Genomic DNA, 57671 nt, shown 5'->3' on the forward strand with positions numbered 1-57671 from the left:
CAATGACAAATATTTCAAAAGCCACTCCTTTCAGCCTGGTGCTGACGGACCCTGGATCAAACGGATGGTCGATGAACTGGGGACCCGCCATCATTATGTGCAATTCGACACGGATGAGCTGGTGGAGGCGCTGGACAATGCGCTGTTCTCACGCGATTTGCCAGGCATGACGGATGTCGATTCATCGCTGTATTTGTTCTGCCGAGAAATCAAAAAAGGCGCCACGGTGGCGATTTCCGGTGAAGCGGCTGACGAAATATTCGGCGGATATCCCTGGTTTCATCGCGAAGAAATGCTGTCCTCGGGAACTTTCCCGTGGGCCGTTGCTCCCAAGATGCGGGCCGGTCTGCTCTCACCCGAGATCCGGGAATGGATTCGTCCGCTCGAATATTTGGGTGACCGATACAGCGACGCGGTAGCGGAGACGCCAAGGCTTGAGGGCGAAACCGGTAAGCAGGCGCAGATGCGGGTGATGTCCTACCTCAACATAACCCGGTTTATGCCGACTCTGTTGGACCGTAAGGACCGGATGAGCATGGGTGTCGGTCTTGAAGTACGCGTTCCTTATTGCGACCATCGGCTTGTTCAATACGTGTGGAATATTCCCTGGGAAATTAAAACCGCTGGCGGCCGGGAAAAAGGAATTCTGCGCAAGGCACTTGAAGGAGTTTTGCCAGACGATGTGCTATACCGCAAAAAAAGCCCTTATCCCAAGACGCATAATCCCGGCTATCTGAATGCCGTTCGGCAGCAGGCGCTCAGCATTCTTGACGATCCTTCTTCTCCTATTCTGCCTTTGATCGATTCCGCCAAAATTCGCGAAATTGCAGCATCACCGGAGTCCTCCAGCAACCTGCCCTGGTTCGGGCAGCTAATGTCCGGCCCGCAGCTATTCGCTTATCTGTCCCAGGTCAATCTCTGGCTACGCACCTATAATATTGCCATTGAGTAACATGCGATTAGCCGCCATCTAAACAGTAGAGGCGCACTAAACACCCGAGTCACAACGGATCAGCCCGCAGGCAGCTATCTATTCTCATAGCGGTCTGCGGGCTTTATGTTCTTTATAAAGCGTGATATTGCCGTATTCCTGCGCAATGTCTTCCTCCATTATAGGGATAGATCGCTCTATTATGAAGGAGTTGGTAATCATGAATTCCCGGCCTCTCCTCCAGCCAAAGGCGGAGCAATAACAAACTAATGCTGTTTCTGTCCGTCGCCTTTGGCTTTACCTGGATTTGCTGGCTCCCGCTGCTTGCGAACAGGCAACTCGCGGCGAATCTCCCCGTCCTGCCCGGACAATTCTATCTCGGTTCCTTCGGACCGCTTGTTGGCGCCGCAGTCGTAGAGCTTTCGCCTGGCGGCAAAGGATTCTCCGCATGGATGAAGACGCTGTTTTCATTTTCATTCCCGCGAAGGTGGCTGCTGATTTCATCCGGCCTTCCGCTCGCTTACGGGTGTATTGCCATCCTGGCTCATCGCCTCGTTACCGGCAGTTTTCCGGATATGCACAGGTTTGGACTTACCTCCGACCCTCCCGCCGGTTTCAACATTTGGGAAACCTCGCTTGTCTGGATGCTAACCTTTGGCATCGGAGAGGAAAGCGGCTGGCGCGGCTTTCTTCTGCCTGAACTGTACCGCAGCCGTTCTTTATTCGCTTCGGCCCTGATCGTGGCGGCCATCTGGATGTTATGGCATCTACCGGCATTCTGGTTTAACGATAATTATCTCGGCATGGGGTTTGGTGTCATTGGCTGGGGAATCAGCCTGGCTTACGGCTCTGTCGTACTCGCCTGGATCTGCGCGGAAAGTCGGTGGAGCATCATCCCGGTCATAATCTGGCATGTTATTTTTGATACCCTTACAGCCAGTGATCAGGCAAGGCAAGTCATGGCGATGGCATGCAGCATGCTGGTCATTCTTCACGGTATTGTTCTGATGAGAAAGCTGGGCCGACGCAGCGCCCATCCATGAACAGAATTATCCTCCTAACAAACAAAGGATGCCTTCGGCCGCTGCGGAAAGTGGCTGTGAGGCATCCTTTTCATCGAATCAATTTGGACAGGCCGAAAGCGGCCTTCTAGAAATTGAAATTGTCCGGGTCCGGACCATAGCGATGATTCTTGTTCAGCCCTTCGATGGCCAGAACATCTTCATCGCTGAGCGTAAAGTCAAAAATGCCGGCATTCTCCCGGATACGATCGGCATGAACCGACTTCGGAATCGTAATGACACCTTGTTGGATATCCCAGCGGAGAACGATCTGGGCAGGCGTTTTTCCGTATTTTTGCGCGAGGTCCTGCAGCAGCGGAATGTCTAGATTACCCTGCAGCAGCGGGCTCCAGGCTTCGAGTTGAATATTCTGCTCGCGGCAGTACTTCAGCAGTTCGCGCTGAGTCAGCAGCGGATGGAATTCCACCTGGTTCACCACAGGCACGACACCGGTGTCGTCTATGATGCTGCTCAGATGATGAATCTGAAAATTGCTGACGCCGATCGATTTGACATAGCCCTCTTTTTGCAAATGAATGAGCGCTTTCCATGTCTCGCGGAACTTATCCTTAACCGGCCAGTGGATCAGATACAAGTCGATAACATCCAGGCCGAGTTTCTTGCGACTCGACTCGCAGGCCTTCAAGGTCTGCTCATAGCCTTGTTCACTATTGAATACTTTGGTGGTAATAAACAGTTCCTCACGCGGCAATCCGGATTCCCGAATGGCTTGACCAACGCCTTCTTCATTCTTATAAGCCGAGGCGGTATCAATACTACGGTAACCGAGTTCGATCGCAGATTTGACCGCATGGATTACTTCATCGCCATCCTTGGTCTGCCATACTCCAAGTCCCAGCCACGGCATCGTTACGCCGTCACTTAAAGTAGGTCCGCTGGTAAAAGGTCCTTTCAACTGACTCATCGCTACTCCCTCCAGATTCAATTATGGATTGGATGCTAAAACTACTTAACCGACTATGCTGCTCTTCTAAGTATGATTTCCAAAATTAAGTATAACAGATTCACTCCCGGCAATACAAAATACAGCTAACCGCAATTTATGCGAACATCAAAAATCAAGCGCTTTCAACGAATTGAAAAAACGGAGCCTTCGCTCCGTTATTACAGCAAATGTTTCGCCGGCTCGGCTGTTTCCAGCCGAATCCGCCGCTACCCCTCCGACTTGTCGATCAGCCGGAAATCATCATAGTGAAAGCCCGGGGCTACGACACAGGATACGAGCACCGGCTCATCGCCAAGCGGTCTCGCGGCCTGCCATGCACCGGCGGGTACGAGCGCCTGTGGCTGCTGGCCCGCGGCGATATCAAGGCCCAATACGATTTCCTGCACATCACCGGGACGTTCTCCGTTTCCTCCAAGGCTTAACACAAGGGGGCTGCCGGCATGCCAGAGCCAATGCTCATCCGACAGGACGGTATGCCACTCGGAAATCTCGCCCGGATGCAGCAGAAAATAAATCGTTGATGCCGCAGGACGGGGACCGGAGTAGTCTTCGCCCAGGAGTTCCCGGGGAATTTGAACGGATGATTTCCAGATTTCCTTAAACCAGCCGCCCTCGACATGATGCTCAAGGCCGAGCAGTTCAACAAAAGGCGAAAGTTCTTTTTGTGCCACGATCTTCTCTCCTTACGATATGTTCCCGCTGGTTCCGCTCTCCCGGAATCCCGAAGTATAGAATGGGACCACAAAGAGGGACACAGCACGGATCGGATGTTGGTGCCCGTGTCCCCTACTTTAGCCGAAAACGGCGTAATTGTAAAATAAAATTCCGCAGTTTATTTGTCTTTACCAGCCTTGAATACGTCGGCCATTGCTCCCAAGCTTCCGAGCGTTCTGACGACGTCAGTCGGCAGGAATACCTTGTTTGCCGGTCCTTTGGAGATCTCTCCCAAAGCTTCGAACGACTGATACGCAAGGACCTGCTCATCCAGCCCCGCGCTTTTGAGGAGCTCAATCCGCTGCTTCTCCGCCTCCGCTACCGACTGAATCGCCTTGGCCTGGCCGAGCGCCTCCAACTCCTGCGCTTGACGCAGACCTTCCGCCTGATGAATCCTTGCTTCCCTGTCTCCCTCCGCTTTCAGGATTTTACTCTGCTTATCGCCCTCCGCGCGCAAAATCATATCCTGTCTGGCGGCTTCCGCCTCCAGCACAATCGCCCGCTTATTCCGCTCCGCCTTCATCTGCTTATCCATCGCTTCCTGAATGTCCACCGGCGGCTTGATATCGATCACTTCGACCCGCTCAATCCGCACGCCCCATTTCTCCGTCGCTTCATCGAGAGCGAGGCGGATTTCGGTCGAGATTTTCTCCCGGCCAGACAGTGTCTCATCTAGCTCCAGCTTGCCGATAATCTGCCGCATCGTGGCTGTGCTGATGTTCCGCACCCCATATACATAATCGGAAATGCCATAGGTTGCTTCTTCCGGGCCCACCACCTGATAGAAAATAATTGTATCGATCTGCACCTGTACATTATCCTTCGTGATCACCGTCTGCGGAGGCACATTGGTCTGCTGAATCCGCAGATCATGATAGGTCCGTACGTGGTCGATAATCGGAATTAGAATATTGAGACCCGGCGTCAACAGCCGGTGAAATTTACCGAGCCGTTCGACGATGCCTACCCGCTGCTGCGGAACGATTTTAACCGTAAGTGCGATAAATGCGATCACCACAACCAAGATAACTCCAATAACCGCCAATTCCATTCTCTTATCCCTCCCAGCGTTCTACTTCAATGATGGCGTTTCCTCTGCTGATGACTCTAACCTTCTCATCCACATTCAATGGCTGCACCGATGCGGCACTCCATATATCGCCTCCGACTTTGACCTGCCCGTATCTGCCCGGCTCAATCGACTGGACGACAATTCCCTCCCTGCCGACAATATCGGTGCCGATGTCCTTGAAGCCCTGCGAAGCGCGGAACCTTGACACCAACGGTTTCGAGAATAGGGTCAACCCGAGCGCAACCAAAGAACCGGTTAGGACTTGAACCAGTACCGCGTCCGGTGCGGCAAGCGATACTAGACCTGCGGCAACAGCGCCAATGCACAACCACAGCAGATAAAAAGTGAGCGTCAGCATTTCGGCGACCAGCAATATGCCGGCGGCGATAAACCAGATGATCCAGACCATCAAACGTCACCTTCTTTTTCGCTTTATACTAACAATAACGAAAAGAATTCTTCTGCGTTGCATCTTTTTACATAGCTATTAACAACCGCTATATCCATTGTATTTCTACCGGGGTTGCGTTATGATGACAGCCTGATTCTTCATCATTTAATCGGCTTGACCGATATGCTGATAGATTAATCGTGATAAAAAATAACCCCAGACCTGAATGGATTGACTCATGTCCATTCAGATCTGGGGCCATAATTAAGATTTATTTCCCGGTACGGCTGTCTCCCTGCGCGGCCAATTTCTCCGTCAGGAGCCGCAGCGCCACTCCTCTATGACTGATCGACTGCTTCTGTTCCAGCGTAAGCTCGGCCATCGTCTTCTCAAATTGCGGAAGATAGAACAAAGGGTCGTAACCGAAGCCTCCACCGCCCGCAGGTTCGGAGGTAATCCAGCCTTCCACTGCGCCTTCGGCTGTAACCTCCGCAGCCGTGGACGGGTCGTACAGCGACAGCGCACAGACGAACCTTGCCGTGCTGAGGAGCGGTTGTCCTGTATCCTCGCCCTGCTTTAATCTCTCCAGTTCGCTGAGCAGCTTCAGATTGTTGTCCTCATCGGGTGCGCCTTCGCCCGCATAACGGGCGGAATAAACGCCGGGACGGCCACCAAGCGCATCCACGCAGAGCCCTGAATCGTCGGCAAGTACAGGCAGCCCAAGCGCTTCAGCGATCTGCTTCGATTTTTTCAGCGCATTCTCCGCAAAGGTTGTTCCATCCTCCACCACGTCCGGCAGCTCCGGATAATCGAACATGCTCTTTACCATCAAGCCAAGCGGCGCAAAAGCATGCTGAAATTCGCGAACCTTGCCGGCATTTTTGGTTGCGACAATAAGAATACCGATTCTTGAGCTCATACTATACCTTTTGACTGGTCTGGCCGGATGGAATTTTGAGCGCGATCGGTCCAAGGGCTTCTTTTTGGGCGGCAATCAGTTCAAGAATCCCTTGTTCGGCCAGACTCAGCAGATCATCCAGTTCTTTTCGCGAGAAGGGCCGCTCTTCCCCGGTTCCCTGCAGTTCAACGAATTCGCCGCCTCCGGTCATCACCACGTTCATGTCAACATTGGCTTTGGAATCCTCATCATAATTCAGATCCAGCAGCGGGCGGTCGCCCACTATACCTACGCTGATGGCCGCCAGATAATCGGTGATAGGGAACACGGTGAGACGGTGCTGTGTTACTATTTTGTTAATAGCAAACGCCAGGGCGATAAAAGAACCCGTAATTGACGCGGTTCTCGTACCGCCGTCCGCTTGAATAACATCGCAATCCAGGGTAATATTCCGCTCCCCGAGTGCCTGCAAATTGACTACGGAACGAAGCGCCCGGCCAATGAGCCTTTGAATTTCCATCGTTCGTCCAGTCAGCTTTCCTCGTGCAGCCTCACGCTGGTTGCGCGATTGCGTCGCGCGCGGCAGCATGGAATACTCCGCCGTCACCCAGCCTTTCCCCTGTCCTTTTAGAAACGGAGGGACTTTCTCCTCAACGGTGGCTGTACAAATGACCTTGGTGTCCCCCATTTCAATGAGTACAGAGCCTTCAGCATATTTATTGATTTGGGTCGTAATCTTCAGCGGCCGTAGCCCATCGTCGTTTCGCCCATTTGATCTCATTTTGTCTGCCTCCTACATTTGTATAGCGTGAGCTTCGTTTAAGCATCCTTTATTCTACCAAAGAGCAGGCGCAAAAGCATCTTTTTCGGCCTGGCGGCTAGGCAGCGTCCATTCGGGATCGGGGCTCCTCTTCGTAAGCAGTGTTCGGGGAGCATAGGCTCCTCAGAAAAATATTAAGCATTAGTTAAGTTAGCCCTTAGAGCGGGAGTTCATTCACATATTGCGGCGCTGATACAGGCTTGCCGTAATCGACATTGTCGGTTCCGGTAACCGTCTGCTTGCCGTTCATCCGGACTTGGACCATGGCATCGTCCGAGTTCTGGGCAATCGTGAGTACTACGGACTCCAGCAGTTCGGCGGGAACCTGACTGCCGTCATCGAACATATCATCGTTCAGAGATACGGTGACTACTCCGTTCTGTCCTTTCTCGACGGAATCCAGCGACGTCTCTGGAGTCATTACCGTTTCCAGCCCATTCTCGGAATCGGGTCCCTCAATCAACGCGTTCATCGCTGCTTTCAGCGGGTCCTGTCCCGGCGTTACGTAACGGGTTACCGGAACATAATACTGAACACCGCCCGGCGAAGCTGCCGAGAAATAAACGGTAATCGCGCTGAAATTCATCGATACCGGACCTTGCGATGGCAGGTTGATTCCTATGCTGCGGGTCAGCGGACGGTCGAGAGGGGTTCCTTTAAGCGGCATTTCACTCAGCTTCTTGCCATCGACCCATAGCTGTACTCCCGTAATACCCTCCTGACCGGTCAGAGTCCAGGTAACGGCCTCCAGCAGTTTCCGTTCGTCAGCCGGAGCATAAGTGCCGAATTTGCCGCCAAACTCAGCGACGGCCAAATTATGGTCGACCGTTACATTTTTAACTTCTGTGCCCTGCGGTAGGACGCCATGGAAACCGTCCGGCAAATCAGCGGCATAGGCTCCACCGTCAACAAGCGCTTCAAGTGACTGCTTCAACGCCCCATCTTTGCCCGATGCGGGAAGAGTGAGTGCTACGGGAGCAAGCAGACCGTTATCATTCTGTAAAAAAACGGTCGTGCGGGCGGCAGTCGAATCGTTTTCGCCTTTAGGCGCTGAATTCCCGCTTCCGGCTGCGGCGTTATTTGCCGCGGCGCCTGAAGCGGCAGCACCCCCGCCTGAGCCGCTGCTGCTAACTCCATTGTCCGCGCCATCCTCCGCTACAGGTGCGAATACCCCGGTATCCAGCGTATTCCCGCTCGTCTGCAGCATTTGCTCCTCCACATCACTAGGCGGCGGGTCAATGGCAGCCGATTGGTCCGAGCCGAACAAGCCGCAGCCGGACAGCGCCAGTGGAATTGCCAGCAGGCAGGCTGCCGAAGCCAAGGCAAGTTTTTGCTTATTTTTCATTTGGATTTGCCCCTTTCAAGGTTATCGATACGGTTTGTACTGCTATGTATACGAGCCCCCGGTCCAAAAAATAACAACGGCTTATCCTAAAATAGCGAGTGCCTGCTTGGGCACTGCAACTTCCGGTCCTCTCTCAGCTAAGCTGGCGAATTCCGTATAAGTCCCCTTTTCTGGACAAATACTTCCTGTGAACGTACAATTTGACTACGGCGCAGCATGGGAGTCCATGCCAGCCGGTCATAGATCCGACCAACTACATTTTTTAGCGGGGTGACTGAACATGGCCGATGTAAAAATCCCTTACAGTCTGAACAGCAAAGCCGTCGCACAGGCAACGAGGGCCTGGCTTCACACACGCGGAGTAAAGATTGAAGAGATTGCGGAACTTGTCCTACTGCTTCAGCAGAAATATTACCCTTCCTTAACCAAGGAGGAATGCATTCACAATATTGAGAGGGTACTCAGCAAGCGGGAAATACAGAATGCCGTACTAACCGGTATCCAGCTCGATCTGCTGGCGGAAGAAGGCAAGCTGATGTCTCCGCTTCAGGAAATGATTGAAAATGACGAAAGTCTTTACGGGGTTGATGAGATATTGGCCTTTTCCATTGTCAATGTATATGGCAGTATCGGATTTACCAATTACGGCTATATCGACAAGCTGAAGCCTCCGGGGGTTCTGGAAAGGCTGAACGACAAAAGCGACGGGAAAGTGCACACCTTCCTGGATGACATCGTTGGGGCCATTGCTGCCGCGGCCAGCAGCCGGATTGCCCACCGCAAGCAGGCCGAGCGAGAGAAAGAATTGGGTCTTCCTCATGAGCCGGAGGATAGCGAGGAGACGTCCAATAACTTGGACGCGGGGAAAATGCAGCGGAATAACGAAGCTTAAATCACATCTCACAGATAGCGCCTAGCTTTCTTATTATGGTAGTTGCTGCTAAATCCGGAAGCTGGGTTCCGGAATTTTACGTTCTGATATTTTAAACAAAACAGCCGGCGGAAGAAAGATTCCGCTGGCTGTTTTGCAAGGGAACAGCTATGCTTTTATTGAATAAAAGAGGATCTAACCCGCTCTCCTCCAGCCCTATCTGCTCCGCTCCTATATCCAGTTTCTGTTCATCTAAGAGCGAGTCCCTACGAAAATCATGCGCGGCGAAGTCTCCGCCTCATATTTCTCCTCATCGTAGCTGCCGTGAACCGCTTCGATTGAGAGACCGGCATCCGCGATTAGATCGCGGAATTTCTCCAGCGAATACAGCTTCACACGCTCATGGTACTGCCGCGGCGTTCCATCGAATTTGGACGTCAAAATGATATCTTTCTTTACATAACCGTCCTCAATCCTTCGCTTCTCGTCAATCAGATTGTCTCCGTCTTCCCGGGTGGAATGCGGCACCAAATGGGTCATCACATAGGAAGGATTCAGGAAATCGATGATGAACTTTCCTCCCGGCCTAAGCATCCGCCGAATCTCTCGCAGCACTTTTAGATGTTCCTCGTCCTCCTCAAAATATCCAAAGGAAGTGAACAGGTTGACTACTGCGTCAAATCCGCCCTCAAGCGGCAATTCCCGCATGTCGGCCCGTACCCACGCTACCCGCTCCGCGCCTTCCTGAGCGCGTGCCTCGCGCAGCAGCGCTTCCGACAGGTCGACTCCGGTGACCTCATAACCCGCTTCCGCGAGCGCCAGTGAATGCCGTCCCATGCCGCAGCAAAGGTCCAGCACTTTGGCTTTCGATGGCAGGCTAAGCCAGCCGATCATCCGCTCGACCTCCCGCCGGGCCCCTCCGAAATCCCGATGCCTATATACAATCAGATAGTCCTCCCCAAAGCTTTTCTCATACCATTCGCTCATGTCCCGTCTCCTCCCACAGGTCCGTTTTCATTAATCCAGTCTATGTATCTACAAATGTACCGTTTATTTTACCCCCTTTTACCGGTAAACTCAAAGCTGCAAGTCACTCGCGCTCCATGAAACATAGTATAACCTGTCCTTCATTCCACACCCGGTCGCGCGGCAAACTACTGCTTTTCGTATACAAAAGGGACCGATTCGCAAGGAAATGCTTATCCCGTGAATCAGTCCCTTATTTCTAGAAAGATTATTTTATCCATTGTTGATTCAGCCCTGCCTTTGTAGAAGCAGATTATCAGCCTTCACCGTCTTCTCACACCGCATTCTGCGCCTGCTGTTGTTCTTCCAGCAGCCATTCCACCAGCAGGGCTTCAGGCACATTGCCTTTGCTGGTTTCAGCATATTCCCGGACACGCATCAGCAGCCTGGCCGCCGTATCGGGGTCGACTTCCAGCCCCCGCTTGCCAAGAACATGAGCGACACCGCCCGTTCCGGAGTGCTTGCCGAGCACGAAACTATGCTCTCTGCCAACCTCAGCCGGGTTAAAGGTCTGATAGGTCTCCCTATCCTTCACCAGTCCGTCAACATGAATACCCGATTCATGTGTGAACGCCATCTTTCCTACAATCGGCTTGGAATCTCCGACACTGCGGCCGGAAGCCGCGATCACCATATCGGCAATGAGCTTGAGCAACTCGGCCCGGATGTTACTATGGCCGCCGTATAAATAACGCCAGGCCAGCGCAACTTCCTCCAGCGCCGCATTGCCTGTTCGCTCACCGATTCCCGCGACGGTCGTGCTCGCCCATGTCGCTCCGGCGGCGATGCCGCTCAGCGTATTCGCGACAGCCAATCCGAAATCGTTATGGCAGTGCACCTCCAGCTCCACATCAGACGGCACAGCTCCAAGCAGCGTACTTATCCGCCCAGCCATCTGACCGGGATGATGCGCGGAAACCGTATCCGCATAACGGAACCAGCGTATACCGCCTTCCTTATACAATGAATTGACCAATTCCACCAAAAAGCTCATGTCCGCACGAGACGAATCTTCCATACCGACCGATACGGCCATACCCAGCCCACGCGCATATTCCACCGCACGAAGCAGCTTGGCTAATCCTTCGGCAGGCGAAAGCCCGAGCTTACCCCGAAGCTGAACTTCGGAGGCGGGAATTGAAATATGACACCAATTTACTCCCGTCGCCAAAGCCTTGTCGATATCGCTTTTGAGTGCTCGGTTCCAAGTCATTAGCTTCATGGGAAGACCGAGAGCGGCAATCGCCGCAATGTCCTCTTGTTCCCGAATCCCCATAGCCGGAATACCGATCTCCGCTTGTTCTACACCGCACTCCGACAGCAATCTTGCGATTTCCAGCTTTTCCGCCCTCGTGAATGATACTCCAGCCGCTTGTTCGCCATCCCTTAGCGTCGTGTCACATAGCTTGAGACTTTTCACGGTTTACCTCCTTCTCCGCAGCAAGCGCAATTCGGATTACGGGCAAGTCGGACACTGTAGGTGCTAAAGTCAAGTGAGTTAAAGCGATACATAATGCCGGTATAGGCCGGCCCTACCCTTGTAATCCATTTTACGGCTTCCAGCGCAGCCAGGCAACCTGCAATACCAGAAGTTGCGCCCAAGACTGGAAATCCAAAAGGTTCCCATTGAGGCTGGTTGTCGGGATATAGGCATTCCAGACAAGGCGTCTCTCCTGGAACCATTGTTGTCAAAGATATTTCAAAGCCGTACATCGCCGATTCCACCATCGGCTTGCCGGCTTCTACGCAGAGCTTATTCAATACGTACCGCTCTGGGAAATCATAACGGGCGTCGATGACGATATCGGCGCTCTCAACCCAAGGCTTTGCCTTGTCATACTCAATCTTGGAATTGTAACCCTCGATTTCCATCTCGGGATTAAGCCGCCGCAAATGCTCTACGGCTGTGCTCATCCGTTCCATTCCCAAGTGCTCGCTATCCATTAGAATCTGGCGGTTCAGGTCCGGCAAGAGAATTTTCCCTTCATGCGCGAGAATCAACTTGCCGACTCCTGCAGCCGCCAAATAAATCGCTGCTGTACCACCCAGGCCGCCGATACCGGCGATCATTACCGTCGCTTCTTTCAGCGCTTTCTGTCCGTTCTCTCCCAGCAGCTTCAACTGCCGTGCATACCGCTCCTGTTCCAGCAAACCGATCGACCCTTGCTCCATCGCATTCTACCTCCGTTATCGCTCATGATTTAATAGTTTCATAATAGTTTAGGATCGGAGGTGTTTCTTGACAATGAAGTTTATCCCTCCAGACTGAGCAGTCCGTGCACAGCAGTCTGTTCTTTGTACTTATCTAAGAAGGCAAGGCCTTCATCCAAGCAAGCAACTGCATAGGCAACGGTCTTCTCCAGAGAAGTAAACGGAAATGGAAAGCCTGCGCGGAGGCTCTTCATCACAAGAATAATGCGGCCGCTGTAGATCAGTCCACGTCCGAACCCTTCCACATTAATTTCCGCAGAGCTTTGAATCATTAAGCCGCTCTTCTCCTCCATCACACCGGCGATGGCCTGAAACAATACCGGCACCTGGCCGCGGACTTCATCGGACGCCGTGCAGTTGATGTCCGATTTAGCCTTATCCTCGGCTGAAGCCAGGAACAGCTTCGCAATCTTTTCCTCGGGAGTCAGTGTACCATAACGGCCAAAATAATCGCTCGCGCTAAGCAGATCATTTAAGCGGCGGACAATACGCTCCGCCTTTTCAGGATCGGGCGCCGGTTTGGAACGGCGCTTCGGCCGCACTTGAGCTGTGTCCGCCGGCTGTTCGTTCGCAGATGCAGCTTCATTAGCCATTTGATCCATTGACCCCAGCTCCTTCCTCTTCCTCCGCACGCAGCACCTTGGCCAGCCACATCGGCGGTTTACCTTGCAGCATCTCCTCAAGACGTTTAACCTGTTCATCAATCGGACTTCCGAACGGTACTTTTACCGGCATGATTTTGCGGCGGGTCACCTTCGCAGCCGCAGATGCTCCAATCTGCATGAGAAAGATCAATGTGCAGTCTTCGATAGCCTCAATCCGGCCATCGATCTTGCCCAATTCGTCCTGAGCTGCGATGTCAGGTATTCTGCGCAGCTCCAGAAGCTCGCTTTTACCCTTCGTTATATTATAAATGGCAAACATCGTACATTGCCCAAAATGGGCATTTACACGAACTCCGTCATCTGTGGCGAACGCTACTTTCACGATGCTCCGCCTCCCTTCTCATTAATAGATTGCCTGCTTTATTGGTCCACTCCATCGCGCCGCGATAGCCGACGGAAACATTCATATACGATCCAAGTTCGTTCCATATCGGGAAGCCGGCAGCCAGGAAAGCCGCTCCAATACGCTCCGCCCCTGCTATTCCGTGCGAACTTCCAATCCATAAATCGGCTCCGCTTCCGAGGACCTCGGCGTCGTCCAAGTCGCCGACCCATACATCGCGCTCCATTTCGGCCACCGCCGGCGTTTCATACGAGGTAATCAGCGCCTTTTGCTCAACCCCCAGCTCATCCAGCCATTCCGAGACAGAGCGCAGATGATCCGGTTCAAGCGCAGCCACAGCGGAAACGCCGGCAAACTGAAAGTGCGCATCAAGCATACAGTCAAGCAGATTTTCACGCTGCCAGCAGTACCGGATGGGAACCGGAACACCGCTGATTTGATGCAGGAAATTCAGCAGTTCGTCGGAAGCCTTGAGCCCCATCGTTCCTTGAAATACCTTGTATGGCGTACCGAGAGCGTTATGCAGTCTTCTGGCCGGACGTTCCATACTCGCGCCGAAGGCGATCGTAAGCCCCGACTGCAGGCTTTGCAGCATCGAATCCAGTGGGACCCCGCCTCTGGTCAGCGGCGAGAATCCGGTCAGAAGATGTCCCGACAAAGAAGTTGATATATCAGGAAGCGCGATGACCTCAAAGCCAAAGGAGGACACGATTTCCTTGAGTTCCATTACATCCCCGGGTGTAAGATAAGATCCCGGCAGCAGCGTAATCTGACGGGAATTCACGTTCCGCTGTCCCCGGAGCCCCGCCTGCTGAATCAGTTCATCAACCATAGCTTCAACAGTTACACTGAATCCGGATTCGAGCGATCCGCGAAAGTCAGGCAGCGTCACAGAGAAGGCAAGCCCGCCGCGCATATTACGCTCTCTCTTGTACGACTTCAGCATACTCTGGTAATCCACCCCTGCAACATCGCTCAGCTCAGTCCCGATAATCCCGATAATGTCAGGACGATGCTTGGACAGCACTGCGTTCAGGGCTTCTTCCAAATTGCGGTTGGCGTCGAAAATAACGTCCATTTCCTGCAGCGCTGAAGTCTGTACGGCAATCGGTTCACGAAAATGCCGAGTCAGAAGGGCCTTGGGAAAGGCGGAGCAGCCCTGCGAGCCATGGACAACCGGCATGGCCCGATAGCAGCCCTGCATCGCCAGTATACCGCCGAGAGATTGCCCGATTTTAAGCGGATTAACCGATACCGGTTTGCTTCTTTTCTTAACGGTCATAGCTGTCCTCCTTGTCCCACGGAGCTGGCGAGGAGGCGAGCTTCCAAATCGGATTAGCGATGGAATCCACCAATTCCTTGGCCAGCCGCAGCAGACCTTCGTAACCGGCATAGGCCTTATGACGTTCCTGGTTGATGTCCACAAACGGGATTTGCTCTTTCATTGCAACATACATATTCCGTCCGCCGGCAATCATTATATCGGCTTTGCGCTCTCTTACCGTCTTAATAATACGGCTCGCTCCGCCTTCCGGAATATACTCTGTATCATCGCTAACTCTGTCGGCAATCCGCTGTACATCCTCATCCGAGCTTTTGTTCGTTCCGACGCCAACAACCTGGATGCCCAGTTCCTTCAGCGCCGAAATAACCGACCAGCTTTTCACTCCGCCCGTGTAGAGAACAGCTTTCTTTCCTTTAAGTATTTTACGGTATGGCCGCAGGTCATGAGACAACCGATTCTCTTCACGCTCTGTCAACCGGTCGACCCTGCGCTCCATCTCCCTGTCGTTCAGCAGATACGCCATTTGACGCAAAGAGTAGGTGGTCTCTTTTGCACCATAGAACGAACCTTCAAAATAAGGAATGCCATATTTGGATTCCATTTGCTTCGCCAGTCCCAGCAGTGCGCGGCTGCATACTACCATATTGGCTTTCGCACGGTGGGCCCAAGTAATTTCCTTATATCTGGCATCGCCCGTTATGCGGGATAAGAGCGTTATTCCCGCCTGGTTCATCAGTTTCTCAATGTCCCACATCTCGCCGGCGATGTTGTACTCGCCAATCAGGTTTACGCCCATAGAAGCCTCTAGTTCCGGTTCACCCGTACCAATAACATATTGGAGCAAAGCATCGCCTGCGAGCCGGTTGCCGAGATTCTTGCTGCCGACAAAGCCAGGGCTGTTTACAGGAACTACCGGGATTCCGAGACGGTCGGAAGCCTCTTTACAGACAGCATCCATATCTTCGCCGATCAGCGCTGTAACACATGTCGCATATACAAAGATAGCCGGAGGCGCAAAACGCCCGGCAATATAGTCAATGCTGTCTTTCAGCTTTTTTTCTCCGCCAAAAATAATGTCATTATTGCTCAAATCCGTCGCAAAGCCGTATTGGGAGAGGGAGGGGCCACTCGAAAGGCTTCCCCGGCTTTCCCAACTGTTGCCGGCGCAAGCAACCGGTCCATGCACGAGATGCGCAGCATCCATGATCGGGAGCAATGTAATTTGCGCTCCGTCGAATGAGCAACCTCCGGCTGCCTCACCCGGTTTTGGCCGTGGACAAGGCTTTGACTTAGGGGCAAGGCTCCCGCAGGCCTGATCGTCTATCTCTTCTTTTCGAATAGGCTCCATTGGATCATCATCTCCTTCGCTAAGACTCAGTGCTCTAAATCTTACTACCCACCAGGCTAAACAACTAAAATGAATGCGGAATAAATAGAACAGAAACGTTTGGACCCCAATCCGTATACATTTCACCGCTATTCCAAATCTGTGATGATACAAATTATAACATATTCTCTCTGAAAATAGGCCGAGGGAGCAGATTTATCCAAGATAAATCTGCTCCCCTTTTTACCTATTGATTAGCGAACCAAATCGCCGAAACCGGACTCGTTGTTGTCCAACTGATCGAGGACAATATTGACAATCAAGGTCAGCAGATTCAATGCTCCTTGGTAGCCGATAATCGGATTGCGATGCATATGATGACGGTCAAAGATCGGGAAGCCTACGCGGACCAGCGGTACTCCTGCATCCTTGGCAGCAAATTTAACGTGTGAGCTGCCGATAGCCAGATCAACCGGATCGTTAAGCAGCAGCGAACGCAGGTGCCACAGGTCTTTGCCTACATAAACAGTTGCTTCGGAACCATAAGGGCTGGTTGCCAGCAGCGCTTCAACTTCTTCTTTCCACTTCTTGCCATCGAATTCCACATCACCGTTCGAGCACAGAATGTGTACCGGCTCCATGCCGACTTCGAGACAAAATCCGATGAGGCCAAGCAGCAGGTCAGGATCGCCAGCAAGGGCAACGCGTTTGCCATGCAGATAAGGATGGCTGTCTGCGTAAGCGTCAACTACGCGTCCGCGTTCTTCCTTCAGCGATGCCGGAACCGGAAGACCTGTCAGTTCGCTGATAGCTTCAAGCAGCTTATCTGTCGCTTTTACGCCGAGCGGAGTCGACAGAGCGGAAACCTGCTGCTTCCAAGTGCCTTTGATATATTCTTGAGTTTTCTTAAGCGTGTATTTTTGCAGTACGAGCGAGCCCAGTGCGTTAGCCGCTTTTGGAACATCGGCAAGCTTCGTTCCGCCATAGTAGTATTCATATTCTCCGTTAGCCGGGGAATCATAGTTACCGCTGTGATCGCCGAGGATCGTGTACTTCGTATCAAAAGCGTTCAGGATTTTGCGAATTTCCGCAAAGTTGCCTGTGTAAGGCTCGAATCCAAGCAGCACGTTCAGCTTCTCGCCTTCTTCGCCGGCACCCGGAGCGGCGGTTTGGCCGGAACGGTCGAACAGTTGGCTCAGAATGCTCTTGATCATGGAATCATACCCAGTGATATGCGAACCGATGAAGCTTGGCGTATTTGCAAAGGTTACAGGGAAATCTTCGGCGATTGCGCCTTTTTGACGGGCATTGCCGATAAAGGCCGACAGGTCATCACCGATAACTTCCGCCATACAAGTGGTACATACGGCTACCATCTCCGGTTTGTACAGAGCAACTGCATTTTCAAGACCGTCGATCATGTTGCTCATGCCGCCGAATACGGCTGCATCCTCAGTCATCGATGAAGAAACGGCTGGCGTAGGTTCCTTGAAGTGACGGCTCAGATGGCTGCGGAAGTAAGAGTTACAGCCTTGCGATCCGTGTACGAACGGCAGCGTTTTTTCGAATCCGAGTGCTGCCATAACCGATCCAAGCGGCTGGCAAGCTTTGTGAGGATTGATAACAACCGCTTTACGTTCGAAGTTCTTTTCCATGTACTCTGCGGATTGGGAGTAAGCGAGCGCTTCTGCTTTTTCCTGATCACTGCAAGGCGCTTCAAATTGTTTCTTGTTCTCACGTTGTTGTACATAGCGTTCTTCCGTAAACAAGGTGTTATAGTCCGGAATATTCATTCTTTCCTTGCTCATACGCTCGCCCCCTCTGGCTGTACTTTTTCTTTCTTATCAATCAAACTCCATACCGGGTTGTTCACGGTCATATCCATGTCTTTGGCAAAAATCTTGAAGCCGTCGAAGCCATGGTACGGACCGCTGTAATCCCAGGAGTGCATTTGACGGAACGGAATACCCATTTTGTGGTATACGTATTTTTCCTTAACACCCGATCCCATAAGGTCGATGTTCAATTTTTGAGCGAGTTCTTCCAGTTCGTATGCTGTCGGATCGTCCATGATAATCGATCCTTCCTTCATATCAGGGAAGGTTTTTTCATAGTCGTCTTTATGAGCAAACTCGTAGCCAGTAGCAACGATTTCCATGCCAAGATCTTCGTATGCGCCAATCGTATGACGGGAACGCAGGCCGCCGATCAGGAGCATAACCTTTTTGCCTTCCAAACGCGGTCTGTATTTGCCGATGATGGCATCCATTTGCGGCTTGTATTTGGCGATAACCTTCTCGCAGTTTTCTTGGATCGTTGCGTCGAACTTGGCAGCAATCGCGCGCAGGCTCTCGTAAGTTTTGGTCGGTCCGAAGAAGTTGTACTCCATCCACGGAATACCGTAAGCTTTCTCCATATGTTCAACCATGTAGTTCATGGAACGGTGGCAGTGAATCAGGTTCATCTTCGCTTTGTGGGCGATTTCCAGCTCGTTCAGAGTACCGTCGCCAGACCATTGAGCGATTACGCGCAGACCCATTTCTTCCAGCAGGATACGGGAAGCCCATGCGTCGCCGCCGATGTTATAGTCACCGATGATGTTTACATCGTAAGGACCAGTTTCGGCAAGATCCGCTTTACCCATTACAAAGTCGCGGATGGCATCGTTCGCGATATGGTGACCAAGCGACTGGCTGACGCCGCGGAAACCTTCGCAACGGACAGGAACGACTGGCATTTCTAGTTCTTTAGCCATTTTTTTGGATACTGCTTCAATATCATCGCCGATCAGACCAATCGGACATTCGGATTGAACAGAGATTCCTTTAGCCAGCGGGAACATTTCCTTGATCTCGCGGCAGATGATTTCCAACTTCTTGTCACCGCCAAAGACGATGTCCGTCTCTTGGAAATCACTTGTGATTTGCATAGCTGTGAAGTTATCGATACCAAGCGTACCGTTCGCATAGTTGCGGCGAGTACCCCAGCTGTATTGTCCGCAGCCAACCGGGCCGTGAGAAATGTGTACCATATCCTTGATCGGTCCCCATACCACGCCTTTGGAACCGGCGTAGGAGCAACCGCGCGGTGTCATTACGCCCGGACGGGATTTAATGTTCGATTTCAGGGAGCAACTGCAGGATTGTTTAGTTTCCTCAGTGTTAATCTGAAAATGTTTCTTACGGTCTTTTTTTGCTTTATCGGGATAGGCTTCCAGTATATCCTCAACTAACTTTTTGTTCGCCTCAATATCCAGTCCCATTCGTTGAACCTCCTTTTCAAATGTGCAGGATAGTACCTCCTGCGGGGCATACTTCGTTTAATTCCATCCGGTGAATGACCGTCTCTCCACTCCATTCACCGGACAACTTCTATTGTTACGCGAAGTCTGTTCGCTTTTTTTTATTAGTGACCAGCAGCTTCCAGCTTCTTGAGAGCTGTTTCTTCGTCTTCCACCACACCGAAATCGATCAGCAGTTGTTCCAGTTCGTCCATTTCGATCGGAGTCGGGATGTTCAGCATTTCGTTGTGCAGGATTTTGTCAGCCAGTTGCTTGTATTCGTTGGCTTGGTTGTGCTCAGGGTTGTACTGAGTAACCGTCATTCTTCTCAGCTCGGCATGTTGTACGACGTTGTCGCGAGGTACGAAGTGGATCATTTGCGTGTTCAGACGACGCGCAAGTTCCATGATCAGTTCATCTTCACGGTCGGTGTTACGGGAGTTACAGATCAGGCCGCCCAAGCGAACGCTGCCGCTTTGCGCATATTTCAGAATACCGCGTGCGATGTTGTTGGCTGCGTACATTGCCATCATTTCACCGGAACAGACGATGTAGATCTCTTGTGCTTTGTTCTCGCGGATTGGCATTGCGAAACCGCCGCATACAACGTCACCCAGTACGTCGTAGGAGATGAAGTCCATACCGTCATAAGCGCCTTGCTCTTCCAGGAAGTTGATGGAAGTGATGATACCGCGGCCTGCGCAGCCTACGCCCGGTTCCGGACCGCCGGACTCGACGCAGAGGATGTCGCCAAAGCCGGTTGCTAGTACGTCTTCGAGTTCGAGGTCTTCGACCGAACCCAATTCAGCGGCCATGTGAAGCACCGTTTGTTGAGCTTTCGTGTTCAGGATCAGACGAGTGGAGTCGGCTTTAGGGTCACAACCTACGATCATGATTTTTTGGCCGAAAGTAGTTGCCAGCTGAGCCAAAGTGTTCTGGGAAGTTGTGGATTTACCGATACCGCCTTTACCGTAGAATGCGATTTGTCTTGGTTTCTTACTCATGATTAATCATCCCTTCGATATATTAATATTTTCAAAATAGGAACCGTATTTCACACTTTCAAGTATCGCTTCCTGTATTCCGCCTTTGCGGACCAGGGGCAGTACGCCTGCTTTGTTCAGCACCGCGCGGGGCGCGTCGCCGATACCGGAGCTGAGAAGAATCCGACAATCGCTGAGGATCGAGGTGATCTCTTGAAGCGTTTCGTCTTTGTCTCCATTGCAATCGGCTGTGCCGTGGCAGTACGCCTGTATCTTCCGGATACCGATGAATTTCACTTCGGTACCGTCGGTATCGAAAATCATGAATTCCGTCGCATGGCCAAAGTGCTGGTTGACCTTGTCCCCGCCTCTGGAGGCAACCGCGACTCTTGTCTTCTTGTTCTCGTCAAGAATGGTTCGGCGGTTCTCCTTCGCGATCAGGCGCTGACGGATTTTGATGTCAAGCTCCTGCTGGAACTGTTCTCTTGCATCGAGGTCGATAACCGGATCGGCTTCCATCGTTTCCAGTTGGAAATCCTGGTTACGGTCCTGGCCGAGCAGCCCAACCGCGTCGGCGCGGCATTGGCGGCAGTGACGCATCAGCTTCGTTCCGCCCTCGCTCAGCTGCTCTTGCAGCTGGTTCAGTTCTCTCGGACGAGGAGCCTTGCGTCCGTCCTTCTCATACTGGCTGCCCGGAGCGATAATCAGCGGCGTTACATTGTGAAGCGTCGCGCCTAGCTCCTTGACTTTCTTTGATACTTCAACCAGATGCTTGTCGTTGACCCCCGGAATCATAATCGAGTTGACTTTGACGAGAATGCCTCGCTTCGCCAGTTCCTCCACGCCTTGAAGCTGACGGCTGATCAGCAGAGCGGCGGCTTCTCTTCCTTCGTAACGTACTCCTTCATCAAATACCCAAGGATAAATCTCTTTACCGACATCCGGGTCGATGGCGTTGATCGTAATCGTTACATGTCCGATTCCGAGCTCCACGATCCGATCGATGTGCCGGTATAACGTAAGTCCGTTGGTGCTGAGACAGGTCATCACATCGGGCACATGCTTCTTGACTCTCGCAAAGGTATCGAAAGTCTTATCGGCATTTGCAAGCGGATCGCCGGGTCCGGCGATGCCGACCACCGACAGCTGCATGAGCTGTGCTGCCACACCTTTTACTTTCCGCTCCGCTTGTTCCGGAGTGAGCACCTCACTGACAACCCCAGGTCTGCTTTCGTTCACGCAGTCGAATTTACGGTTGCAGTAGTTGCATTGGATGTTGCAGGCGGGAGCGACCGGGATATGCATCCGGGCAAAAAACCGATGGGCTTCCTCGCTGTAGCAAGGGTGGCGACTGATATCGTCCTCTGCTGCACTTGATGAACACGACGTCGGCTGCGGCTTCATTTTTCCCACCTCCTTAAAGTAATGAGGAGTTGTACTCCCTTGCGCATACTTCGCATCATTCTCCGTATCGGAAGCATGCGCCTAAGTGTTGCGGAGCGTCAGCTGTTCAATGTTTCACAACCGGGTTCCTTGGGGTAAGATTCAAGTAGGTCGCTTGTTAGTTAACCTACATCCGACATGTCAGTTTTCCTGACCTCAACCTTGCTTGGAAAGCTTTGTTGTACACTCATCATATTTTCAATCCCGTATATCGTCAATTAGCGTAAACAAGAAAATTTAAGGTATTTCCACGTGTTTGCAGTTTCGTCAAATGATATGTTAGATTATATAACATTCACGTTCCATGTTTACGTTTTCATATCCCGTTTTCATTGAAAATCAATGTCATTTTACTCCCCTTTTACAGTGGCTTAACTGAATGAATTCTCTACATGTATCCCCTAGTTCCGACAAAAGGAATGTCGATTCTAGTGAAATAAACTCTAAATTATAGAGAGGATGATTGAAATCCCCCACTGTTGACAATGTTTCTCAACTAATATATGATCTTTCTAGGCATAAACTAAGTAAACCGAATATCCCGTAAAGGGGAGTAGCTGATAAATAAAGTCGTCAGTACGAGAACACAATGATTTCTCCGGCTTTATTGGCAATATCTTATTGTTAGCGAGACCTTTACCATTCAGATTGATTCTTTTTTTTGAATTCAATCTGTTTGGTAAAGGTCTTTTTTATATACTTTTGGGTCATCATAAACGCGAGGGAGGTAACAACAATGGATTTTGGATTACTATTGGAGTATGGCTGGGTACTGCTTGTTCTAGTGGGGCTGGAAGGGCTGCTCGCTGCGGACAATGCACTGGTGCTGGCAATCATGGTGAAACACCTTCCTGAGGAGACGAGGAAAAGGGCGCTCTTTTACGGGCTGTTCGGGGCGTTCATCTTCAGGTTCGGCTCGCTGTTCGTCATTTCGTTCCTGGTGGACATCTGGCAGGTGCAGGCGATCGGGGCGATTTATCTGCTCTTTATAGCAGCCAACCACATCATTCGTAAAATCATTGCTTCGAAGAAGCCGGTAACGGATGAAGCCGCGGAAAGCGGCGCAAAGGAAAACGCTGACAAAAAGAAAGGCGGTTTCTGGCTGACTGTCTTCAAGGTGGAACTGGCGGACATCGCCTTTGCCGTCGACTCTATTCTTGCTGCGGTCGCTCTGGCCGTTGCGCTTCCGCCAAGCGGTCTTCCCGCAATCGGCGGCCTCGACGGTGGCGTGTTCCTCGTTATTTTTGCCGGGGGATTTATCGGACTTGTTATCATGCGCTTTGCAGCCTCTTTCTTCGTCAAGCTCCTTCATTCCCGTCCGGGACTTGAGGTCGCGGCCTTCGTTATCGTCGGCTGGGTTGGCGTCAAGCTGGCTGTCATTACACTTGCGCATCCTTCGCTCGGTATATTATCCGAGGATTTCGCGCACAGCACATTGTGGAAGGCGACATTCTATATCGTCCTTGTCCTCATCGCCGTCATCGGCTGGTTCATGAGCAAGCATACTACCGAAGAGAACAAAGGTGTAAATCCGGTTCGCGAACTGGATAAGCAGCTTGGTAAATAAGGAGACTTCCTAAATTAGTCGACAAAAACAGCCCGTTTTCGCCGTAATAAGCGTAAACGGGCTTGTTTGTTAAATAACCCTATAATTTAGAAAAACCCCTATATGGAAGGAAGTCATCTATAAACCAGAAGATGTAAGGTGCGTGTGATATATGCGTGAGTTGTTTCAACTCGCGGACCCTATGAAAACCTTATCCCAGCGCCGACGCTTTAATCTGCTTGCTGCGCAGCTGTCCGCAGGCCGCATCAATATCCGTTCCCTGCTCCAGACGGGTGCTGACGCTCACACCCTGTTTTTTCAGCGTATCGAAGAAAGCCCGTACCGTCTCCCGGTCGCTGCGCTGATACTGGCTGTGCTCATCCACCGGATTATACGGAATCAGGTTCACGTTGACGAGCGGGCCATAACCGACAATCAGCTTGGCCAGCTCAAGAGCATGTTCCTGTTGGTCGTTCACATCCCGCAGCAAAATATACTCCAGCGTCGTTCTCCGCTTCGTCTTCTCCACATAGTAATCAAGCGCATGCATCAGCTTCTCGATCGGAATGGCGCGGTTGATCTTCATGATTCGGCTGCGAAGCTCATTATTCGGCGCATGCAGGGAAATAGCCAGATTTACCTGAAGGTTGCGGTCCGCAAATTCAATAATTTTGTCCGCAAGGCCGCTGGTCGAGACGGTGATGTGCCGTCCGGCGATGTTCAGCCCCTTCTGATTCTTGATTATCAGCAGAAAATCTACCATATTCTCGAAGTTGTCAAACGGCTCTCCGATGCCCATGACGACAATGTGGCTTACCGCTTCTCCCTTCCCCATCTGGTCCAGATACAACTGCACCTGCATGATCTGCCCCACAATCTCCCCGGAACTCAAATCCCGGCTCTTGGACAGAAGCCCACTTGCACAGAAGCTGCACCCGATATTGCAGCCGACCTGGGTCGTTACGCAAACGGCCAGCCCGTATTTTTGCCGCATCAATACCGTTTCGATCAAATTTCCGTCCGGCAGCCGGAACAGAAATTTAACCGTGCCGTCTATCGACTCCTGCTTTACATGCTCGGTCAAGGTCCGGATGGAAAAATGCTCGTCTAGCTGCCGCAAGGCGTCCGGATGCACATCTTCCATTTGCGAAAAATCCGTTACCCGCTTTATATACAGCCAATCCCACACCTGCAGAGCCCGGAATTTACGGTGTCCGCGCTCTAGCAGCCATGCCGCCAGCTGATCAAAGGTCAATCCATAGATGGAAGTTTTGCTCATGATTTATCCTCTTTTCAAGGCTTCTGCAAAGCCTGTCATTCAATATGCAGCTGCTTAAGCCGTAATCGTATCTTATTGTCCCAAATTTTTTTAATTAAAACAAGAGGATTCTTATAGAAAAAAGCCGTCCGGCGAAGGCGAATTCCCCCCGCTGAACGGCTTAAAGCTTTACACTTACTGCACTTAGTAAATAGGCTGCCCGATAGCTTGATCCGTCTTGCCCTGGAGTTCCACCAGCTTCAGCATTACCGTGGCCGCCTCGGCCTTGGTTACGGTGTCTGCCGGATTAAATTTGCCGTTCTCTCCCTGGAGAAGGCCAAGCTTCACAGCGACCGCAACTTCGCCCTTGCGGGTGATCGAGGCCGCGTCCCCAAATTGGGCTAAGGCCGGATCAGCCTGCAAGAAGGCTGAGATCTTGTTGTATTTGACAATGGAAGCCAAGAGGACCGCAAATCCCTCGCGTGTCAGCTTGGCGTCCGGTTGGAACGTGCTGCCTGCATCAATCCACTGGTTCTGCACAGCGTAGGAGACCGCATTATAATACGGGCTTTCCGGACTAACGCCGGCGACCGGCTTAGGTTCGGTTCCGTTATTGTAGCCGGTAAAATAAGGCGTAATCGCCTTGGTAATCCAGGTCAGCCATTCTCCGGCGAAAATCTCGGAATCGGGATTCACTTTTCCATTCTGATCCGGTACCAAAATATTGTATTTCACCAATGTCGACAGCGCCTGCTCGGCCGCGTGTCCTTGAATGTCGGAAGCGGAGGCTGCTTTCTGCAATTTGCCGGGCACCTCATACTGAGCGGTCGGTCTGCCGGTAACCGCGTCAATGACTTCCGGGATGTTGGCGGGATCTTCAAGTACTGGCGAATATACAAGCTTGATCTTCGGCTTTGTGTAACTGGCAATGGTATTGCCTCCGAAGCTTCCATATTGCAGCTTCACCTTATAGCGGTTAAAGGTCTGAGCCCGCGCCTCTGCCTTCGTAGTCTTCACTGCGGACAGATCGACTCCCGCTTTTCCAAGATCCGATGTCCGAGGAACGATATAGGTCTTCAATGCGCCGGTATGGTCGAGCACAAGCGTCAGACCGCCATCGCTAATCGGAACCCCTTTATAGAAGCGAAGGAATTGGAAGGTGAAGCCCGCGCCTTCGCCGGCGGTATTTTCCCGCTCGACCAGCTTCAGATTGCTGGCGGCATCGGGATACAGGAGGTTAATCAAGGCGAGCGCCTTATTTTTGGCCTGCTGCAGTGTCGCGTTAGCTTCATTGCCCTTCGGCTTGTTCGCTTCCTGGGCGTCAGGCGGGACTGGATATTGATTTTCATTGATACTCAGAATTTCCCCAGTAACGGCGTCAATTTCGGCGTAAGTTTGAGAGGGGAAACCGGTTTTGAGAGACTCCCTGTCCATCCAGGCCAGCCTCCAAACCTTCCGTCCGGTATTCGCGTAATCGCTGCCCAGCGAACTGGATATCAGCTTTCTCGCCGCGGGAATGGAGACGATCTGCTTCACCCGCTTGGCCGCTTCATCGCTTGTCATTTCCGTTGCGGCGGTTCTGGGAGCAAAGCGGCTTGCAGCCTGCGGAATATCGCTGTATACGGATGCTGTAACCGTACTTTCCGCGCCAAAAGTGTCCAGTCTTTTTCCCGTTAGGGCATCGATGGCATACAGCGCCCGCTCGGTCGGCCGCCAGCCTAAGATCCAACTGTTGCTGCTACCATTCTTGTAGACAGGCACGTAAACAAGCTCCACGTCAAACTGGTCGCTAAATGTCTGCTCCGCCTTGGCCTGCGTAATCGACGCAGCAGCCGCTGGGTAGTTCCAATGCTCCGGTGATTTGTTGAACTGTCTTACACTGCCGTCCGCGTCGACAACCACGGTGACATTTTCAAGCGGGGAAGTGATGCCGTTCTTTGCAACGCTAAAAGTAAATCCGTATTGTACGGGACCGAAAAGTGCGGGATTACTCAAATAATCATTGCCATCCTGCAGTTCCAAATCGTTAATCGAAAGGGAGGGAGCCGCTTTAGAGATAAAAGCTTTGGCTTTCTCCAGCGCCTGTTCCCTAGTGAGCTCAGGGGGATAATATTTCTGGTTCTGCTGCCGATCCGAAAAATAGAGATATGTACTAATCAGATCTCCATTAACGGCATCCACCTGGCTGCTAATGCCATATCCATTATTGCCCTTCTGGTAATTCCATTGAATGTTCCATATCATTTGATTGGATGGTGCGGGATACGTATTGGTAATGCCCAGTTCCACACTCGTTACTTCCGCATCAGCTAGAATGGGAAACAACTCTCTTAGCTTGGAGATCGCCTGCGCTTTCGTAAACTTGGCCTGGGTAGGGTCTGCTTCAGTTGTCTTCGCAGATTCCGCGGCATTCTGGGATTTGTCGGCAGCCACCTTGTAAGAAACGGGGACGGCTGCGGTGGTACCGGAAGAAGTAGCTGCGGCGGCCAATCCTGCCGGCATCGCGAGAGTAAATGCCACCATTCCGGTTAATGCGGATTTTACCGTGAAGCCCGGCGTGCGGATATGCTTTTTCCTCAAAATCTCATCCTCCTTTTTTCAATTCTTAGTAATTATAAAGATATATTCATTTATTTTCCATATAAAAGTTCTCTTACTCACAGAAAAAAACCTTCTATCACCTGTCATAAGGCAAAAGAATGCTTATTGAAGATGGTAATTCGCAAAGTACGGCCGTGGATCGCGATTAGGACCTGCGCCATTTCATAAAGATACTATCCAGCACATCAACCAGCAGAAAAAGAATAAAGCCAACAAGACTGAACAGCAATATTCCCGCATACATTCCGGGGTAGTCCAAACGCTGCCATGAATCCATAATGAAAAAGCCCATTCCATGCTCCGTTCCGTAAATCTCAGTAAAAAACAGCACAGAAATGGCGGTACCAAGTGAAATACGGACCGTGCTGAGAATGACCGACAGCGCTCCAGGCAGCGTTACATGCCAAAATTTATGCAGCGCGGCTGCTCCGATGCTGGACAGTACCTCGTAGGCGCTGCCAGGGATCGCCTTTACACCGTCGCGTACGGAGATAATGATCTGAAAGATGAGGATCAGCATGATCATCAGTATTTTGGAGATTTCCCCCAGTCCGAAAAACAGCATGACGACGGGCAGCAGGGCGATTTTGGGCACGGGATACGTTAGGTAGACTACAGGGTCGAGCAGTCTGTTCCAAAACATCGAACGCCCCATGAGAAGGCCGATTAGCAGGCCGAGCAGAAGCGCCAGCAGCATTCCGGCAAATACGCGGTACAGGCTGTATCCGATATTCAGCCAGGTTTCCGTGAACCCAAACTGGAACAAGGATGCGTAAACCGCAAAGGGACTCGGCAGAATCGGCATGTTAATGAGCAGAGCTGCGGCATACCAGACCGCATTGATCCCCAAGAATACAAGCAATAGCCGTAAAATATAATGATAGCGCGTTGTTTTTACCATTTCTCCTGCATTACCTTTCTGATCAGCTTGGTCTGCTCGAAGAACTCCGTGCTGCTTCGTTTATCTTCATGCTTTAATGAAAAAACGGGATTTTCGATAAGATCCAGTTCCCGGCCGCCAGGCGACATAACGGCAATTTTCTCCCCCAGCAGGATCGCTTCCTCCACATCATGAGTCACAAATAAAGCCGTGACCGGATGCGTTCGCCAGTTCTCAAGAAACAGACGCTGCAGCGTCTCGCGGGTCATCGCATCGAGCGCAGAGAACGGCTCGTCCAGCAGCATAATTTCGGGTAGCAGCGAGAACGCCCTGGCAACTGCGACCCGCTGCTGCTGTCCTCCGCTGAGTGAGAGAGGATACCGTCCGGCCAGATCGGCGATGCCCATGGCTTCCAGCCAGCGGCGGATTCGGTCCTCCCGCTCCTCCTTCTGCTCTCTTCCGGGAAGGGTGACCGCGAGAGCCGTGCGGAGATTGGCCGTCACAGTCTTCCAGGGCAGCAGGCCGTAGGTTTGCGGCACAAGTCCGATAAGGGTATCCCGGCCATGCGCGGGCTGTCCATTATATGTAATGTCCCCCGTATACCGGGGAAGCAGACCGGCAATGGCCTTGAGGAGCGTCGACTTACCGCAGCCCGACGGACCGATCAGTGTGTAGATGCCATGCTCCGGTATGTGCAGCGAGGTCGGCCCAAAGGCCGGCGTTCCTTCTTTATAGCTTATGGTCAGCCCGTTTATGCGAAGTCCGTCTTTATTACTTGAACTGGACATTTGAGATCACGTCCTCCGGAGACAGCTCCTTGGTCAAGAGCCCCTTCTCCTTCGCCCAGGCAAAAGCCGCCGCGACCTGCTCCTTGTCCACTTGGGACGCCGGAAGGTAATCGGGTACCTGGATTTGGCTCTTCAGCGTCTCGGGGTAACCCACCGCTTTAATTATCGTGTCAACGTATTCGCTCTGGTCATGGGATTTCATATAAGCTACCGCGTCGTCATAGGCTGCGTACATCGCCTGAATGGCCTTAGGCTTGGCGTCGATCGCGCTCTGCGGGATGGCAAGCACGAACGGATGGATTCCTGCCGAGTGTGTGGAGCCAAGTACCCGCAGGCCGGAGGCTTTGCCCATTGTCACGAATGGCTCAGGCAGAACAGCCGCGTCCGCCTTTTTATTTTTCAAGAGTTCCAGTCTAGTCGGGATTTGCGGCACCTCGGTTACATTAATGTCCTGTTCGCTCAGACCCGCCTGCTTCAGTATGGTGGCGACGGTGTACTCGGTGGAGGTGTTTTTGGACAAAATGACCGTCTTGCCCTTCAGGTCCTTGACCTCCTTGATGCCGTCATTACCAGTCAGCAGATCGAACTCGCCGAAGGTGGCGCTGGCAATCTTCACATCCAATCCGGCGTTATTGTAAATGGCAACCGCAACCAGGTCCGCGCTAAACCCCTCCAGCTTTCCCGCCTGGAATGCCGCGTCGCGGTCTTTGGCGCTTTTGAAGGTCTGAATGTCGAGATTTACCCCGCGTTTGCGGTCGAAACCCTGCTCATGGGCGATAATAAAAGGGATGGCGTCTATCGAAGGCAGCATGCCCAAAGAAAGCGAAGGGGTCTCTCCCGCCGCTCCCGTATTCTCCGCACCCGGCGTGTTTTTTCCATTGGAAGAACCGCAGCCTGCGGCCAACGCAGCGAGCAGTGTTATTAACAGCAGCAGCAATATTTTGTTCATCGTTCCGTTCTTCTTCATAAATCTGGTAATCCTCCGTATCGTTTATATAGGCGCTTCCGCGTACCGGCATTGAGTAGAATTTAACAAATAATGGATGCCTACTACTTATGTACCGCAGTTGGAAGACGCAAATAATGCAATTTTACAACTGCTGCCTCATTTTGTATACTCTTTGGCTTTAAAAGGCTACTCCCCCGCAACAAAAAACCTCCCCCGGTCATTCGGCCAAAGAAGGCTTAACGCATAGTCGCAGGCCCCGTCTATATTTTCAGCTCCCTAAGCTTGATCAGCCCAGGCAACCGCTTGCGAACGGCCTTTTACATTCAATTTTTGCATAACGTTGGAGATGTGATTTGAAGTACGCCCGGAAATGAACCTGTAAAATCACTTTCAAGTTCATTGCACGGCTAACTGGCTCATATTACTGACCTGTATAGCTTAAGCTTGTCCAAATCCACAATAAAACCGTATGCTTGCAAAATATCCAGTCCAAGCAGACCTTTATGAGCTTTGGGCAACATGCCTACATCAATTTCAATTTGTTCTGACTTAAAGGTGTCAAGCCGAATGTAATCCAATCTTTTGGTGTAAAAAGGAACAGTTCCACCTATACCGTATGCCTCGTAAACCGTATCGCCATTCTCATAAGTAACGCCAATGCCTTCAAGCACATCTGGACTGAAAATCGTATGTGACGAGCCTGTATCAATAACAATATCAGTAAGCTCCAAAACGTTGCCGCGATAGCAAACCGTAACCGTAGCAGTCAATAATTGTCCGTCATAATGGAGCTTCATGAGCCGCGCCTCACTCTCAGCAGCGGGTCTTTGCGCAAATGAATAATGCATTCCTCATTAGCTGTGTGATACACAAGATTGCCTGGCTCTGCACTGAAGAAGGCTTTGTTCGCTTCTTCGGCAGGAACCGACCGGATTGGTGCCGCATCCGTTACAATTTTTTTATCCTCTTGCTCGGTATAGTCTAATATAGAAAGCAAAACAAACTGATTGGGGAATAACTCACGTACTTGCTGCCACTCCACTTCGAATCACTCCCTGGATGTTATTCATATATCTTATTTTATCATAACCTGATTCCACTTTGTGTGCTGGATTACCGATAATAATGATATGTCTGAAATTCATTGAAATTATAATACCAACGCGCTTGAAAGGAAATTGTTCTAATTACAAGAAATTGGGATGGACCGATCCCGATAATAGCTGGGACGTAAAAGCCAGTTTCTCCGCCACCTCTTACGAAATTTTGCCTGCATTGGTTAGAGTCTCGCGTTCATTGAATTTCAGGAATGAGTTCAACTTCTCTATCCAATCCTTCATGTACATGGGGGACTGACGCTCCGCCTGACCTTATCTCCTTTCCAACTGGTCAATCCCATATTGCCCTTGTCTGCACTTGCTCGCTTCGCAATCAGCTCTGCGGCGGTATGCCTATGGATGGCAAAATGAAGCTTGTTTTGTACTGTAGCAAAAAACTCTTTGGACAAGTTCGCATTGGGGTCATAATCAACAGAAGTAGTGCTTCGTTTTATACTTCTTGCCATCTTCAGCAGTTGTAAAGTAAAACTTGACAACTGAATCCTCTTCAAGCTCATTCTCAGCGAAAATATTGCGAACGTGTAGGCTGATGTTGTGCTTAGTTGTCTGATACAACTCCGCAATAGCCTTCTGGGGCATCCAGACCGTGCCGTTCTCCAGCTTCACGTCAATTTTGGTATTTCCATCTTCAGTTTGATAGATTAGGGCATGAAACCACTTTACAGTTATGAAAGCACTTCTTTCTACCGCCCCCCTTCTATAACAAAAAACCTCCCCCGGCCCTTTCGGCCAAAAGAAGGCTTAACGCATAGTCGCAGGCCCCGTCTATATTTTCAGCTCCCCAAGCTTGATCAGCCAGGGCAACCGCTTGCGAACGGCCTGTTACATTCAATTTCTGCATAACGTTGGAGATGTGGTTGCGAAAACCCTTGGATGACTGTGGAATCGCGCATATTATTTAGAATGAGTGACTACACCTTTCGCTACATTCATCTGGGGGTATTTCCCCATCACTTCCGGAATGTCTTCTAGTAAGAAATAATGGCTGATTAATGGCTCAATCCGTATTATGTTTTGCCGAATGAATGAAATCGCTTCCTCATGTGTGAAAGGATTAATAAAAGATCCCTTTATGCTTAGTTCTTTTGAAAAAATGGAAAAAGGAGAAACATTAATCAGAGTGTCTGGCGAGGGTACACCGAACAGAAGGATTTGACCTCCCTTTCGAGCTGCTTGGATTGCAAGCTCCATTGATTCTTTGCGTCCCACGCATTCGATCACGACATCTGCAATATTCATCAGATATTGTACTGTTTCTGGACTCGTTGGCTGCACGACCTCGTTCGCCCCTAGTTCAAGAAGCCGCTCATGTTTCTCCACCGCAGGTTCGCTGACAATAATTTTTGCCGCTCCTTGTTTTTTTACAAGCTGGAGGAATAATTGGCCGATGAAACCGCCACCGATAATGAGTACCGTATGAACCGGGCGAACATCGATTTTTTTCAATCCATGCAAGACGCAACCGACAGGTTCTACCATCGCACCTTCTGCATAGCTCATCTCGTTCGGGATACGGTAAGCGTTTACCGCAGGAACAATGCAATATTCCGCCATGCCACCGTCTCGCGTCACGCCGATTGCTTGAAGGTGATCGCACAGGTGAGGCCGGCCGCTCCGGCAATATTCACATTCGCCGCAATAAATATTCGGATCTATCGATACTCTGTCACCTAGCTTTAAGTTCGAAACCCTAGACCCCAACTCTATCACTTCGCCTGCCAGTTCATGGCCGAGCACGATCGGCGGGTCGACCGCCGCAGATCCGGGGTGGCCATGATAAATATGCTGATCCGTACCACAAATGCCGCAACTTTCGACCCGAATTCGCACCTCATGCGGTTCGAGATCCTTCGTTTTCCAATCTAACACTTCCATTTGATGCTTTCCTTTGAATACCGCTGCTCTCATGATTTCCATCTCCCAGTTATTAAACTCTTCATTGCATGTCCTCATGTTGTAAAGTAACAACGTCTTTTTCCTTTGCTGCTACTTTACCGGTCTTGTAACTGAAGCGCTTTCCGTTCAGTTCGATAAAAATAACCGAAACAGCAACAGATGGCACTTTGTCCTTGATTTCTTCAAGGTTAACCTTTAGGATCAAGTCCCCCGCTTTAACTACGCTTCCTTCTTTTACATAAACTTCAAAGCCTTCTCCTTTTAGCTTAACTGTATCCACACCAAAATGGATTAAAAATTCAATCCCGGAGTTGCTTTTAATGGAAAAAGCATGCTTGCTGGGAACCACTGTCGTAACGACTCCATCCACCGGTGAGAAGACTTCTCCATTCTCAGGCTGAATAGCAAATCCGTCCCCCATCAACCGCTGGGAAAATGCTTCGTCCGGCACGTGGCTCAAATCAATAATTTCCCCGGATACAGGAATAATAAAGCCATCTTCCTGCTGCTGTTCCGGTTTATCTTGAAATATAAGCACTTTAATTTTATTAAACATGAGAAACACCTCCAAATGATTTATAGTCAAGCTTCTTTATTTCATACACCGATATTATATTAAAGCGTTTACTTGTGTAAACATTTTCACAACGCAAAAAAACGTGTACTTTAGAAAAGTAACACGTTTCCAAAATAAGAAAGTATGTTGTTCTCGTTATGTCAATTTTTATCAGAGTCTTTCTTTATTTTCTCCAAATATTCACCAATCAAAAACTCAAATAACATCAGTACATTCGGATAGAAGGAAGAGGCTGACTTATTACGGTCATCCATCGCATTCATATCCACTATTTTTAAATTTATATCCGATAGTTTGGATAAAGAATTTTCCGAGTCTCCTGTAAATGAAATAATTTTAATTCCATTTTTCTTTGCCGAATGCGACATTTTCAGCAAAGAATCCGTTTCACCGGATTTGGAAACATTGATAAACAATTTTGCCTGAATAGGGTTTACATCATAGCTTTCAATGGGTTCGGAATAGATACATTTAAATCCAAGAACGATTAATTTTCTGGTTATATATTCCGTAATAGGTGCAGAGAATCCACCTCCCCAAGTGTAAATAATTTCATTTTTGTTTTCCAGCAACAAGTTTACAAATTCCTCTATTTTATGATGATCTATTAATGATAATAATTGTTCCAGGTCAACACCGTAGAATTGATTATTTTTTTCGCCGGAAAATTGAGACTTTTTATCCTTCAATGTAAAATTAAGATGATAATACATATCCAGAAAGCCGGAATGACCCATTTTTTTCGCTAAATTCATTATTGTCGTTGTAGATGTATAAAATTCCTTTGCGATGCCTCTTACCTCTATTTCTTTCACATTCTCTATATTGTCGATGATATATACTAATATTTTTTCTTCCGTTTGATTCAACTGATATTTATCTACCAGCTTGCTGATATCTAAACCCATATCGTTGTCACCTACAATAGATTGTAAAATGGAAATTACTTTATAAAAAAGATTATATCAAAAAGAGCCGGCCAAAAGCAGCTTGATCGCTACTTTTGACCAGACTCCATTCAATTAAAGAAATTTACGTGGGTTTACAATTATTTCAATTCAGGCCAGAAGTCTTTGTTGGCCTCGACCAGATCATCCAATATCTGTTTCGCGACGAATGCGCTGGGTACTGTTTTGGAAAGGGTAATGGCCTGCCACAGCTTTTGATAGGATTTTTCGATCCAGGCTTCGACCACTAATTTTTCTGCTGAAACTTGCTGCTCCATAAGCCCTTTTTGGAATTGAGGAATCTTACCCATAGCCAGCGGTTCCGGTCCGTTGCTGCCAAGAAGACAAGGAATCTCAACCATTGCCGTAGGGTCAAAATTGGCAATTGCCCCGTTATTCTCAACAATCATCAGCATTCTTTCTTTCGTATTAAAGGCAATGGCTCTTGCAAGGTCAACAATATAGGTAGCATGTTCATCAATATGCAATCCGCAGCCTTCTGTAGATTGCTGTTCGATAATTTTTCTGGCTTCGCCAAATACAAACTTTTCTCTTCCATCCATGACTTCATTTGCTCGTGTATATTCTTTGTTAGAATGCTGAACAATATCATCCTGGAATAAATAGTACTTTAGATAGGTGTTAGGAAATGTGTCCGGGTCCACAGCATACACATCTTTGGCTTTAGCGAAGGTATCGTTCCAGCTTGCTTCCGTGTGCTGGCTGTCTCCAACCGAAACAACATAGCCATGTTTTGCGACATGCTCTTTGATTTTCGGCATTAAATCATTTCCGTCTTTATCGCGAACATCCGTCCACCAGCCAAAATGATTCAGTCCATAATAACGGACGGTCATCTCTTTTCTGGACTCTAATCCTGAAATCTCAGCCATCCGCGCTTCAATACCGATCGGCATATCGCAAATGTTCAAAATCCTGGAATCCGGTCTCAATCTGCGGGTCGCTTCGGCAACGATTGACGCCGGGTTCGAGTAATTAAGCATCCATGCATTTGGCGAGTATTTTTCCATGTAATCAAGGATTTCAATGACTCCGCCAATGGATCTCATTCCATAAGCAATTCCACCGGGGCCGCAGGTTTCTTGACCCAGCACACCGTATTTTAAAGGAATTTTTTCATCCAATTCGCGCATTGCGTACTTGCCGACCCGGATATGAGCCATAACAAAATCAATACCTGTGAAGGCTTCTTCCGGTTCCACGGTCGCGACAAATTCAATGTCCGGCGCTTGTTCTTTTAAAATAACCTCGCATGCTCCGGCTATGACATCTTGTCTTTCCTTATCGTTATCATAAAACTTTAGTGTTCCAATAGGAAATTTGTCCAGATTATCCAACAGCATTAAGACGATACCCGGTGTAAATGTGCTTCCTCCGCCCGCGATTGTTACAGTAAACTTTTTACTCATGATTCGTCCCTCTCTCCACTTTTTTGTATATTAAATTTAATGAATAAATTTAATACCTCTTTGATTGGCAAACGCTTAACCTGCAAGATATTTATCAACGGCATTTCTGACCCCATTGACTTTAGGCCCATAGACGACTTGAATATTTTCGCCGTTTTTAATAACGCCTGAAGCTCCTGTACCTTTTAAACCCAGTTCATCTACGATCCCTGCATCTGTTACCTTGATCCTCAATCGAGAGAAGCAGTTGTCAACGGTTTCAATATTTCCCCTGCCTCCGAGGGCTTCCACAATAGTGGCAGCTAAATCGGTATCTTGGCCTGCGGCTATAGCTGTCTCACCGGATGTTTGGCTCATTTTTTCTTTGTAATCTTTTTTGGTGAACAGTTTCACCTCAACCTCATCATCTTCCCGGCCAGGGGTCTTGAGGTTAAATTTTTTAATTATAAAGGTGAATACAGCGTAATATGTCGCCAACTGAACAAGTCCTATGCCAACAAAGATAGGCCATCTTGTTCTGCCGATTCCTGCAGGCAAATTAAAAGTCAGGAATTCTATGATTCCGCCCATTCCATTAGTTCGAACCCCCGAGAGTACGGTAATAACCTCAAATATGCCGTCCAACGCCGAGTGAACTACCCATAGAAACGGCGCCACAAACAAGAATGTAAATTCGATAGGTTCTGTTATGCCGACCAAAAATGAAGTGGCTACCGCCGGTATTAAAAGGGCTTTTAACGTCTTCTTTTTTTCCGGTTTCGCTGTTTTATAAAAGGCCAGAGCCGCCCCTACCAAACCGAAAACTTTAACCATACCGTATTGCAGGAACTTTGCGGATGGGTCAAACAGCTTGACAGACGGATCTGTTATTTGCCCAAAGAATATATTATAAGCGCCAAAATACGTATTTCCGTTTAAAGTCAATTCGCCACCCATGTTAGAATAGAGGAACGGTGTATAGATGAGATGATGCAATCCTGTAGGTATGAGAAATCTGTTTAAAAATCCGTATAAAAACACGCCTATCGAACCTGAAAAGTTAATGAAATTTGCTGTTGCCCTAATACCGTTGGCAGCAAATGGCCAAACATAACTGAACACAACAGCCAGTACGATTAAAATCGGAACTAAAACGATATATACCAGCTTGGTGTTGCCATACAATGAAATTGCTCCCGGCAACTCTTTATTGCAAAACTTGTTATGGACAAGCGCTACGACGACCCCGAGGATCATTCCAAGGAAAACACCCATATCAATGATTTGAAAGCCTAATACGATGGTTTGCCCGGTTCCCTGCAATTCAGAGGGATTTGTATATTTGATTAATTTTCCCGTTAACTTAAGCCACTCGTTGTTAGCACCCAGAAATGTCAAGTATGACAATAGAGCTATTAGTGCCGCTTCCGCTTTCTTTTCTTTCGCTATTCCCATCGCGATGCCTACGCAGAAGACAATTCCCAAGTTGGTTAAAATAGGCCAAACCCCGCTGGCCATGAACTTGCCGACATTGATTAAGGAACTGCCTTCTCCAACAATCATTGGATTGCCCAAGATGGATGTAAATGCCAATAATAGACCGACGATCGGCAAAAACAAAACCGGAACAACAATCGCTTTTGCAAAAATCTGCATACCGTTTACAACTTTATCCTTCACCAAAAGCCCCCCTCATCATTTTCAATTCCGCATTTTTGTAAGCGGTTTATTGTTTACGTTTACACTCTAGCAAATTTTTTTTTCCCGTTTAAATACAAAAACAGCATTAAAAAACAGGTTCCATCAACTGACAACCTGTTATTAATAGTTATATTTTGGTTTTATAAGCACTTCGTCAAGCAAACAAAAAACCTTCCCCGGCCCTTTCGGCCAAAAGAAGGCTTAACGCATAGTCGCAGGCCCCGTCTATATCTTCAGCTCCCCAAGCTTGATCAGCTCGACAACCGCTTGCGAACGGCCTTTTACATTCAATTTTTGCATAACATTGGAGATGTGGTTGCGAACCGTCTTCTCGCTGATGAATAATAACCCGGCGATATCGCGTGTCGTTTTGTCCTGAACAAGAAGTTCGAATACTTCACGTTCACGATGCGTTAACAAGAATTTGCTGTGATGCTCGTTCCCCTTCATTGGTGGTGTCACCCCTCCTTGCCCGGGATTGTTTGGTCTAACAAGGTAAAGGGATACAGTCAAATTTATAGTATGTATTGTGAAAGTTAATGGTGCCGCATGCAGGTCTAAAATGGGCAGAAGAACCTTCAATCCCCATGTATCGACGGGGTGAAGGTTCTTCTTCTTGCCTGAGCGGCATCAATCCGCATCAATAAGCTGCTCCATCAGATAGGCGACCTTGAAGCGCAGATTGTCGCTGGTGTTTCTGATTTTGCGGCCGGTGAGCTGCTCGCATTTCTCCAGCCGGTAAACGACGGTATTGCGATGCACGAACAATTGCTTGGCTGTCTCGGCAATCTGGCAGTTGTTGTCGTGATATGCGATTAGCGTCCGCATCAGTTCCCGCCGTTCTTTTTCATCCAGCCGGTTCAGTTCTTTAAAGGTATCATTATAATATTTCTTCAGTTCCTCAACCGGCAGCATCCGCAGCAGGTCGGTCAGCTTCTTCACATGATAGAACTGGACAAAGCGGCGCTTCTTGCTATTATGCCCAGTCTCCCAAGCTTCTACCGCCTCCTTGTAGGTAACGGGAATATCCATTAGCCGGTCAATCGGATTGCCGACCCCGAACGATACGGAAATGTTCTCCTTATGATAAAGACTGTCGCTGATTTCGGTCAATTGTTCCCGCAGCATCCGTTCCGCATGCACAGGAGCCGTCCTGCTCCCGGAAAGCGAAAGAATGAGCACGAACTGATCCTTGTTGTTGAACAGCACAAACGAATGGCCCCGCGACTGAAACGCATCCTTTAACACTTCGTAAAGCTCTTCCCGCCTGGACAATTGCTGCTCCTCGGAAGAAGGCTGGGAAAGCTCCCTTCTAGCCAGATCATCGTCCTGCTTAATGACAATGCATAGCGAGGGTAATTTCTCGGACAGTCCGTAACGCTTGCCACGGTGAATCAATTCCTGCTCGGATGTGATAAACCCGTTAACGATATCCATAAACAGATCATTCTTGTAGCGTCTGGACCGTTCTTTCACCGCCTGCTTCTTGAGCAGCTCGAAGCCGATGACGTTGGCGGCCTGTTCCATAATCATGACCGGAAGCTGTTGAAGCTCAACCGATTGCTGAAGCGTCAGCAGGAAGCCCTGGGGCTGGTACGTCATAATTGGATGCGCAACGATATAATTTAACGTGCCGGGGGCGGCATCCCCCAAGCAGCATACGGAGGAGCGGTCTTCATGCGGAAGCTGACTTGCCAACTCGCGGATATGCGGCAGCAAGTCCTGATAAGCCTGCTCCAGGAAATGCGAAGACGCCGAAATCAAATTCATCCTTTGATCCAGCAGGATAGCGGGGCTGTTCAGCAGCCCCGCTAAATCGCGTACAATTTCCGGAATTCCCTGTCCCTGTAGAATCAGGCTGGAAAATTGACGGTGGCTTTGCAGCGCATTACGCAGTGTATCGGTATGCTTGTCCAGAATTGCATCAATGGCCTGGTTGATAAGATCGCCAAGCGAAACGTTGAGCGGCAGCTCGATAAGCGGGAAACCGACCTCATTGGCGACGGCGATTGCCTCCTCGGGAATCGCGGCCCAGAAGCGCTTTTTAATACCGAGTCCGACACAGCCTGCCGCCGATAATTCGGGGATGAGCGCCACAAGCTCCTCGGGGCGGTCCTTTAACGCATAAGCCGTTGTGATTAATAGTTCGTCGGGTTTTACAAAATCAATAATATCCGGCGCATCCATCATATTGACGGAACGGACAGTCCGCCTCAGTCCCTGAAACCCGCATATGACCTTCGATTCTAGCAGAAACGGAATTTTGAGGAGCTCCGCTAATTTCATAGAAGTCCATCCCTTCGTTAGCTTATGGCAGATTAATTGACCTTATCATTCATAAAGAACGTTAATTCCTATCATGTCATGTCTCAATTATACAACATAAATAAAAATTGTGGTCATTTTTGTTTAAATTGTATAGTGTTTTACGAGAAATGATCGATTATAATGAGTCCACAGAACACAAAACGAGTCATAAAACATAACACAAATGGTAAGGTCTAAGGGTGAACTGTGCACGACAACACCGGGCAGGTTCGAATCTATGAAAAACACATTTGGGAGGATGACAAACATGAACAAGACAGCAGCTAAGGTACGCCAGCCTTTTTATAAAGGCCTGTTTTTTCAAATCATGATGTCGATTGTGCTGGGTATCTTGGTTGGATATATTTGGCCGACATTCGGAATCGCATTGAAACCGCTCGGGGACGGGTTCATTAAACTCATCAAAATGATTATTTCCCCGCTTGTCTTTGTTGTCGTAGTGCTTGGCATTGCGAAGGTTGGCAATATTAAGACGGTTGGACGGATCGGCGGTAAGGCGCTGCTGTACTTTGAGATTGTAACGACAATCGCCCTGATTATCGGCATGCTTGTTGCGAATGTGATGAATCCAGGATCAGGGATGCATGTGAATCCTGATTCGCTGTCCACTGACGCAGTGACTAAGGTGACCAAGAACTCCGAGCTCCCTCACGGAACTGAATTCTTTATGAACATTATTCCAGACAGCGTTGTATCGGCGTTCGCCACGAACACGATGCTGCAAGTGCTGCTCGTATCCTGTCTCTTCGGTTTCGCTCTCGTACGCGTAGGGGGTAAGACCTCAGAGGTCATTATTGACATGCTGGAGCACCTTAGCCATGTCATTTTTCAAATCATGGGCTTCATAATGAAGCTGACGACAATTGCGACCTTTGGCGCGATGGCGTTCACGGTAAGCCAGTATGGGATGCAGACGCTGATTGCTTTCGGCAAGCTCTTCCTCGCCATGACGGTAGCCTGTCTGCTCTTCCTGCTCGTTCTGGAAGTGATTATGCGGGTGTTTGTCGGAATCGGTCTATGGAAAGCTATTATGCTTGTACGTGAGGAAATTGTATTTTCATTTGCAACCGGCTCGACCGAAGCCGTTATGCCGCAAATTATGAGCAAGCTGGAAAAAGCCGGCTGCGACCGCTCGGTTGTCGGACTCGTTGTTCCAACGGGCTACTCCTTCAACCTCGATGGCGCCTCCATCTACTTGTCGCTTGCGCTCGTCTTCCTGGCGCAAGCAACCGGCGTAGAACTCAGTATATATGAGCAAATCACGCTTCTCGCCGTACTGCTGCTGACTTCCAAGGGAATGGCCGGTATTCCGGGCTCGGCGTTCGTCGCCTTATCGGCTACTGCTGCAAGCACAGGTTCTATCCCCATCGCAGCCGTTGCGCTTATGCTTGCACCTGACCGCATTATGGGCAACTTCCGTACGACGGTCAACATTATCGGCTACACCGTAGCTACATTCGTGGTCGCCCGTTGGGAAGGTCTGCTCAACAAGGAGCAAGCTGTGCTTGCCATGCAGAGCAAACCGCATGATTCTTCCGGCATGCCGGTAACCGTCCCGGGAAATGATTAATAATCTCTAATTCTATTGATACGCTAAGGCCTTGAATTAAATTTGAAAGGGCGGCAGCCACCCCGTTAGGAATCAGTCCTATCCGGGTGCGCTGCCGCCTTTTTTGCTGTCCTTTAATCCAAAATCCCATTTTCAACGATTGCGTACAGCTACCCAAACCTTACCCTATTCATGCTCATATACATAGACCAAACCATAAAAAGGGGATGAAACCAACTTGAAAAAAGCTTTCATTACTGGCGTGACTGGCCAGGACGGATCATATCTTGCCGAACTATTACTGAGCAAAGGTTATGAAGTTCACGGGATGGTCCGCAGAAGCAGCTCGATAAACACGGAAAGAATTGATCATCTCCTGGAAAATAAATCTGGAGACCGGCCGGATCTTGTCCTGCATTATGGTGATCTTGCGGACCCCGGAGGATTAAGCAGGTTGATCAGCAAAATTGAGCCTTCCGAAGTCTACAATCTGGGCGCGCAGAGCCACGTCAGAGTGTCCTTCGAAATTCCGGAATTCACAGGTGATGTAGACGCTCTCGGTTCGATGCGCCTTCTGGAGAGCATTCGCGAGGTAAACCCCGCCATCCGGTTCTATCAGGCCTCATCCAGCGAGTTGTATGGCCTCGTTCAAGAAGTGCCGCAAAGTGAGAAAACCCCGTTCTATCCCCGGAGTCCTTATGCCGTAGCCAAGTTGTACGCTTACTGGATCACCGTTAACTACCGCGAAGCGTACAATCTGTATGCCTGCAACGGCGTCCTCTTTAACCATGAATCGCCGCGCCGGGGGAAGACTTTCGTCACCCGCAAAATTACAACCGGCCTCGCCAACATCTTGAAAGGCAAACAGGAGCATCTTGTGCTCGGCAATCTGGACGCCAAACGGGATTGGGGCTTTGCCGGCGATTATGTGGAGGCGATGTGGCTGATGCTGCAGCAGGATCACCCGGAAGACTATGTTATAGCTACAGGGGAAACCCATACAGTAAGGGAATTCTGCGAGCTTGCCTTCCAGCATGCCGGGATTACGCTTGCCTGGACAGGCGAAGGACTGGACGAAAAAGGAATTGATGCCAAGACTGGACGCGTGCTGATCACGGTCGATGAACAGTATTTCCGGCCAAGCGAAGTCGATCTGCTGCTTGGTGATCCGACCAAAGCAAAAACAAAGCTGGGCTGGGAGCCAAAAGTCTCCTTCAAGGAACTTGTCGAAATGATGGTCAAGAGCGATCAGGGTTCCTGATCGCTTGGCAGCTTAATACATTAGGTGAGAAGGGAGTCCTTTTAACTTGGAGAAGAACAGCCGGATTTACGTAGCCGGACATAAAGGTCTTGTCGGCTCTGCTCTTGTCAGAAACCTGAAGGAGAAAGGATACACGAATATTATCGGCAAAACGCTGCAGGAGCTGGATTTGACAAACCAGGCGGCAGTGGAGCGTTTCTTTGAAGAGTCGGATATCGACTATGTGTTTTTGGCGGCTGCCAAAGTCGGCGGAATCGTGGCAAACAACACCTATCCTGCGGATTATATTATGGAGAATGAACTGATCCAATGTAATGTCATCCGCAGCGCGTTTAAGAATAATGTCAAAAAGCTTATTTTTTTGGGCAGCTCCTGCATTTATCCGAAACTCTGCCCCCAACCCATTAAGGAGGAATATCTCCTTACGGGGCCGCTCGAAACGACTAATGAAGCCTACGCGCTAGCCAAAATATCAGGACTCAAAATGTGCCAGTATTATAATCGCCAATACGGAACCAATTATATCAGCGTGATGCCCACCAACCTGTACGGGCCTTATGACAACTTCGATCTTAACAACTCTCACGTCATTCCTGCCATGATCGCCAAAATTGATGCAGCCAAATCGTCAAATCAGCCCAACGTGACCTTGTGGGGTACGGGCAAGCCGCGCCGGGAATTTCTGTATGTCGACGATATGGCGGACGCGTGCGTGTACCTGATGGAGCATTACGACGGAACAGAGTTCCTGAATGTCGGTACTGGAGAGGATCTGTCCATCCGCGAGCTCGCGGAATTGGTGAAAGCTGTTGTCGGTTACGATGGCGAGCTGCTGTTTGATGCAGGCAAGCCGGATGGAACACCGCGCAAGCTGCTGGATGTGTCCAAATTGGAGAAGCTGGGCTGGAAGGCAAAGACCGGGTTGAAAGAAGGTCTCGATAAGGCCTACCGCTACTATTTGGACACCGTCAAATGACTTGCTAAAGCGGGTGGCCTTACTCTCTTTAGATCTCGACTATCGGGAAGGTGAATACATGGATAAATATGCGGTTATCATGGCCGGCGGTGCCGGACTGCGGCTGTGGCCCCTCTCCCGGGAACACAAGCCCAAGCAGTTTATCAGCGTTAAAGGAACGAGCAGTATGCTTGAGCAGACCCTTGAGCGCATTACCGAGCTGATACCGCCGGACAAATGTTATGTCATTACAAATAAAAATTATGCGGAGATAACCAGGGAACTGCTTAAGGACATCATTCCCCCGCAAAATATTATACTCGAGCCTCTCCGTAAAAATACCGGAGCCTGCATATCCTATGCGGCCTTATTGCTGGAACGCAAATTTCGAGACAGCCTGGTCTGTTTCATTCCGGCTGACAGCTATGTCAACAATAAGCATGAGTACCTTAAAGCAATCCACCTAGCGTATAGGGAGAGCATTAACGGCTCCGCTCTGACCATTATCGGCGTAAATCCGACATACCCGGCCATCGGCTACGGTTATATCAAAATTGATCCAAGCGAGCATACCGATCCCAAACCCCAGGTATCCCACGTTCAGCAGTTTAAAGAGAAACCCGACACCGCCACTGCCCGCACCTACGTGGAATCCGGGCAGTATTTGTGGAACAGCGGCATGGTTGCAGGCAATCTGCAGGCCTTCAAGAGCGGAATTCAGCAGCATATGCCGGAACACTTCAATATCCTGTCGGCAGCACTGGACCAGATCGGCTCCCCGGACTTCGACTCCGTGATAGAGGAGGCTTTCAGCCAGCTGCCCGACATCTCTTTCGATAACGGAGTGCTGGAGAACAGCAGCAGTCTTAATGCCATTAAGGGCTACTTCGACTGGGACGATATCGGCAGTCTGGACGCGCTGGGAAAATTGATGGACCACGACGACAGCGGTAATTCCGTCAGCGGCAGTTATGTCGGAATGGATACTCAAGATTCGATCATTTTCACCAGCGATATACTGGTCACTTCCATCGGACTCTCGAATATGATGATTATCAAGACGCAAGACGTATTACTGGTCTGTCCCAAAGAGAGGGCTCAGGATGTCAAAGCGTTCGTCCAATTATTGAAACGTACCGGATACGGGGAGCGGACCTAAATTCCCGCCTTATCCCGGCTGACGTAAAGGATACACGGAGGTGATTAGGAATATGAACCGGTTACGTTTTATGCTGATCAGAGGTTATAGTCACAGTATTTGGATGGATATACGCCAGCTGCTGGAGCAGCTTCTTATCGCAGAACTCAGCGGCAGAATTCCGGTAGTGCATTGGGGCAGCAGCAGCTTTTATAACGGTAAGGTTTATACTAACGCTTTTGATAAGTATTTTGAGCCAGTGTCTAATTATATGATCGAAGACTTAATGAATCCGGGCTACAGCTTTTTTCCATCCGTATGGCAGCATGACAACCTGCTGATGCCTGACCCCGGGCAGGTCTCGCTGACTGAGCGGAACTACGGGGAAATGCTGGAGAGCAATGCTGATGTCGTGGTATGCGACACGTATCCGAACAAAATGTCCGCCCTCTCACTTGTTGGGGAGGATCACCCTTTGTACGGGATGGATACGACGCAGGCGTACCGCTTTTTGATGCGTAAATATTTGAAACTCAAACCGGATCTGACAAACAAGATCATGAGGTTTTTTTATTCTAATTCCCTGCATGAAGGACCCGTTCTGGCTGTTCATGTCCGCGAAAACTTTTCCATTAGCGCATTTGAGAAGAACAGTATAAACAAACATTATCACGGTAAAGTGTATAAGATGAAAAAACAGCCGGAGCAGAACACCAACGATACCCTTAAGCTTCACCAGATTTACCGGATTTATAAAGTGAATAAACTTGAAACGTCAAACAAGGACTATCATAAGGAAATCCAGTATATGCTCGGCAAATTCAACATTAAAAAGATTTTCCTGCTCACGGACTGTACGGAAATTCTGGATGAATACCGGGAACGGTACGGCTCGCTGCTTGTGTATACCGATGCGCTGCGGCATTCCTCCAATGACGTCGAAACTCCTTATCTCGAAACGCATATGCACCGCCGTCAAAACGGAATAGACGCCATACTGGACGCCTATATTGCCGCGAAATGCAGCTTCTTTATCGGCAATGGCTATTCGAATATGTCTAAAGCCGTTACGTATCTTAATGACTGGGCCGATACCAATGTCAAATTGATGTACTGGGTGCCGGAAAATTCGAGTTTAGCCAATTACGCGGTGACCAATACCACCGTTTATCCTAACAATAAATTGGTAGGAAAATTCAAGCAGATCGCTTATAGCACGCACCGTACATGGAAGAGGCTGAAGGATCGTTAATTCATTCTAAACCACTGGATTGGAGGTGCTCCGAACGGATGCACCAGCAAAAGTTCTTGCTTATTAAGACGTGGGGGTGGGGCTTTTGGTCGGATATGGACCACCTGACCGGGCAACTGCTTGTAGCCGAGCTGACGAAACGGATACCGGTGGTGTATTGGGGGCCGCACAGTTTATACAGTGAATATATCGATACGAACGCCTTTGAATTGTATTATGAACCTGTCTCCTCATACACCATCGATGACGTGCTTAAGCCTGAACACACCTTTTTCCCGCCGATCTGGAATGCAAGCAACGCACTGGTAGAGGATCTGGATAAGACGGCGCGGCTTCACCGCGGCATTGGCGAACTGATGGCCAGCAAGGCGGATGTGGCCGTCAGCGACGTCCATTTCTTCTCCAAGCCGCTACTCAGGTATATTCCGAAGAGCCACTGGGCGTACGGGATGACCGGAGTACAGATCTACCGTCATCTGATCCGGAAGTATTTGCGTTTAAAGCCCGATATTGAAGCGGAAATCAACGAATTTTACAATGCCCATCTGAAGGATCATCACCCGCTCCTCGGCGTTCATATCCGGGCTAGCGACAAAGTGCGCGAGGTGGAGAACCTTCAGCAGCTTAACAAGCAATATGATGGAGAAATCCGAAAAGTATTGAAGGAAGGAAAAATTGGAAAGTTATTCCTGATCACGGATTGCGATGATGCGATCGATGACTTCAACAAGCGCTACGGTTCGATAGTCGTATACACCGACTGCGTGAGAGCTCCCCGCAACTCCGTTACCGAGGCCCCCCATCTGCAGAACTTTGTTGTAAAAAGAAGAAAAGGTATCGAGATCATCAAGGATACGTATCTTGCCACCAAATGCGATTATTTTATCGGCAACGGCTACTCCAATGTATCCTTTTTCGTCAACCGGCTGAAGGACTGGCCGGACAGCCATATTAAGCTTTTTTACAGAACGTTGAAACAGGATAGAAAAAATACCCGTAAACGGGCACGAGCCGAATTGGCCACCAAATATTATCGGGCCAAGCAGCGCCGGGCTCAATATCCAAGTCTGTACGGAGGTGATAACCAGCATGAGCATAAACCGATTTCTCCTGATTAAGCCTTGGGGATACAGCATTTGGGCGGATGTGGATCATGTGGTTGGCCAGCTGCTTATTGCAGAGATCACGGACCGGACTCCGATTGTGTACTGGGGCATGGACAGTCTGTATTCCGAGTCCGTGACGAAAAACTCGTTCGAGTTGTTCTTCGAACCGATCAATGAGCATATGCCCCATGAAGTCGTCCGGTCCGATTTTACGTATTATCCGCCCATCTGGACCAGTCATACGGTTCTGATGGAGGACCCGGACAAGTTGAAGTGGGAACATCGGGATTTGCAGGATATGATCGCAAGTGACGCCAACGTGCTGGTCAGCGATGTGTATTACCATGTCGGCTCTATTGTCCCCTGGATTCCCGAGCGGCATCCTTTATACGGTAAAACACCGCATCAATTATACCGTTATCTGTTCGACAAATACATTAAAATCCAACCCAGCATCATTGACGAAGCCAAGCAGTTTGTTTATGAGAATCCGCAGTTTCGTGATGAAAAACCGATTCTAGGCGTTCATATCCGGGCCAACGGCCTCGTCAGTGAAATTGGACAGATTTATAATATCAACGATTATTACCATCCCAATATATGGAGTTTTATGAGCAATTTCGAATGCCGTCATCTGTTCCTCATTACCGACCATTACAAGTTCGTCCGCCAATTCCAAAAGATTTATGATAAATACGAAACCTTAATTGTCAGCGACAGCAGGAAAGCGTTCTTCAGAGGCAGAGTCCACCCGAACCGGTCCAATTATCCCAATCAGCGCCATAAAGGAATTGAACTCATAAAAGACACCTCGGACATTATCAAAGACACTTACCTTGCCGTTCAGTGCGACTATTTTATCGGCAATGGCTATTCCAGCTTGTCGAATACGGTGCTTCGAATGAAAGATTGGCCGGAGAAAAATATCAAGCTGCTGTATTAGAAAAACATAAGGCCATAATTGAGCGCGAAGCTTATAACGACCGTTTGCCGGTGTACTGCCGGGAAGCGGTCGTTCGTTTTTTCAAAAAAGCGGCTCTTGCATCTCATAAGATTTTGCCTTATTCTAATTTTGAAAATAATTTTCTTGATTTTATATATAATATTAAAAAATAATTTCAACTATCCCATTGAACTAGAAGGTGGATGAATGACTCCAATCCTGCATGCACTGGAGCACGAGAAGTCCAAGCTCTCCCAAATGGAGCGCAGGCTGGCGGAGCGAATTCTTGCCTCCCCCGGCGAGATTGTCCATATGGGCATCACAGAGCTGGCGGAGCAATGCGGCATCAGCGCCGCGACAATCACGCGCTTTTGCAAGGTGTTTCACTTTAAGGGCTTCCCTGATTTCAAGGTAAAGCTGGCGGCTGAAATCGCCCACAGCGATGCGGCGCCTCAGGAGGGCGGCTCCTCTTACCAGGATATTATGGCAGGCAATCCGCTCTCCGTCATCGTGGAAGCCATGCAGGCGAATCACCTCGCTTCCATCCGCGATACAACGTCGCTGCTGGACATCGGACGGCTCGAACAGACGGTGGATCTGCTCTGCCACGCCCGGCGGGTCGATCTGTACGGAATGGCGACCTCGTCGATTGTCGCTCAGGATTTCTATCAGAAGCTGATCCGGATCGGCGTCAACTGTACCGCTTTTGCCGATTCGCATATGCAGATCACTTCGGCCTCCTCCCTTGCGGAGGGGGACGTCGCCTTTGCCATTTCGTACTCGGGGGAGACGCTCGAGACGATCGACGCGCTCATCTGCGCGAAGAATAGCGGCGCATCTACGATCTCGCTTACTTCATACGGCAGCAATTCGCTTGCCTCGCTCAGCGGGATCTCGCTTTTCTCCTCCTCTCTTGAACAAGGAATGCGTAGAGGAGACATGGCGTCGCGGATCGCCCAACTTCACATTATCGATATTTTATTTACCGGAATGGTCAGCAGAAGGTTTGGCGATTATATTCCAAAGCTGGAGCAATCGTACCGGAACGTCCAGAAATTCCGTCACAAACGGGGAGGTACAGAATAAATGAATATTTTTAAGTTTGAAAATGACGAAGATTTCGTGCAGACAGGGGCCAATCTGGTTGCCAGCCTGCTTCAGAGTAATCCGAAGGCCGTCCTGGGACTCGCCACCGGCAGCACGCCTATCGGGGTATACGAACGGCTGGTCCAGATGTACCGCAAAGGTCTGGTCAGCTTTGCAAAAGCGTCGTCCTATAATCTTGACGAATATGTAGGCCTGTCGGCAGATCACCCGAAAAGTTACCGCAGCTTCATGAATAAGCATCTGTTTGATCATATTGACATCGATCTGTCCCGGACACATGTGCCGGATGGCAATGCCAAGGATCTAACGGCCGAGTGCCTGGCTTATGATCAAAGGCTGGAAAATGAAGGACCTGTCGATTTGCAAATTCTCGGCATCGGAAGTAACGGGCATATCGGCTTTAATGAACCGGATGCCAGCCTAACCAGCGGAACCCATGTCGTTGATTTGCTGCCGGAAACGCGGGAGGCCAATGCCCGGTTCTTCCCTTCGGTTACCGATGTTCCAATGCAGGCGATTACGATGGGCGTCGGCAGTATCCTGAAGGCGCAGCAAATTCTGCTCCTTGTGCGCGGCGCGGAGAAGGCCGAAGCGATCCGAAAGGCGGTGAAGGGGCCGATTACGACCCAGTGCCCCGCCTCCTTGCTCCAGAGCCATCCGAATGTGATGGTACTGCTGGATGAAGGAGCGGGACAATGGCTGAAGTAAATCAGGAACGGGGTCACTTGCTGTATGGCAGGGTACTGACTCCCGGGGGGATCGCCAGTGACGGGGTTGTCGCGGTGCAGGACGGTATAATTATTTATGCAGGAGCAGCGCGATGGCTGCCGGAGACCTGCTCCGGCTGGCCGGAAAGCGCACGGGTGCAGGACGGCCTGCTCATTCCGGGCTTTGTCGATGTGCATGTTCACGGCGGCGCCGGTCATGACTTTATGTACGCCAATGCCCAGGCGATTACGGAGATTGCCGGATTTCATGCCGCCAACGGTACGACGACGATGCTGGCCACAACGATGACCGCTTCCAAGGAAGCGATTGAACGCGTGCTTGGCGAGGTCAGCTCCTACCGCTTGGGGGAGATGCCTTATGCGCAGGTGGCCGGGGTTCATCTGGAAGGTCCTTTCATCAGCCCAAAATGGCCCGGAGCGCAAAATCCGGAGCATATCGTCCCGCCAAACGTTAATTGGCTGAAAGAATGGGAGGGCACCTATCCCGGATTGATTCGCCAGGTTACGCTTGCTCCCGAACGGGAAGGCGCGGCGGAAGTGATATCTTGGCTGCGCAGACACGGAATTACAGCCGCCCTCGGCCATACCGACGCCGCTTACGAGCAGGTTATCGCCGCGGCGGACGCGGGTCTTAACCAGGCGGTGCATACGTTTAACCAGATGACTCCGCTGCATCACCGCAAGCCCGGTACGGCAGGAGCGGTGATGTCCGACGAACGGATACGCGCTGAGATCATCGCGGACGGCATTCATGTTCATCCCGCAGCGATCTCAATTCTGGCGCGGCTTAAAGGCCCGAATGGCCTGATTCTGATTACCGACGCGATGTCGGCCGCCGGTCTTAGCGACGGAGAGTATGCCATTGGCGATCTGCCGGTTATGGTACAGAATGGTGTTGCCCGCCTTCGAGACAACCCTGACGCTCTTGCCGGAAGCACGCTCACCATGATCAAAGGCTTCCGTTATCTTATTCAAGAAGCCGGTCTAAGTCTGGAGGATGCTTCCAGAGCCGCGAGTCTGAACCCGGCCATGTCGCTTGGCATGGAGCGCAACATCGGCTCGCTGGAGGCCGGCAAACGGGCGGATATTCTGCTGCTGGATGGTGCTCTCAACCTTCGCGGCGTGTGGATCGGTGGACGCCCTCAGGAGATCTAGGCTTTTTTATGTATAACGCAGAGGCTTTTCCGAAAGGGAATGAACCTCTGCGTTTTGCCGTATTCTATAGAAATAATCCCTTATCTGTGCATATAATCCCCAGTGCGAACCGGAAAGATGCGCTCTGCCAGTACGCGGAATTCATTTACAAAGCCTTGCAGCGGATGTCCGGCTCGTGCCTGTGCGGCATAGCTGTTCACGCGCTGAACGAAATCGGGATTGGCCGAGACGTACACCCGGTCGATACCATGCGCATTCTTCTTGACGACATTTGCGATCTTTGCCTTAACTTCTTTGGTTAGCACATCTTCAACGGTTGCCGCCCCGGTTCCCGTAGTCACCCCGCCAAATGGCAAAAAGCCTCCACGGCCTGTCGGGCCGGGTGCGCCGATCCCTGTCGGGCCGGGTATTGCTGCGCCGGTCCCTGTCGGGCCGGGTATCGCTGCGCCAGTCCCCGTCGGGCCGGGTATCGCTGCGCCGGTCCCCGTCGGGCCGGGTATCGCTGCGCCGGCTCCCGTCAAACTTCTGTTGTTATTGGCAACAGCTCCCGGCATGCTGGTCCCCCGTGTCGGGTAGTTGGGACCGACTCCGGTACTGTAACCGGTACCGTATCCTGTTCCGTATCCAGTGCTGCCTGGCAGCATGTCCGTACCGTATATGTTGCCGCCTTTTGCCCGCATGCCCCCGGTCACATTATTTTCCAGCGTTACAGCTACATAAGCGCTGCGGCCAGAGGTAAGCACATTGGCTGTTCGCACCTCCTTCATGGCAGCCACGCGATCAGCGAGCTTCTGATCCAAACTCAGCCTGTCGATCGTATGCCCGTCCCGGACCGAATTCACATTCAGGCGGCCATCTTGTACACCCCGTACACCATCATTTACGCGTACACCATCACTCACGCGTACACCATCATTCACACTCCGCACGCCATAATTCCCCGCCGTATTCTGGTAGTTTGCACAGCCCGCGATTCCGGCCATCCCCAACAGCAGGGCGGCGGAGACGGACAAGCCAATTCTTGATCGCAACATGCATTCACCCTCCACTCGTTATGATTGCTGTGTAACAATCTTTAGGATGGCTTCGGGGCGGGCGGGCTATGCTGAAAGGATTTGGCATGCTGGTTCTCTTTCATCCTCCCAAAGATGTAATCAGACTTCGCAGCGGTGTGCTGTATCGCGCTTTTAATGCCGATACTTCATGCATAATCCGGTCGTGATGTCTCACTGTGCCCATACCGTCATGGCGTCGGTAACCAGTCAGGGATTGATTCAGCATCACGGGCGGATATCCGTTCAGAACCGCACGGAACCATAAATCATAATCATGCGTGAAGGGAAGCGATTCATCGAATAGGCCGATAGCGCCGAACAGTTCCTTTTTGATCATAACCGTGCAGCCGTTTACCGGGTTTCCCTGAAGAAAGCAGCGCAGGAAATCAAGCCGATTGTCAAAAACGGCTCCGGCATTAAGCTGAACAAGGTGGGATGCGGCATTGATATAATTGAAGTTGGTGTAAGAAATCAGCAGACGGTTATTCTCCATGAACAGCGACTGGTTTCTAATTTTATCATGGTAAAAGACATCGTCCGAACTGAGCCAGGCGACATAGTCGCCGGTGGCATGAAGAATGCCGTGGTTTAACGCAGACGCGGTGCCTCCATTGGCTTTGCCCAAATAATGAATATTGGGATGGGAGCGATATGGAGCAATTCTGTCGCTGTGAATAGTGGAGCCGTCGTCGACGACGATGATCTCATAAGGAGCCTGGGACTGGGACAGCGCGCTCTGCAGCGCCTGGTCAATATACGGACAGTTATAAAACGGGATAATAACCGACACTTTCGCGTTCATGGCGATGCTCCTTTCCGGTTGCTGCGGTAATATTCCAGAATGTCGGCAAGCGAGCGCTCCAGCTGCACTTCGGGGCGCCAGTTTAAGGCGGAAGCGTGTGCAGCAAAGGAGCGGGACTGCGCCTGACAGTGCGGCGCCTCACAGCCAGAAGCGCCTGCCTGTATAGGCGGCGCATCCAAAACGGGGGCATTCTCCGGCTCTTGGCTGGGCTCCGTTCCCCAATCCACCCGCACATCCGCCCGGGTCAGGCTCAGCATGCGCTCCGCAATCTCGCCCAAACTGCGCGGCTTTCCCGAGTCGATCCGGTACGTGGTGCCCGGCTCTCCCTGCTTCAAGATGCAATCGTACGCGCGGACGGCGTCCCGGACATCAAGAAAATCCCGCTGCGCCTGCCGGGAAGATAACCGGAACGGCAGCTGGGTGCCCCCCTGCTCGCTTCTGGCAATGTGTCCGGCCAGCAGCGAGCAGAAGCCCGTGGAAGGCCCAGGCCCGATCAGGTTGCAGGGCTCCGCGATCAGCACCTGCTGCCGGAATAGTCTTCCCCAGGACAAGGACATGAGTTCTTCCAGTGTCTTGCTGAGGCTGTATGGATGCAGCGGCTCTCCGGCTCCCGGATTGAACTTCAGCCGTGATCCCGCCACCAGCAGACGGACTTCATTACGGGAGCGCAGCGCGTCAAGCAGGTACACGGCCGCCATTACATTGGTTTCCAGATATTGAGCCGGTTTCCGCCACGACTCCGGTACGGAATTTTTCCCCGCCAGATGAAGCACTTCGCTTGGAGCGGTATCCTCTATCATCTTCTTCACGGCTTCGCCGTCGTTCAAATCGCAAATATACGTCCTAACGTCTTCCGGAAACAACGGTTCCCGGGATTCGCCGGGGACCGCTGTCCGCAGCACGGCGATTACCTCCGCTCCTTCCGCCGCAAAATAAGCGGCGGCATGGCGGCCCGTAAAGCCGCCGGCGCCGGTAATCAGCAGCCTTCTGCCGGTCATGGATATCGCCGGCTTTGCTGTATCCATTCCGCCAGCTCGGAGAGCATCTCAGAGTAGGAAGGCAGATGAAAGACTGCATCGCTGCGCGTGGTGAGCAAAGTACGGTCCTGCACATGCCGGTCATCGGGAACAATCTCGGCGTCGGTCTTGTGAAAGGCCTCCTGAATCATTATGAGCAGCTCGTATTTGCTGACCGGCTGAGGATGGGCCAGGTGAATCAAGCCAGACACCTCCGAATCCAGCATACAATCGATGGCTCTGGCCAGCTCCAGCGTTGTCACCCCGTTCCACATGACGCGGCGGTAGCCGGGAACCTTGCCGGACTGGGCCAGGAACCATTCCATGAGCCCGATGCCGTTCTTGCGGATTTCCGGCCCGATGATCGATGTGCGGATCGTCAGATGGCCAAAATTGCAAACCTCGCCGAGCGCCTTCGTAATGGCGTAGACAGAGGTTCCGTCCGGCGCGTCCTCCTCTGTGTAGCCGCCGCGTGTTCCTTCGAACACGCAGTCTGTGCTGATGTGGATCAGCCGGGCGGATATGGTGTCAGCGGCCCGCCGCAGACGGTGGGGAAGAAAGCCGTTGATGTGATAGGCGGCGATTTTATGCTCTTCCGCGGATTGGTTAAGTACGCCCAGCGCGTTAATGATGCAGTGGGGCGAGACAATAGCTATTGTTCTCTCCACAGTCGCAATATCGTCGGCATCCAGCAGGAGTCCTTGCTGATCGCTTTTGTCCCGGGTTGTATAAAAAACCTGGTGCTTGCCCTGAAGGCGGAAGTAATCTGCCAGCATATGCCCCGCCATGCCATTTCCGCCGAGGATCAGCAGCTTCATTGCAGGAAACCTCCCCGGATCAGGATGTCCTTGATTTCTTGTTTGGACATCAGATTATTCCCGGAGCTAAAGCTGCTGAAGGACACCGGCTCGCAATTTTGATAGCGCGACTTCAGATGAGGTATATTAAGCGTAGGCAATATAACAAGATACTGCTCGTCGTATACAACGGTCGTCAGGCTCTCGAAATCGCTCATCAGAATTTCATTGATTTTTTCCCCGGGACGAATGCCTGTCTCGATCATTCTAACGTCTTGTCTATCGGAGGCCTCGATGAGCACTTCAGCCAAATCGGCAATCCGGCAGGTCGGCATGGTCATTACGAAAATCTCGCCGCCCACGCTGACCTCGGAAGCTTTGAACAGCAGGGAAATCGCATCGCTCAGCGTCAGGAAGAACCGGGTCATATTGAAATCGGTAATCCGCACTTCGCCTTTGTCCCGAATCTGCTTCATGAACAAATGGACGACGCTGCCGTTCGTTCCAAGCACATTCCCGCCCCGGACAGTAACGAACTTGGTGCTTGACCCAAGCAGATTCGCATAGACGATCAGCTTCTCGCCGATAGCCTTGGTCATACCATAAAAGTTGGATGGATTGGCCGCCTTGTCAGTCGAGATATAAATCACTTTTTCCACCTTGTTCGCTATCGCCGCTTCAATGACATTCTGAGTACCGATGACGTTCGTCTTGAGCGCCTCGTAGGGCTGATCCTCGCAGACGGGGACATGCTTCAGCGCCGCCAGATGGAACAAGTAATCCACCCCCCGGCATGCGGCAATGAGAGCTTCCTTATCGCGGATATCACCGATGACAAAGCTTAACCGTCTGTCCTCGAATTCCCGGCTCATGGCTACCTGGGCGGATTCGCTGCGAGAGAAAATAATGATTTCCTTCGGATTCTGCGGCAGAAGCTGCCGGACCAGCTCATGTCCCCAGGAACCGGTACCGCCGATAACCGCAATCCGTTGATTATTGAACATACAGGTTCCCTCCAAGTAAAAATTTGACGATCTTGTGCGATACATCCGAATCCAGATAGCCGTCAGGGACTTCCCACTCGCGGCTCATCGAGGTCATCAGCCGGGCGCACCGCAAAATACTTTCGCTGTCCACTCCAGAGACGACATTGCTTCCGCAGTCCACCGTCTCCGGCCGCTCGGTCGTCCGCCGGATCGTAACGGTTGGCACGCCCAGCAGGCAGCATTCCTCCTGAACGGTGCCGCTGTCGGTGATGGCGCAGCGCGCATTCTTCTCCAAGGCGACAAAATCAAAGAAACCAAATGGCTCATAAAATTCGACAAGGCTATGCATTTGCAGCGGAAAGGAATTTGAGAGCTTCGATCGGGTGCGGGGATGGATGCTGCAAATGAGGCGGATTCCGAAGTGCTCGGCGATCAGGTTTAAGCCCTGCATGATCTCCATCAGCGGCTCCTTATGATCGACGTTCTCGGCGCGGTGCACCGTAACGAGAAAATATTGCCCCGGCGCAAGACTAAGCCGGTTCAGAATATCGCTGGCCGCAATTTGCGGAGCGTAATGCGTCATAACCTCATGAATCGGGTTGCCGCTAAGCATGATCCGCGAATTCGGAATTCCTTCGGCTGCCAGGTGCCGCTTGCTCTGCGGCGTATAGGGCATGTTAATGGTCGAGACAGCGTCGATGACGCGCCTATTCTTCTCTTCCGGCACATTCAGATCGTAGCAGCGGTTGCCCGCTTCCATATGAATGACCGGAATGCCCATCCGCTCGGCCAGAATGGCGCACAGTGCGCTGTTCGTATCGCCGAGCAGCAGAACGCGATCCGGCCGTTCCTTCAGCAGGATCGGCTCCAGCCCGCCAAACATGGCGGCAAGCTGTCCGCCAATTCCCGCCTGCTTCTCCTGAAGCACGTAATCCGGCGCCCGCAGCCCCAATTCCTCAAAGAAAATGCCGCTCAGACTGGCAGTGAAATTCTGGCCCGTATGCACCAGCACATGACTGTCCGCATACCGGTCCAGAAGCGGAATAATTACGCTCAGGCGGATGATCTCGGGGCGCGTGCCCAGAATGGTCATGATTTTCATGCGTTCACTCCCCTGCTTGAATCTTGATGATGATTTATTTTCAGGACCGGCAGGCAGGCCGTGCGCGAACCCCGGCGAAGTATGCAAGGGCAGGCCGGGAATCGGTAATGAGCCAGACCCGGACTCCAGGGGCTGCGGTACTGCCGGCGAGCCGGAGTTTTTAAGTTGCGCCACGCTAATTAAAGGGATTTCCTCCGTCTAATCACGCCGATTAAAGCAGAATTCTTAGGTTAACTGGAATTTCTCCCGTTAAATGCGCCGATTTGAACGGAACTGAGGAAAAATGCAGAAATTAACCGGAAGATTTCCACTATATACTTTGTAAAAAGGTTGACTCTAAAAAATTAGAGGGAGTATTTCCTTCTATTTGCTCGGCGCAAGCGCTAATGGGAGCGGTCCAGACGGCGGTAAGCGCAAAGCCCGGATTAACCCGGCGCAGCCTGGCGGCCCTGACGCCGCTACCGGCGCCGCGCCGCAGCGCTGCGGCGCTTGCGGGATTTCCGCCGCCGCAGGGACGTGCGGCTGGGGCGCTTCGCCCGCCGCGCGCTGCGGGGCGGAGCGGCGCTGCGGGCGGGGCCGCGCCGGAGTCGGCCGCGCCGCTTCGATGCGCGGCGTCTGCGCTGCGGCGCCTGCTCGGGCGCCGCGGCTGCGGCCCCGCCGGCGGGCGGCTCCGCCGGGGCGGCGCTCGCCCAGCGGAGGCGCCACGCCTCCGCCAGAGCGCGTAGGCGCTCGCGGTAAGCCGCCGGGCCATAGGCGGCGATCACGCGGCCACGTGCCCGGGCGCCAATCGTCGCCGCCAGCACAGGCTGCGCGAGCAGGGCCTTCACACGCTCCGCAAGCGCTTCGATATTCTCCGGCGGAACCAGGCCTTCGCCGCAATCTACGGCCCGCATGATCTCGCCCAGCCCGCCGGAATCGTAGGCGACGACCGGCTTGCCGAAGGCAAGGCCCTCCATCGCAGTCATGCCAAATCCCTCGCGGACGAGGCTCGGAACGACCAGCACATCCATGGCGCAGTACGACTCGGAAAGCGATTTCTCATAGCCCGCGAACCGAAAGCGGGAAGACAAACCCTCCAGCTTCACCTT

The 57671-nt window shown here is 50.8% G+C and carries 54 protein-coding genes and 3 pseudogenes (2 of these 57 cut by a window edge); 15 read left to right on the plus strand and 42 right to left on the minus strand.

Annotated elements, in window-relative coordinates; all coding sequences use genetic code 11:
- Both asnB and VK70_RS16235 read left to right on the plus strand, forming a co-directional pair.
- On the plus strand, positions 1 to 952 hold the 3' portion of the coding sequence (asnB, locus tag VK70_RS16230; protein ID WP_025695482.1) for an asparagine synthase (glutamine-hydrolyzing). Its footprint begins 893 nt before the window's first position; 952 of the gene's 1845 nt are visible here — the last part of the coding sequence; the start codon falls outside the window, past its left edge; it ends in the stop codon at positions 950 to 952.
- 248 nt (positions 953 to 1200) lie between these two features.
- Complete coding sequence (locus VK70_RS16235; RefSeq protein WP_025695483.1) at positions 1201 to 1974, plus strand: CPBP family intramembrane glutamic endopeptidase; 774 nt, start codon at positions 1201 to 1203, stop codon at positions 1972 to 1974.
- A gap of 106 nt (positions 1975 to 2080) precedes the next feature.
- Here the strand turns inward: VK70_RS16235 and VK70_RS16240 are convergent, their stop codons facing one another.
- The 7 genes from VK70_RS16240 to VK70_RS16270 all read right to left on the minus strand — a co-directional run bounded on the left by VK70_RS16240 (position 2081) and on the right by VK70_RS16270 (position 8199).
- A complete protein-coding gene (locus VK70_RS16240) occupies positions 2081 to 2917 on the minus strand; it encodes an aldo/keto reductase (RefSeq protein ID WP_025695484.1) in 837 nt (278 codons plus the stop codon).
- A 248-nt stretch (positions 2918 to 3165) separates the two neighbouring features.
- Positions 3166 to 3630 carry a cupin domain-containing protein gene (locus VK70_RS16245; RefSeq protein ID WP_046723511.1) on the minus strand — a complete coding sequence of 155 codons (465 nt, stop codon included), beginning with the start codon at positions 3628 to 3630 and terminating at the stop codon, positions 3166 to 3168.
- A 161-nt stretch (positions 3631 to 3791) separates the two neighbouring features.
- Positions 3792 to 4724, minus strand: a complete 933-nt coding sequence (locus VK70_RS16250; protein WP_025698299.1) for an SPFH domain-containing protein — start codon at positions 4722 to 4724, stop codon at positions 3792 to 3794.
- 4 nt (positions 4725 to 4728) lie between these two features.
- Positions 4729 to 5157 carry an NfeD family protein gene (locus tag VK70_RS16255; protein WP_025698301.1) on the minus strand — a complete coding sequence of 143 codons (429 nt, stop codon included), beginning with the start codon at positions 5155 to 5157 and terminating at the stop codon, positions 4729 to 4731.
- A gap of 250 nt (positions 5158 to 5407) precedes the next feature.
- A complete protein-coding gene (locus VK70_RS16260) occupies positions 5408 to 6055 on the minus strand; it encodes an XTP/dITP diphosphatase (protein WP_025698302.1) in 648 nt (215 codons plus the stop codon).
- 1 nt (position 6056) lies between these two features.
- On the minus strand, positions 6057 to 6815 hold the full coding sequence (rph, locus tag VK70_RS16265; RefSeq protein WP_025698303.1) for a ribonuclease PH: 759 nt from the start codon (positions 6813 to 6815) through the stop codon (positions 6057 to 6059).
- A 196-nt stretch (positions 6816 to 7011) separates the two neighbouring features.
- Positions 7012 to 8199 carry a GerMN domain-containing protein gene (locus tag VK70_RS16270; RefSeq protein WP_025698306.1) on the minus strand — a complete coding sequence of 396 codons (1188 nt, stop codon included), beginning with the start codon at positions 8197 to 8199 and terminating at the stop codon, positions 7012 to 7014.
- Between the two features lie 280 nt (positions 8200 to 8479).
- On the opposite strand from VK70_RS16270, the gene VK70_RS16275 reads away from it, so the two are divergent.
- Positions 8480 to 9091, plus strand: a complete 612-nt coding sequence (locus VK70_RS16275; RefSeq protein ID WP_025698308.1) for a phosphatidylglycerophosphatase A family protein — start codon at positions 8480 to 8482, stop codon at positions 9089 to 9091.
- Positions 9092 to 9322: 231 nt separating this feature from the next.
- Here the strand turns inward: VK70_RS16275 and VK70_RS16280 are convergent, their stop codons facing one another.
- From VK70_RS16280 to nifB, 11 genes are all read right to left on the minus strand, one after another.
- On the minus strand, positions 9323 to 10057 hold the full coding sequence (locus tag VK70_RS16280; RefSeq protein ID WP_025698310.1) for a class I SAM-dependent methyltransferase: 735 nt from the start codon (positions 10055 to 10057) through the stop codon (positions 9323 to 9325).
- Between the two features lie 313 nt (positions 10058 to 10370).
- A complete protein-coding gene (locus tag VK70_RS16285; RefSeq protein WP_036642023.1) occupies positions 10371 to 11516 on the minus strand; it encodes a homocitrate synthase/isopropylmalate synthase family protein in 1146 nt (381 codons plus the stop codon).
- Positions 11513 to 12268 carry a HesA/MoeB/ThiF family protein gene (locus VK70_RS16290; RefSeq protein WP_036642026.1) on the minus strand — a complete coding sequence of 252 codons (756 nt, stop codon included), beginning with the start codon at positions 12266 to 12268 and terminating at the stop codon, positions 11513 to 11515. The genes VK70_RS16285 and VK70_RS16290 overlap by 4 nt, the downstream gene beginning before the upstream one ends.
- 80 nt (positions 12269 to 12348) lie before the next feature.
- Complete coding sequence (locus VK70_RS26565) at positions 12349 to 12909, minus strand: DUF269 domain-containing protein (protein ID WP_025698314.1); 561 nt, start codon at positions 12907 to 12909, stop codon at positions 12349 to 12351.
- Entirely contained in the window at positions 12893 to 13294 is a 402-nt protein-coding gene (gene nifX, locus VK70_RS16300; protein WP_025698315.1) for a nitrogen fixation protein NifX, read from the minus strand. The genes VK70_RS26565 and nifX overlap by 17 nt, the downstream gene beginning before the upstream one ends.
- On the minus strand, positions 13269 to 14597 hold the full coding sequence (gene nifN / locus VK70_RS16305) for a nitrogenase iron-molybdenum cofactor biosynthesis protein NifN (RefSeq protein WP_025698316.1): 1329 nt from the start codon (positions 14595 to 14597) through the stop codon (positions 13269 to 13271). Before nifN ends, nifX begins: the two co-directional genes overlap by 26 nt.
- Complete coding sequence (gene nifE, locus VK70_RS16310) at positions 14587 to 15948, minus strand: nitrogenase iron-molybdenum cofactor biosynthesis protein NifE (RefSeq protein ID WP_025698318.1); 1362 nt, start codon at positions 15946 to 15948, stop codon at positions 14587 to 14589. The genes nifN and nifE overlap by 11 nt, the downstream gene beginning before the upstream one ends.
- Positions 15949 to 16181: 233 nt before the next feature.
- Positions 16182 to 17735, minus strand: a complete 1554-nt coding sequence (nifK, locus tag VK70_RS16315) for a nitrogenase molybdenum-iron protein subunit beta (protein ID WP_025698320.1) — start codon at positions 17733 to 17735, stop codon at positions 16182 to 16184.
- Entirely contained in the window at positions 17732 to 19189 is a 1458-nt protein-coding gene (nifD, locus tag VK70_RS16320; RefSeq protein ID WP_025698322.1) for a nitrogenase molybdenum-iron protein alpha chain, read from the minus strand. The genes nifK and nifD overlap by 4 nt, the downstream gene beginning before the upstream one ends.
- A 143-nt stretch (positions 19190 to 19332) precedes the next feature.
- Positions 19333 to 20211 carry a nitrogenase iron protein gene (gene nifH / locus VK70_RS16325; protein WP_046723514.1) on the minus strand — a complete coding sequence of 293 codons (879 nt, stop codon included), beginning with the start codon at positions 20209 to 20211 and terminating at the stop codon, positions 19333 to 19335.
- Between the two features lie 6 nt (positions 20212 to 20217).
- Positions 20218 to 21594: a nitrogenase cofactor biosynthesis protein NifB gene (gene nifB / locus VK70_RS16330; RefSeq protein WP_046723516.1), complete on the minus strand. Its 1377-nt coding sequence runs from the start codon at positions 21592 to 21594 to the stop codon at positions 20218 to 20220.
- A gap of 775 nt (positions 21595 to 22369) precedes the next feature.
- Between nifB and VK70_RS16335 the strand changes: the two genes are divergently transcribed.
- Positions 22370 to 23200 carry a TerC family protein gene (locus VK70_RS16335; protein ID WP_025695635.1) on the plus strand — a complete coding sequence of 277 codons (831 nt, stop codon included), beginning with the start codon at positions 22370 to 22372 and terminating at the stop codon, positions 23198 to 23200.
- 190 nt (positions 23201 to 23390) lie between these two features.
- Here VK70_RS16335 and rlmN read toward each other — a convergent pair whose 3' ends face one another.
- The 17 genes and pseudogenes from rlmN to VK70_RS16405 form a co-directional block, all read right to left on the minus strand.
- Positions 23391 to 24458, minus strand: coding sequence for a dual-specificity RNA methyltransferase RlmN (gene rlmN / locus VK70_RS16340; protein WP_025695634.1), 1068 nt, complete (start codon positions 24456 to 24458; stop codon positions 23391 to 23393).
- A 183-nt stretch (positions 24459 to 24641) separates the two neighbouring features.
- Positions 24642 to 27017 carry an S-layer homology domain-containing protein gene (locus tag VK70_RS16345; RefSeq protein ID WP_025695633.1) on the minus strand — a complete coding sequence of 792 codons (2376 nt, stop codon included), beginning with the start codon at positions 27015 to 27017 and terminating at the stop codon, positions 24642 to 24644.
- Positions 27018 to 27183: 166 nt separating this feature from the next.
- Entirely contained in the window at positions 27184 to 27939 is a 756-nt protein-coding gene (locus tag VK70_RS16350) for an ABC transporter permease (protein WP_025695632.1), read from the minus strand.
- Positions 27933 to 28706 (minus strand): ABC transporter ATP-binding protein, encoded by a 774-nt coding sequence (locus VK70_RS16355; RefSeq protein ID WP_025695631.1) that lies wholly within the window; start codon positions 28704 to 28706, stop codon positions 27933 to 27935. The genes VK70_RS16350 and VK70_RS16355 overlap by 7 nt, the downstream gene beginning before the upstream one ends.
- Positions 28690 to 29673 carry an ABC transporter substrate-binding protein gene (locus VK70_RS16360; RefSeq protein ID WP_179945319.1) on the minus strand — a complete coding sequence of 328 codons (984 nt, stop codon included), beginning with the start codon at positions 29671 to 29673 and terminating at the stop codon, positions 28690 to 28692. Before VK70_RS16360 ends, VK70_RS16355 begins: the two co-directional genes overlap by 17 nt.
- A gap of 242 nt (positions 29674 to 29915) precedes the next feature.
- A pseudogene (locus VK70_RS27945) lies at positions 29916 to 30030 on the minus strand (LuxR C-terminal-related transcriptional regulator); the annotation flags it as partial.
- A 41-nt stretch (positions 30031 to 30071) separates the two neighbouring features.
- Positions 30072 to 30452 carry a retropepsin-like aspartic protease gene (locus VK70_RS16365; RefSeq protein ID WP_025695629.1) on the minus strand — a complete coding sequence of 127 codons (381 nt, stop codon included), beginning with the start codon at positions 30450 to 30452 and terminating at the stop codon, positions 30072 to 30074.
- Positions 30449 to 30697, minus strand: a complete 249-nt coding sequence (locus VK70_RS16370) for a hypothetical protein (RefSeq protein WP_025695628.1) — start codon at positions 30695 to 30697, stop codon at positions 30449 to 30451. Before VK70_RS16370 ends, VK70_RS16365 begins: the two co-directional genes overlap by 4 nt.
- A gap of 214 nt (positions 30698 to 30911) precedes the next feature.
- A pseudogene (rhuM, locus tag VK70_RS27320) lies at positions 30912 to 31270 on the minus strand (RhuM family protein).
- 268 nt (positions 31271 to 31538) lie between these two features.
- Positions 31539 to 31650, minus strand: a pseudogene (locus VK70_RS27950) (LuxR C-terminal-related transcriptional regulator); the annotation flags it as partial.
- 17 nt (positions 31651 to 31667) lie between these two features.
- Positions 31668 to 32681, minus strand: coding sequence for a zinc-dependent alcohol dehydrogenase family protein (locus VK70_RS16375; RefSeq protein WP_046723518.1), 1014 nt, complete (start codon positions 32679 to 32681; stop codon positions 31668 to 31670).
- Positions 32682 to 32709: 28 nt separating this feature from the next.
- Entirely contained in the window at positions 32710 to 33225 is a 516-nt protein-coding gene (locus VK70_RS16380; RefSeq protein WP_025696714.1) for a PTS sugar transporter subunit IIA, read from the minus strand.
- 161 nt (positions 33226 to 33386) lie between these two features.
- On the minus strand, positions 33387 to 34154 hold the full coding sequence (locus tag VK70_RS16385; protein ID WP_025696712.1) for a MurR/RpiR family transcriptional regulator: 768 nt from the start codon (positions 34152 to 34154) through the stop codon (positions 33387 to 33389).
- A gap of 140 nt (positions 34155 to 34294) precedes the next feature.
- On the minus strand, positions 34295 to 35623 hold the full coding sequence (locus VK70_RS16390) for a 6-phospho-alpha-glucosidase (protein ID WP_025696710.1): 1329 nt from the start codon (positions 35621 to 35623) through the stop codon (positions 34295 to 34297).
- Between the two features lie 75 nt (positions 35624 to 35698).
- Positions 35699 to 37282, minus strand: a complete 1584-nt coding sequence (locus tag VK70_RS16395) for a PTS transporter subunit EIIC (RefSeq protein WP_025696700.1) — start codon at positions 37280 to 37282, stop codon at positions 35699 to 35701.
- A 246-nt stretch (positions 37283 to 37528) separates the two neighbouring features.
- Positions 37529 to 37753 carry a helix-turn-helix domain-containing protein gene (locus tag VK70_RS16400; RefSeq protein ID WP_019908812.1) on the minus strand — a complete coding sequence of 75 codons (225 nt, stop codon included), beginning with the start codon at positions 37751 to 37753 and terminating at the stop codon, positions 37529 to 37531.
- 180 nt (positions 37754 to 37933) lie between these two features.
- Entirely contained in the window at positions 37934 to 39589 is a 1656-nt protein-coding gene (locus VK70_RS16405; RefSeq protein WP_025696698.1) for a PucR family transcriptional regulator, read from the minus strand.
- A 289-nt stretch (positions 39590 to 39878) separates the two neighbouring features.
- Here VK70_RS16405 and VK70_RS16410 point away from each other — a divergent pair, with 289 nt between their 5' ends.
- The 11 genes from VK70_RS16410 (at position 39879) to nagA (ending at position 50825) form a co-directional block, all read left to right on the plus strand.
- Positions 39879 to 41201 (plus strand): cation:dicarboxylate symporter family transporter, encoded by a 1323-nt coding sequence (locus VK70_RS16410; RefSeq protein ID WP_025696697.1) that lies wholly within the window; start codon positions 39879 to 39881, stop codon positions 41199 to 41201.
- A gap of 217 nt (positions 41202 to 41418) precedes the next feature.
- Positions 41419 to 42441, plus strand: a complete 1023-nt coding sequence (gene gmd, locus VK70_RS16415; protein ID WP_025696695.1) for a GDP-mannose 4,6-dehydratase — start codon at positions 41419 to 41421, stop codon at positions 42439 to 42441.
- A 46-nt stretch (positions 42442 to 42487) separates the two neighbouring features.
- Positions 42488 to 43417: a GDP-L-fucose synthase family protein gene (locus VK70_RS16420; protein ID WP_025696694.1), complete on the plus strand. Its 930-nt coding sequence runs from the start codon at positions 42488 to 42490 to the stop codon at positions 43415 to 43417.
- A gap of 58 nt (positions 43418 to 43475) precedes the next feature.
- Positions 43476 to 44555, plus strand: coding sequence for a mannose-1-phosphate guanylyltransferase (locus VK70_RS16425; protein WP_025696692.1), 1080 nt, complete (start codon positions 43476 to 43478; stop codon positions 44553 to 44555).
- A 52-nt stretch (positions 44556 to 44607) separates the two neighbouring features.
- Positions 44608 to 45786 (plus strand): O-fucosyltransferase family protein, encoded by a 1179-nt coding sequence (locus tag VK70_RS16430; RefSeq protein WP_025696690.1) that lies wholly within the window; start codon positions 44608 to 44610, stop codon positions 45784 to 45786.
- Positions 45787 to 45824: 38 nt separating this feature from the next.
- Positions 45825 to 46904 (plus strand): O-fucosyltransferase family protein, encoded by a 1080-nt coding sequence (locus tag VK70_RS16435; protein ID WP_025696688.1) that lies wholly within the window; start codon positions 45825 to 45827, stop codon positions 46902 to 46904.
- Positions 46876 to 47835 (plus strand): O-fucosyltransferase family protein, encoded by a 960-nt coding sequence (locus VK70_RS16440; RefSeq protein ID WP_025696687.1) that lies wholly within the window; start codon positions 46876 to 46878, stop codon positions 47833 to 47835. Before VK70_RS16435 ends, VK70_RS16440 begins: the two co-directional genes overlap by 29 nt.
- Positions 47802 to 48008: a hypothetical protein gene (locus VK70_RS27955; RefSeq protein ID WP_144415251.1), complete on the plus strand. Its 207-nt coding sequence runs from the start codon at positions 47802 to 47804 to the stop codon at positions 48006 to 48008. Before VK70_RS16440 ends, VK70_RS27955 begins: the two co-directional genes overlap by 34 nt.
- A gap of 34 nt (positions 48009 to 48042) precedes the next feature.
- Positions 48043 to 48921 (plus strand): MurR/RpiR family transcriptional regulator, encoded by an 879-nt coding sequence (locus VK70_RS16450; protein ID WP_025696683.1) that lies wholly within the window; start codon positions 48043 to 48045, stop codon positions 48919 to 48921.
- The gene (gene nagB, locus VK70_RS16455) at positions 48922 to 49650 is read left to right on the plus strand and encodes a glucosamine-6-phosphate deaminase (RefSeq protein ID WP_025696681.1); all 729 of its coding nucleotides are present in this window, start codon (positions 48922 to 48924) and stop codon (positions 49648 to 49650) included. It begins immediately after the preceding gene.
- On the plus strand, positions 49638 to 50825 hold the full coding sequence (gene nagA / locus VK70_RS16460; protein WP_025696679.1) for an N-acetylglucosamine-6-phosphate deacetylase: 1188 nt from the start codon (positions 49638 to 49640) through the stop codon (positions 50823 to 50825). Before nagB ends, nagA begins: the two co-directional genes overlap by 13 nt.
- 80 nt (positions 50826 to 50905) lie before the next feature.
- Here nagA and VK70_RS29235 read toward each other — a convergent pair whose 3' ends face one another.
- The 7 genes from VK70_RS29235 to VK70_RS16495 all read right to left on the minus strand — a co-directional run.
- On the minus strand, positions 50906 to 51859 hold the full coding sequence (locus VK70_RS29235; RefSeq protein WP_025696677.1) for a YhcN/YlaJ family sporulation lipoprotein: 954 nt from the start codon (positions 51857 to 51859) through the stop codon (positions 50906 to 50908).
- Between the two features lie 100 nt (positions 51860 to 51959).
- A complete protein-coding gene (locus tag VK70_RS16470) occupies positions 51960 to 52682 on the minus strand; it encodes a glycosyltransferase (RefSeq protein WP_025696676.1) in 723 nt (240 codons plus the stop codon).
- The gene (locus tag VK70_RS16475; RefSeq protein WP_046723520.1) at positions 52679 to 53707 is read right to left on the minus strand and encodes an NAD-dependent epimerase/dehydratase family protein; all 1029 of its coding nucleotides are present in this window, start codon (positions 53705 to 53707) and stop codon (positions 52679 to 52681) included. Before VK70_RS16475 ends, VK70_RS16470 begins: the two co-directional genes overlap by 4 nt.
- Positions 53677 to 54516, minus strand: coding sequence for a dTDP-4-dehydrorhamnose reductase family protein (locus tag VK70_RS16480; RefSeq protein WP_046723522.1), 840 nt, complete (start codon positions 54514 to 54516; stop codon positions 53677 to 53679). Before VK70_RS16480 ends, VK70_RS16475 begins: the two co-directional genes overlap by 31 nt.
- Positions 54513 to 55499 (minus strand): polysaccharide biosynthesis protein, encoded by a 987-nt coding sequence (locus VK70_RS16485; protein WP_025698237.1) that lies wholly within the window; start codon positions 55497 to 55499, stop codon positions 54513 to 54515. Before VK70_RS16485 ends, VK70_RS16480 begins: the two co-directional genes overlap by 4 nt.
- On the minus strand, positions 55489 to 56583 hold the full coding sequence (wecB, locus tag VK70_RS16490; protein WP_025698235.1) for a non-hydrolyzing UDP-N-acetylglucosamine 2-epimerase: 1095 nt from the start codon (positions 56581 to 56583) through the stop codon (positions 55489 to 55491). The genes VK70_RS16485 and wecB overlap by 11 nt, the downstream gene beginning before the upstream one ends.
- Before the next feature lie 458 nt (positions 56584 to 57041).
- A protein-coding gene (locus VK70_RS16495) for a glycosyltransferase family 4 protein (RefSeq protein ID WP_046723524.1) crosses the window boundary here: on the minus strand, positions 57042 to 57671 show its 3' portion. 783 nt of this gene lie beyond the right edge of the window; 630 of the gene's 1413 nt are visible here — the last part of the coding sequence; the start codon falls outside the window, past its right edge — the gene reads right to left on this strand; it ends in the stop codon at positions 57042 to 57044.

Source organism: Paenibacillus durus ATCC 35681 (assembly GCF_000993825.1).
Taxonomy (GTDB): domain Bacteria; phylum Bacillota; class Bacilli; order Paenibacillales; family Paenibacillaceae; genus Paenibacillus_AQ; species Paenibacillus_AQ durus_B.

Coding starts and splice junctions, on each gene's coding strand:
- VK70_RS16450 (WP_025696683.1), top strand. CDS start 48,043: ATGACTCCAATCCTGCATGCACTGGAGCACGAGAAGTCCAAGCTCTCC.
- VK70_RS29235 (WP_025696677.1), bottom strand. CDS start 51,859: ATGTTGCGATCAAGAATTGGCTTGTCCGTCTCCGCCGCCCTGCTGTTG.
- nifH (WP_046723514.1), bottom strand. CDS start 20,211: ATGAGTAAGAAACCAAGACAAATCGCATTCTACGGTAAAGGCGGTATC.
- VK70_RS16260 (WP_025698302.1), bottom strand. CDS start 6,055: ATGAGCTCAAGAATCGGTATTCTTATTGTCGCAACCAAAAATGCCGGC.
- nifK (WP_025698320.1), bottom strand. CDS start 17,735: ATGAGCAAGGAAAGAATGAATATTCCGGACTATAACACCTTGTTTACG.
- VK70_RS16425 (WP_025696692.1), top strand. CDS start 43,476: ATGGATAAATATGCGGTTATCATGGCCGGCGGTGCCGGACTGCGGCTG.
- VK70_RS16355 (WP_025695631.1), bottom strand. CDS start 28,706: ATGTCCAGTTCAAGTAATAAAGACGGACTTCGCATAAACGGGCTGACC.
- VK70_RS16405 (WP_025696698.1), bottom strand. CDS start 39,589: ATGAAATTAGCGGAGCTCCTCAAAATTCCGTTTCTGCTAGAATCGAAG.
- VK70_RS16410 (WP_025696697.1), top strand. CDS start 39,879: ATGAACAAGACAGCAGCTAAGGTACGCCAGCCTTTTTATAAAGGCCTG.
- VK70_RS16435 (WP_025696688.1), top strand. CDS start 45,825: ATGCACCAGCAAAAGTTCTTGCTTATTAAGACGTGGGGGTGGGGCTTT.
- VK70_RS16430 (WP_025696690.1), top strand. CDS start 44,608: ATGAACCGGTTACGTTTTATGCTGATCAGAGGTTATAGTCACAGTATT.
- VK70_RS16240 (WP_025695484.1), bottom strand. CDS start 2,917: ATGAGTCAGTTGAAAGGACCTTTTACCAGCGGACCTACTTTAAGTGAC.
- VK70_RS16400 (WP_019908812.1), bottom strand. CDS start 37,753: ATGAAGGGGAACGAGCATCACAGCAAATTCTTGTTAACGCATCGTGAA.
- VK70_RS16375 (WP_046723518.1), bottom strand. CDS start 32,681: ATGAGAGCAGCGGTATTCAAAGGAAAGCATCAAATGGAAGTGTTAGAT.
- VK70_RS16350 (WP_025695632.1), bottom strand. CDS start 27,939: ATGGTAAAAACAACGCGCTATCATTATATTTTACGGCTATTGCTTGTA.
- VK70_RS16440 (WP_025696687.1), top strand. CDS start 46,876: ATGAGCATAAACCGATTTCTCCTGATTAAGCCTTGGGGATACAGCATT.
- nifD (WP_025698322.1), bottom strand. CDS start 19,189: ATGGGACTGGATATTGAGGCGAACAAAAAGTTAGTTGAGGATATACTG.
- rph (WP_025698303.1), bottom strand. CDS start 6,815: ATGAGATCAAATGGGCGAAACGACGATGGGCTACGGCCGCTGAAGATT.
- VK70_RS16485 (WP_025698237.1), bottom strand. CDS start 55,499: ATGTTCAATAATCAACGGATTGCGGTTATCGGCGGTACCGGTTCCTGG.
- VK70_RS16275 (WP_025698308.1), top strand. CDS start 8,480: ATGGCCGATGTAAAAATCCCTTACAGTCTGAACAGCAAAGCCGTCGCA.
- VK70_RS16280 (WP_025698310.1), bottom strand. CDS start 10,057: ATGAGCGAATGGTATGAGAAAAGCTTTGGGGAGGACTATCTGATTGTA.
- VK70_RS16290 (WP_036642026.1), bottom strand. CDS start 12,268: ATGGAGCAAGGGTCGATCGGTTTGCTGGAACAGGAGCGGTATGCACGG.
- VK70_RS16390 (WP_025696710.1), bottom strand. CDS start 35,623: ATGAGTAAAAAGTTTACTGTAACAATCGCGGGCGGAGGAAGCACATTT.
- VK70_RS16365 (WP_025695629.1), bottom strand. CDS start 30,452: ATGAAGCTCCATTATGACGGACAATTATTGACTGCTACGGTTACGGTT.
- VK70_RS16385 (WP_025696712.1), bottom strand. CDS start 34,154: ATGGGTTTAGATATCAGCAAGCTGGTAGATAAATATCAGTTGAATCAA.
- nifB (WP_046723516.1), bottom strand. CDS start 21,594: ATGAAGCCGCAGCCGACGTCGTGTTCATCAAGTGCAGCAGAGGACGAT.
- nagB (WP_025696681.1), top strand. CDS start 48,922: ATGAATATTTTTAAGTTTGAAAATGACGAAGATTTCGTGCAGACAGGG.
- nifE (WP_025698318.1), bottom strand. CDS start 15,948: ATGGAGCCTATTCGAAAAGAAGAGATAGACGATCAGGCCTGCGGGAGC.
- nifN (WP_025698316.1), bottom strand. CDS start 14,597: ATGACCGTTAAGAAAAGAAGCAAACCGGTATCGGTTAATCCGCTTAAA.
- VK70_RS16270 (WP_025698306.1), bottom strand. CDS start 8,199: ATGAAAAATAAGCAAAAACTTGCCTTGGCTTCGGCAGCCTGCCTGCTG.
- VK70_RS16470 (WP_025696676.1), bottom strand. CDS start 52,682: ATGAACGCGAAAGTGTCGGTTATTATCCCGTTTTATAACTGTCCGTAT.
- VK70_RS16380 (WP_025696714.1), bottom strand. CDS start 33,225: ATGTTTAATAAAATTAAAGTGCTTATATTTCAAGATAAACCGGAACAG.
- VK70_RS16360 (WP_179945319.1), bottom strand. CDS start 29,673: ATGAAGAAGAACGGAACGATGAACAAAATATTGCTGCTGCTGTTAATA.
- VK70_RS16480 (WP_046723522.1), bottom strand. CDS start 54,516: ATGAAGCTGCTGATCCTCGGCGGAAATGGCATGGCGGGGCATATGCTG.
- VK70_RS16250 (WP_025698299.1), bottom strand. CDS start 4,724: ATGGAATTGGCGGTTATTGGAGTTATCTTGGTTGTGGTGATCGCATTT.
- nagA (WP_025696679.1), top strand. CDS start 49,638: ATGGCTGAAGTAAATCAGGAACGGGGTCACTTGCTGTATGGCAGGGTA.
- VK70_RS16235 (WP_025695483.1), top strand. CDS start 1,201: ATGCTGTTTCTGTCCGTCGCCTTTGGCTTTACCTGGATTTGCTGGCTC.
- VK70_RS26565 (WP_025698314.1), bottom strand. CDS start 12,909: ATGGATCAAATGGCTAATGAAGCTGCATCTGCGAACGAACAGCCGGCG.
- rlmN (WP_025695634.1), bottom strand. CDS start 24,458: ATGAGCAAAACTTCCATCTATGGATTGACCTTTGATCAGCTGGCGGCA.
- wecB (WP_025698235.1), bottom strand. CDS start 56,583: ATGAAAATCATGACCATTCTGGGCACGCGCCCCGAGATCATCCGCCTG.
- VK70_RS16335 (WP_025695635.1), top strand. CDS start 22,370: ATGGATTTTGGATTACTATTGGAGTATGGCTGGGTACTGCTTGTTCTA.
- VK70_RS16475 (WP_046723520.1), bottom strand. CDS start 53,707: ATGGATACAGCAAAGCCGGCGATATCCATGACCGGCAGAAGGCTGCTG.